Below are 55,370 nucleotides of genomic sequence, written 5' to 3' on the forward strand. Positions count from 1 at the left end.
GGCGGATGACGAGAAGAGCTATCTGCGCGACATCGAGAAGCTGACCCGCGTCAAGCCGACGATCATGCCGCTGCCGGAAGGCTTCATGGCCGAAGCGGCGAAGATCAAGGCCAACCGCCCGGCCGGCAGCGACGACGATCGCCGCCGCGACGATAGCGGCCGTCACCGCGCACCGCCCAAGGCGACGCATTCGGCTCGTCCGACCGGCGCGCGTCCCGAGGGTGCCGGTCGTCCGGCCGGCGGCGCAGGTCGCCCCGGTGGCCAGGGCCGTCCCGGCGGTCAAGGCCGCCCCGGCGGCAACGGCCCGCGCCGTCAGGGTGCCGGCGGCGGTAACAACGGTGGCGGCGGCCGCCGCTCGCCAGCGGCGGGCTGAACCTAAAACACCTCCCCGGCACGGGGAGGTGGCAGCCAAAGGCTGACGGAGGGGGCTATCCGCGAGCGCTACGCTTGCGGATAGCCCCCTCCGCCATTCGCTGAATGCTCATGGTTCCCCTCCCCGTGCCGGGGAGGATTTAAGATCGCAAGGTCAGCCATTCCGCCGCATCGGCCCTTTCACTGCGCAAGCGGTTCGCGGACTCCGCGACATCCTCGAACCCGATCGCCATGCCACAGAACAGCATCCGCTCGTCCGGCGTGCCGAGAAACGCAGTCACCGTCTCCGGATAGACCGCCCAACATTCCTGCGCGCACGTCGCCAGCCCGGCCTCGACGCTGAGTAGCATCACATTTTGCAGATACATCCCCAGGTCCGACCATTGCGGCGGCCCCATCCGGCGATCGACCGTGCAGAACAACGCCGCCGGCGCGCCGAAGAACTGGAAATTGCGCGCGAACCACATCCGCCGCGCCGCCTTGTCGTCGCGCGGGATACCGATCTCGCGGTACATCGCCTCGCCGACCGCGAAGCGTCGATCGCGATACGGCGCGGTCAGATCGGACGGATAGATCGCATAAGCGGGCTCCTCGGTTTCGCCAGCCATCAGCTTTGCCGCCATGATCGCCTTCAATTCGGCGAGCGAATCACCGGCCACCAGATCGACGTGCCATGGCTGCAAATTGCCCCCGGTCGCGGCCCGCGCCGCCTTGCGGGCAATCTCTTCCAGCACAGCGAGGTCCACCGGCGTATTGCGGAACCCGCGCACTGAACGCCTTGCCGCTACGGCTTCGCTGACATTCACCCGATCATCCTTTTCGATAGTCGCACGACACTTGCCGAGCGCATTCCTTTTGAGCAAGAGGTTGCAAAGTACAACTGACTTGGAGAGTCGGAATGCCCGAAGCCTATATCGTCGAAGCCGTGCGCACCGCCGGCGGCAAGCGCGGCGGCAAGCTCGCCGGATGGCATCCCGCCGACATGGGCGGCGCGGTGCTCGACGCGGTGGTCGACCGCACGGGGATCGATCCCGCGGCGATCGAGGACGTCATCATGGGTTGCGTCAGCCAGGGCGGCGAACAGAGCTTCCAGGTCGGGCGCGGCTCGGTACTCGCGTCGAAGTTGCCCGAAAGCGTGCCCGCCGTGACGATCGATCGTCAATGCGGTTCGTCGCAACAGGCGATCCAGTTCGCGGCGCAGGCGATCCTGTCCGGCACGCAGGACGTGGTGATCGCATCCGGCGTCGAGAGCATGACGCGCGTACCGATGGGCTCCACCGGCATGCTGTTCGCCAAGGCCGGCCTCGGCACCGCCAAGTCGTCGCGGCAGGAGGCGCGCTATCCCGGCGTACAGTTCAGCCAGTTCCTGGGCGCACAGATGATCGCCGACAAATACGGCTTCTCGCGGGACGTGCTCGATCAATATGCGCTGGAATCGCATCGTCGCGCGGCGGCGGCGACCGAACGCGGCGACTTCAAGGACGAAATCGTCGGCCTGATAATCGAGACGCCCGAGGGCGAGATCTGCCACGTCACCGACGAGGGCATCCGTTTCGACGCGACGTTCGAGGGGATCCATTCGGTCAAGCTGCTGCAAGAGGGCGGCGTGATCTCGGCGGCCAATGCCAGCCAGATTTGCGACGGGGCGAGCGCGGTGCTGATCGTCAGCGAAAAGGCGCTGAAGGAGCACGGCCTAACCCCGCTGGCACGCATCCACAACCTCACCGTTACCGGTGGTGACCCGATCGTGATGCTGGAAGAGCCGCTGTTCGCGACGGATAAAGCGCTGAAGCGCGCGGGCATGAAGATCGAGGATATCGATCTGTACGAGGTCAACGAAGCGTTCGCGCCGGTGCCGCTCGCCTGGCTGAAACATGTCGGCGGCGATCCCGCGAAGCTGAACGTCAATGGCGGCGCAATCGCGCTCGGCCATCCGCTCGGTGCTTCGGGCACGAAGCTGATGGCGACCCTGGTCCACGCGCTGCACAAGAGCGGCGGGCGCTACGGCCTGCAGACGATGTGCGAAGGCGGCGGCATCGCCAACGTCACGATCGTCGAGCGCCTGTAATACTTGCTCCCCTCCCCTTCAGGGGAGGGGTTGGGGGTGGGGCAGTCCCATCTCGAAGAGACCAGCACTTGCCGTTGCGGCACAGCCCCACCCCAACCCCTCCCCTGAAGGGGAGGGGCTAAAGGAGAAAAATCACATGAAAATCGACTCCACCACTGCCGCCGTCGTCACCGGCGGTGCCTCCGGCCTCGGCGAAGCCACTGCGCGCGCGCTCGCCGCCAGGGGCGTGAAGGTCGCGATCTTCGATCTACAGGCCGAAAAGGGCGAGGCCGTCGCGGTCGAGATCGGCGGCGTGTTCTGCGAAGTGAACGTCACCAGCGACGAGAGCGTCGATGCCGGGTTCGCCAAGGCGCGCGCGGCCCACGGGCAGGAATCGGTGCTCGTCTGCTGCGCCGGCACCGGCAATGCCATGAAGACCGCCAGCCGCTCCAAGGAAGACGGCAGCATCAAGCATTTCAGCCTGGAGGCGTTCAACTGGCTCATCCAGATCAACCTCGTCGGCACGTTCCGCTGCGTCGCCAAATCGGCCGCCGGCATGCTGACGCTGGAGCCGGGCGAGCATAACGAACGCGGCGCGATCGTGATGACCGCTTCCGTCGCGGCCGAAGACGGTCAGATGGGCCAGGCCGCCTACAGTGCATCCAAGGGCGGCGTGGTCGGCATGACCCTCCCCATCGCGCGCGACCTGATGAGCGAGGGCATCCGTATCAACACGATCCTGCCCGGCATCTTCGACACGCCGTTGATGCAGGGTGCGCCACAGGCGGTTAGGGACAATCTGGCCGCCAGCGTCCCCTTCCCCAAGCGCCTCGGCAATGCGGCGGAATATGCCAACCTCGCCCTGACGATGCTGGAGAACAGCTATTTCAACGGCGAGGACGTCCGCCTCGACGGCGCGATCCGCATGGCGCCACGTTGATCTTCTCCCCTCCCGCTTGCGGGAGGGGCTGGGGGAGGGCATGACGGCTGGGCTTTGTCGCTTACGATAGCCCCTCCCCTAACCCCTCCCGCCAGCGGGAGGGGGATAGAAAGAAGACCATGGCAAGACCCGAACCGTGGCGGCTCGATCCCGCATCCTATCCGCACCATGACGTGATCCAGACCCGCTTTCAGGATCTCGACGTCCTCGGCCATATCAACAACGTCGCGATGGCCGCGTTGTTCGAAAGCGCACGGGTGCGCTTCAATCGCGCGATGGAACTCAGTGGATGGCATGGCCATCGCTGGCTCGTCGCCAACGTCAACATCAACTATCTGGCGGAAGGGCACTTCCCCGGCGATGTCGAAATATCGACCGGAATCAGCGACATCGGCACGCGCAGCTGGCACATCCTGGCCGCAGCGTGGCAGGACGGCGAGTGCATCGCCACCTGCGACGCGGTGCTGGTGATGAGCGGCGGCGGCGGCGCGACCGCACTGCCGGACGATTTCAGGGCAGGCTTGCAACAGTATAAGGTGACGCGGGCGGGCTGACCCGGCGGTCCCCAAACCACCGTCATCCCGGACTTGATCCGGGATCCAAAGTGCCGCAGGCGCAGCGTCAGAGCCTCTAAATATTTACCAAGCCGCTTGTTGGATCCCGGCCTCCGCCGGGATGACGGTCATTCGGGGTACAACGGCGTCTTCAATCCGCAAACACCGCAGCGCGCTTGCCCATGTTCGCTGCGACCGCCTCCATCATGTTCGGCTTGCCGATCACCGCGACCTGCTCGTCTGTCTCGGCGACCAGCATCGCGCGCGGATCGGCGTCGTGCGCCATGTTGCACAATCTTTTGGCACCACGGATCGCATGCGGACTGCGCCCGGCGATCACCTTCGCGAGGTCCATCGCTGCCGTGTAGGGATCGTCCGCGATACGGGTGATGAACCCATGCCCCAGCGCCTCGTCGGCATCGAACTCGCGCGCGGTGTAGACCAGCTCGCGCAGCACATCGTCGCGCACCAGCCCGCGCCAGATCGGGAAGCCCGCCATATCCGGCACCAGCCCCCAATAGGTTTCGCGGATCGCGAAGCGCGTGCCCGGCGCGGCGATGCGGATGTCCGCGCCCGACATGATCTGGAACCCGCCACCCATCGCCACGCCGTGCACCGCCGCGATCACCGGCATCGGCAGATTGCGCCAGCCCCAGGTCACATGCTGCGGCAGGATGCTGCCCTGATCGTTGCGTTCGCGCCCGGTGCCGGAGCCGCCCGCCGCCATGCTCGCCATGTCGAGCCCGGCGCAGAACGCCCGCCCCTCACCCGGCAGCACCACGCAGCGCACGTCCTTACGCCCCGCCAGTTCGTCGATCGCCGCGCCGATCCCGGCGAACATCGCCGGATCGATCGCGTTCATCTTGTCGGCGCGGGTCAGCTTCACTTCGGCGATCTGATCGGTGACGGTGATGGATACGCGGTCGTTCATGACATTCCTCTCTACACCATGCCGTCACCCCGGCGTAGGCCGGGGCCGCCATGAGGCAGGCACGATGCCCACCACGCAGCGATCCCGGCCTACGCCGGGACGACGATTGGGGGTTTAAACAATCCGGCTCCCGCTCTCGCCCCAATAGCGATCGCGAAGCAAGCGCTTGTACAGCTTGCCCGTCGCATGGCGGGGCAGTTCCGCCGCGAAATCGATCTGGCGCGGCGTCTTCACGCCCGAGAGTTCCGCCCGGCACCATGCGGTCAGTTCCGCCGCCAGCGCATCGCCCGCCTCGGCCATATCGACCGGCTGGACCACCGCTATCACGCGCTCGCCCATCTCCGGGTCCGGGCCGCCGATCACCGCGACATCGGCGACGCGGGGATGCGTGATCAGCCGGTTCTCGATCTCCTGCGGGTAGATGTTCACCCCACCCGAAATGATCATGAAGCTCTTGCGATCGGTGAGGTACAGGAACCCGTCGGCATCGATCCGCCCGATATCGCCGAGCGTCGTCCAGCCCTTGGGATGCCGGGTCTCGGCGGTCTTGTCGGGGTCGTTATGATATTCGAACGTGCCGCCGCCGCTGAAATAGATCAGCCCCTCGGCATCGGTGCCGAGTTCTCCGCCCGCCTCGTCGCACACGTGCAACGCGCCATATACCGCGCGCCCGACCGATCCGGGATGCGTCAGCCATTGCGCGGAATCGATCGCGGTCAGGCCGTTGCCCTCCGATCCGGCATAATATTCGAACAAGACCGGGCCCCACCAGTCGATCATCGCGTGCTTCACCGGCACCGGGCACGGCGCGGCGGCGTGGATCGCGACCTTCAGGCTCGACAGATCGTAGCTCGCGCGCGTTGCCGGATCGAGTTTCAGCATCCGCACGAAATGGGTCGGCACCCACTGACTCGCCGTCACCTTGTAGCGCTGGATCGCGGCCAGGGCCGATTGCGGATCGAAATGCTGCATCATCACCACGGTACCGCCGAGGCGCATCACCGTCATCGACCAGCGCAGGGGCGCGGCGTGATAGAGCGGCGCCGGGCTGAGGTAGATCGTATCGGAGTTCAACCGGTACAGCGCCTGCGCAAGTTGCATCAGCACGTTGGGCGTGGCGATGTCGGGATCCTCGGGCAACGCCACCCGCACCCCCTTAGGCCGCCCGGTCGTGCCGGAGGAATATAGCATGTCCACCCCGGCGCGTTGATCCGGAATCGGCGTGTCGGGCATCGTCGCGACGCCGGCGCGCCAGTCCTCGAACCCCGCCACCGTGCCGACCGCGAAACCGAGGCATGCGCCCAGATCGATCTGCGTCGCAATTCCTGCCACCACCTCGCCTACGACGAGCAGCTTCGCCCCCGAATCGCGCACGATATACTCAACCTCGGGCGCAGTGAGTTTCGATGAGATGCAGACGTAGAACAGCCCGCTGCGCTGCGCGCCCCACACCAGATCGTAATATTCCGGCACATTGTCGAGGAACAGCGCGATCGTGTCTCCGACGCCCAGCCCACGCGCGCGAAACAGATGCGCGGCGCGGTTCGATCGCCGGTCGAGCTCACCATAGGTGATCGTCTCGCCCGTCTCCGCAACGATCAGGGCGGGCTTGTCGGCGTTGGCGGCGGCGTGGAGGCTGGGATGCATCCGTTTCTCCTATCGGTTGTGATTTGCAACTTATGCTAACCGCCGGCTCGCCCCACGGCAATGGGGGTTATGGGATTTCGGGCCGGGATTTGCGCACGCCCCCACCTTGTGTAGAGCCACCGTCATGACCACGCCCGCTTTCGTCTTCGATCCCGAACGCTTCCTGAAGAACGGCGCGGGCGGCCATGGCCGGCATCTCGGTCTGTCCTATCACGCGCATGGGCCGGATTGGGTCGAGATGGCGATGCCCTATGATCCCCGGCTGATCGGCGATCCCGATAGCGGCGTCATCGCCTCGGGTCCGATCCTGTCGATGATGGATATGGCGACCAGCATGTCGGTGTGGCTGAAGCTCAACAATTTCCGCCCGCATGCGACGCTCGACCTGCGCGTCGATTATCTCCGCCCCGCGACGCCCGGCAAGACGGTGATCGGGCGCGGCGAATGCTACCGCGTGACGCGTTCGATCGCTTTCATCCGCGGCCAGGCGCATGATGGCGATGCGAGCGACCCGCTGGCTCATGTCGCCGGCACCTTCATGGCACCGGAGGGCTATTTCTGATGCTGCCGCCTTATGCCGAAACGCTCGGGCTGGGGATCGATCCCGACGATGTCGATGGCTGCACGCTGATCATGCCCTATGCCGATGGCGTGCTGGGCCGCCCCGGCTTTCTGCATGGCGGGGCGATCAGCGGATTGATGGAAATGGCCGCGATCGTCGCACTGCAACGCGCGCTGGGCGAAGATGGTGGGGGCAGAATCAAGCCGATCAATGTCACCGTAGACTTCATGCGCGGCGGCCGGGACAAGCTGACCTATAGCAAGGGGCTGGTTACACGGCTCGGCACCCGTGTAGCGAATGTCGAGACGACCGCCTGGCAGGACGATCCCACCAAGCCGATCGCCGCGGCAAGGATGAATTATCTGGTGGTGCGGCCTTAACGGCCGATCGTCATCCTCCGCCACAACCGTCATCCCAGCGAAGGCTGGGATCTCAAGCGGCTCCTGTCCCGCGCCATCCGCTTGAGATCCCGGCCTGCGCCGGGATGACGATATCTGTTGGCCTCACACCTTCGGCGTCAGCCTGATCAACCGGCCCTGCGAACCATCCGCGCCGTCCTCCAGCAGATAGATCGCCCCGTCCGGCCCCTGTTCGACATCGCGGATGCGCGCGCCCATGTCCCATTGGCCGCCTTTCTTCGCGTTCGTGCCATCGAGATCGACGCGGATCAGCGCCTTGCTCGAAAGACCGCCGATGAACGCATCGCCCTTCCAGGCCGGGAAGAGATTGCCCGAATAGATCATCAATCCGCCCGGCGAGATCACCGGGTTCCACGACACCTTGGGCGCCTCGAAACCGTCGCCGGGCGTGTGATCGGGAATGTCGCGGCCGTCATAATGGCTGCCATTCGAGGCCTTGGGCCAGCCGTAATTCTTGCCGGGCTGGATCAGATTGACCTCATCACCGCCCTTCGGTCCCATTTCCTGTTCCCACAGATGACCCTGCGCATCGAACGCGATGCCGAGCAGGTTCCGGTGGCCGTACGACCATATTGCCGGATGAAAGCCCTGCGCGGCCAGCGGATTGCCCGGCGCGGGCTTGCCGTCCAGTGTCAGGCGCAACACCTTGCCGAGCGTCGATTTGGGATCCTGCGCCGGATCGAATTTCTGCCGCTCGCCATTGGTGAAGAACAGATATTTCCCGTCCGGCGAGAAGGCGATGCGCCCGGAATAATGGCCGTTGCCCGACACGAACGGCGTCGCACGGAACAACACCTCGATCTCGCCCAGCCGCTCTCCGCCGCCGCCATCGGCGCGCAGGCGGCCGCGCGCCAGCACCACGCCCTTTCCGCCCTCTCCTGCCGCGGAATAGCTGAAATATACGCGCTTGCTAGTGGCGAAGTCCGGGGCAAGTACCACGTCCATCAGCGCCCCCTGCCCGGCCGAATCGACGGTGATCGTCGCCACCGTCTGCCGCGTCTCGCCGTCCGCCGACACGAGCAGCATCGCGCCGGTCTTCTCCGTCACCAGCATGCGCTTGTCGGGCAGAAACGTCATCGCCCAAGGCGAATCGAAATCGGCCACGACGATTTCGTTGAACGGCTTACTCGCGCTGGCGACGGGCACATCCGCCTGCGGCGCGGCGGAGCAGGCGGTACCGACCATGAGGCTGGCGAGCAGGAAACTGGACTTCATCGTGATACTCCGAATGTTTCCAGCCATACCCGCGCCACCCCGGACTTGTTCCGGGCTGCGCAAGGCAGCACAGGCCAGCAACGGAAAATTACATACCCTGATCCCGTTGAAATCACGCCGACGCGACCATCACGGTGAGCGCTTGCCACCACGCCGCGACCGGACTATATCGCGCTCACTCTCTACATCGTCAGGTGAAGAGGCTGGAGCCACCCGGTTCCGGCAACAAACGCCCATGTCTGGAACTTGCTTGGCCGATATCGCCAAACTGACCGCGCTGATCGCACCCGAAGCCGAGGTCCTCGGTTTCGATCTCGTGCGTGTGAAGCTGTTCGGCGGCGCGGGCGACATCACGTTGCAGGTGATGGCCGAGCGTCCGGACACGCGCCAGCTGACGATCGACGATTGCGCCGAATTGTCGCGCCGCATATCCGACGTGATGGATGCCGAGGATCCGATCGAGAGCGAATATCGCCTCGAAGTCTCCTCGCCCGGCATCGATCGTCCGCTCACGCGGCTGAAGGATTTCGCCGACTGGGCCGATTACGAAGCACGCATCCACCTCGCCGCACCGATCGAGGGCCGCAAGGTGCTGACCGGAACGCTCAAGGGCGTTGCGGATGACAAGATCACGATCGACCTGCCCAAGCATGGCCTGATGACGATCGGCTTCGAGCAGGTCGGCAATGCCAAGCTGGTGCTGACCGACGCCCTGATCGCCGCGACGCGCCCGCTTTCCCTCGACGGCGTCGAGGAAGAAGAGATCGAAGACACCGACGATATCGAAGACACTGACGAAGAGGCGCTGGAAAGCGCCGACCATAAGGACGAAGGATAAATCATGGCTCTCAGCGCCGTTTCCGCCAACAAGGCCGAATTGCTCGCCATCGCGAATGCCGTCGCGACCGAGAAGATGATCGACAAGGCGATCGTGATCGAGGCGATGGAAGACGCGATCCAGCGCGCCGCCCGCTCGCGCTACGGCGCCGAGAACGATATCCGCGCCAAGCTCGACGGCCAGACCGGCGACCTGCGTCTGTGGCGCGTCGTCGAAGTGGTCGAGCAGGTCGACGACTATTTCAAGCAGGTGAACCTGAAGGAAGCCGAGAAGCTCCAGAAGGGCGCGGTCGTCGGCGATTACATCGTCGATCCGCTGCCCCCGATCGAATTCGGCCGCATCGCCGCGCAGGCCGCCAAGCAGGTGATCTTCCAGAAGGTCCGCGATGCCGAGCGCGAGCGCCAGTTCGAGGAATTCAAGGATCGCATGGGTGAGATCATCACCGGTGTCGTCAAGCGCGTCGAGTTCGGCCATGTCGTGGTCGATCTGGGCCGTGCCGAAGGCGTCATCCGCCGCGATGCGCAGATCCCGCGCGAAGTGGTGCGTGTCAACGATCGCATCCGTTCGCTGATCCTGAACGTCCGCCGCGAAAACCGCGGGCCGCAGATCTTCCTCAGCCGCGCGCATCCCGACTTCATGAAGAAGCTGTTCGCGCAGGAAGTGCCAGAAATCTACGACGGCATCATCGAGATCAAGGCGGCGGCACGCGATCCCGGCTCGCGCGCCAAGATCGGCGTCATTTCGCATGACTCCTCGATCGATCCGGTCGGCGCGTGCGTCGGCATGAAGGGCAGCCGCGTTCAGGCCGTCGTGCAAGAAATGCAGGGCGAGAAGATCGACATCATCCCTTGGTCGCCCGACACCGCGACCTTCGTCGTGAACGCGCTCCAGCCGGCCAGCGTGTCGCGCGTGGTGATCGACGAGGAAGAGGATCGCATCGAGGTCGTCGTGCCTGACGATCAGCTCAGCCTCGCGATCGGTCGTCGTGGCCAGAACGTGCGCCTCGCCTCGCAGCTCACCGGCAAGGCGATCGATATCCTGACCGAGGCCGATGCGTCCGAGAAGCGCCAGAAGGAATTCCTCGAGCGCACCGAGATGTTCCAGACCGAGCTGGACGTCGATGAGACGCTGGCCCAGTTGCTCGTCGCCGAAGGCTTCGGCGCGCTGGAAGAGGTCGCCTATGTCGAAGCGGCCGAAATCGCGACGATCGAAGGTTTCGACGAAGATCTCGCCGCCGAACTGCAAAGCCGCGCCACCGAAGCGCTCGAGCGCCGTGAGGAAGCCAACCGCACCACCCGTCGCGAGATGGGCGTATCGGACGAACTGGCCGCGCTCCCGCACCTCAACGAGGCGATGCTGGTCACCTTGGGCAAGGCCGGCATTCTGACGCTCGACGATCTCGCCGATCTGGCGACCGACGAACTGGTGCAGAAGAAGCGCCAGGAACAGCGACGCCGCGCCGAAACCGAGAACAAGCGCCCCGAAGACAAGGGCGGCGTGCTCGGCGAATACGGCCTGAGCGACGAACAAGGCAACGAGATCATCATGGCCGCCCGCGCGCACTGGTTCGAAGACGAAGCCGTGGATGGGGATGCGAAAGCCTGATGCCTTTCGTCAGCATCCGCATCTCGGGCTCGGCGAGCCGCGACCAGAAAGCCGGGATCGTCGCCGACGTCACCGCCAGCCTGGTCGCGCGCCTCGGCAAGAACCCGCAGGCGGTGCAGATCGTGATCGAGGAAGTCAGCACGGAGAATTACGGCGCGGGCGGTCAACTGATCGCCGACCGTGACGCGCCGAAAAGGGAGGACGCGCATGCGGTTCCCCCACGATGAGGCGCTAGGGCTTCAACTAGCATCGGGCGCGATCTTAGCCCCTCTCCTTCAGGGGAGGGGTTGGGGTGGGGCCGTGCCGCAAACGTCTCGCTTGGGTCGCCGCGCCGAAGCGGGCATCGAGCCCGCTCCGCCGCGCCCCACCCCTTCCCCCTCCCCTGAAGGGGAGGGGGTTATATGAACATGACCGCCGCCGACCCCATCCGCCGCTGCATCCTGTTTGGCGACCGTGCGCCGCGCACCGCACTCGTGCGTCTCGCGCTCAGCCCCGACGGCGACGTCCTGCCCGACGTTCGCGCCAAGGCCCCCGGTCGTGGCGCATGGATCGGCGTAACCAGGGCCGAACTCGAAACCGCGATTCTGAAGGGCAAACTCAAGGGCGCCCTCGCCCGCGCGTTCAAGACCGGACCCGTGGCGATTCCCGAAGACCTGCCCGCCAGGATCGAAGCCGCGCTGGAACGCGCCGCACTCGATCGACTCGGCCTAGAATCGCGCTCCGGCGGATTGTTTTCGGGTGCCGAGAAGATCGAGACCGCCGCGCGTTCCGGCAATCTGCATCTGCTGCTCCACGCCTCGGACGCCGGCACCGATGGCAACCGCAAGCTCGATCAGGCCTGGCGCGTCGGCTCCGATCGCGAGGGCGAAGACGTCAGGGGCTTGGTTCTGCCCGTCCCCCGCACCATATTGGCCGTGGCACTGGGCAGGCAGAATGTGGTACACATCGGCCTGACTGATCCCGATGCGGCCAAGCGCGTGCGTGAAACGCTCGACCGCTGGCTGCATTTCATCGGCCCCGACCCAATTTCCACGCCTTGCGAAACGGCCTCGCAGGGCGCATCGGCGTCCCCCACGGAGGCCGGTGAAAATTCGGCCACCGAAAATTACGAGGAATACGAGTGAGCGATACCGACAACGAAAAGCCGAAACTGGGTATGCGCGCGCCGCTGGGGCTGAAGCGCACGGTCGAGACGGGCAAGGTGAAGCAGAGCTTCAGCCATGGCCGTTCGAACACCGTGGTCGTGGAAGTGAAGCGTCGCCGTATCCTGGGGCCTGGCGCCGCGCAGGAAGCGCCGGCCGTCGAGGAAGCCGCTCCGGCACCCGTGGCAGCACCGCCCGCACCGCCGCCGCCTGCGCCCACCCCGGCCCAGTCGCCCGCAAACTCGCTGCTGTCCCGCCAGGAATTGCAGACCAAGTTGCTGCGCGAGGCCGATGAATCGCGCATGAACGCTCTGGAGGAAACGCGTCGTCGCGAAGAGCGCGATCGTGCCGAAGCGCAGGAAGCCGAACGCAAGCGGGCGGAAGAAGCCCGGCGCGCCGGTGACGCAGCCGATAGCCCCGCCGCACCGGACCCCGCTCCGCAGCCGACGGCCGCCCCTGTGGAAGCCGCTGCACCTGTCGCCCCCGTAGCTACGCCGGAAGTCGCCGCAGCACCCGAACCGGTGGCACCTCCTCCGCCGCCGCCCGCGCCGCCTGCGCCTTTGACGTTCGGGCTGGACCCGAGCATGCCCGCGCCGCGCCGCTTCACGCCCGTGCCCCGCCCCGAGCGTCCCAAGCCCGCGCCCGCCCCGGTCGCCGCGCCCGAGGAAAAGACCCCGGCCGGCACAACCGCGTCGCCCTCGGCTCCGGCAAGCCCCGGAAGCCCGATCAAGCGCGCCGGCGAAACGCTGCAACGTCCGCAGCAGACGCCATCGCGCGGCCGCACCGGCGACGAACGGCGCGGCGGCAAGCTGACCGTCAATCGTGCGCTGAACGATGGCGACGGCGCCCGTGCGCGTTCGCTCGCCGCGCTGAAGCGTGCGCGTGAGAAGGAAAACCGTCGTTTGGGCGGCCCGCGCGAGGCGCAGGCCAAGCAGATTCGCGACGTCGTCGTGCCGGAAGCGATCACCGTGCAGGAACTTGCCAACCGCATGGCCGAAAAGGGCGCGGATCTGGTCAAGACGCTGTTCAAGATGGGCATGCCCGTCACGATGACGCAAACGATCGATCAGGACACGGCGGAATTGCTGGTCACCGAATTCGGCCACAACATCGTCCGCGTCAGCGATTCCGATATCGATCTGACCAACGATACGCATGAGGATATCGACGAGAACGCAAAGCCGCGTCCTCCGGTCGTCACGATCATGGGCCATGTCGATCACGGCAAGACGTCGCTGCTCGATGCGCTGCGCGGCACCGATGTGGTGCGTGGCGAAGCCGGCGGCATCACGCAGCATATCGGCGCGTATCAGGTCACGCTGAAGGACAAGTCGAAGGTCACGTTCCTCGACACGCCGGGCCACGAAGCGTTCACCGAAATGCGCCAGCGCGGCGCCAACGTGACCGACATCGTCGTTTTGGTCGTGGCGGCGGACGATAGCATCAAGCCGCAGACGATCGAGGCGATCAACCACACCAAGGCGGCCGGCGTGCCGATGATCGTGGCGATCAACAAGATCGACAAGCACGGTGCCAATCCGCAGAAGGTTCGCGAGGAACTGCTGCAGTACGAGGTGATCGTCGAGGAGATGTCGGGCGACGTGCAGGACGTGGAAGTCTCCGCGCTGCAGAAGACCGGGCTCGACGAACTGATCGAGAAAATCCAGCTGCAGGCCGAACTGCTCGAACTGAAGGCCAATCCGGATCGCCCCGCCGAGGGCACCGTGATCGAGGCGAAGCTCGACAAGGGCCGTGGTCCGGTCGCGACGATCCTCGTCAATCGCGGAACGCTGAAGGTCGGCGACATCTTCGTCGTAGGTGCGGAAAGCGGCAAGGTCCGCGCGATGACCAACGACAAGGGCCAGCAGATCAAGGAAGCCGGCCCGTCGATGCCGATCGAGGTGCTGGGCCTGTCCGGCGTGCCGCGCGCGGGCGATCCGCTGTCGGTGGTCGAGAACGAAGCACGTGCCCGCGAAGTCGCGGAATATCGTCAGGGCGTCATCACCTCCAAGCGCACCGGCGGTGGCCCGGCGAGCCTGGAATCGATGTTCTCGGCGCTGAAGGAAAAGCAGGCGATCGAATATCCGCTGGTGGTCAAGGCCGACACGCAAGGGTCGGTCGAGGCGATCGTGAATGCGATCAACAAGATCTCGACCGATCTGATCAAGGCGCGCGTGTTGCATGCGGGCGTCGGCGGGATCACCGAGAGCGACGTGACGCTGGCGGGTGCCAGCGGCGCGCCGATCATCGGCTTCAATGTTCGCGCCAATGCCAAGGCGCGCGAGATCGCCGAACGTCAGAAGGTCGCGCTCAAATATTACGACGTGATCTACACGCTGACCGACGAGATTCGCGCCGGCATGGCGGGCGAGCTTGGGCCCGAGGCCTTCGAGACGGTCGTCGGCCGCGCCGAAATCCGCGAGGTCTTCTCGGCTGGCAAGCACGGCAAGGCGGCCGGCATTCTCGTCACCGAGGGCATCATCCGCAAGGCGCTCAAGGCACGCATCACCCGGGCGGATGTCATCATCTACCAGGGCGAGATCGCTTCGCTGCGTCGCTTCAAGGACGATGTCGCCGAAGTGCGCGCCGGTCTCGAATGCGGCGTGACGTTCACGCAGAACTTCGTGGACATCAAGGCAGGCGACTTCCTCGAAACGTTCGAAGTCGAACTGCGCGAACGGACGCTGTAGTCCTCAAGCCCTCTCCCGCTTTCGCGGGAGAGGGCTAAGGTTCCTATTATGAAGTCTGCCGAATCCCCAGAAGCCCGCTCCGTCCGCGTCCTGCGCGTGGGCGAACAGATGCGTCACACGCTGAGCGACATCCTCGCGCGCGGCGACGTGCATGACGAGACGTTGGCCAAGCACATGGTCACCGTCACCGAAGTGCGCATGTCCCCCGACCTTCGCCACGCGACGGTGTTCATCAAGCCGCTGCTCGGCAAGGACGAGGAAAAGGTGCTGAAAGCACTGCGCACCAACACCGCCTACCTCCAGCGCGAAGCTGCCGCCCGCGTGCAGATGAAGTATGCCGCGAAGCTCAAATTCCTGGCCGACGAAAGCTTCGACGAAGGCAGCCATATCGACAAGCTGCTGCGCGATCCCAAGGTGGCGCGGGATTTGAACATAGAGTGATCAATCGCGACGCTATCGATGCAGGGCAAGTGAGGCTTTGCAACGCTAGTGGTGCCGACCTGATCGTCTGGCTCGAACCTTGGGCCCAGGAATTCGTGCTTCCTGCGCGTGCGGAATTGGTGCTCTATTGCCGGTCAGATGCCAACGGTAATGCCATGCCCGAGATCGATACCGATGACGGAATCATCACAATATGGGGTCAGGGCGGTAGCCGCATTGCCGTTTTCATCGATGGACTTGATCAGGAAAGTTTCTCGGCAGGGTATTCAGCCCCGGATACAGGCCTTCTATCTCCCCGAAATTTCGTCACTCTGGCCTTTGGCAATCACCCCGAAGCACGACCGGGAGGAAAGCCGTTCCCGAAACCGCCGCGCGAGAAATGGTGGCAGCGCCTATTTCGATCACTCCGAACGTAATCCAGCCGCGCGTGGATCGTCCTTCCAAGCTGGCGGGGTCCAAGTATCAGTAGCCGCGTTGAGCTGGGCGACCAACGCGGCAATCGCCGCATCGGGATTTTTGCCAGCCGCAATCCAAGGAGGTCGCCTGCTCCAAAATACGGCACAGGTCACGTCGTCCGCACCCGGACCGTTCTCCATTAGCCATTGCACGCGGAACATGCCTTCGAGCGGTTCGTTGGCACATGCCACGGACCACCACTTTCCACCGCTATAAACTCCCTGATACCGATCTTCCACGACCATGATCGGATAGAGTTCAGTGGGAGTATCACTGGACATCGTCGCTCCTTCAGGCTTTTGAAGTTTGGCATGGCCAAGCTCTATTTCTACTACGCCTCGATGAACGCGGGCAAATCGACCAACTTGCTGCAGGCCGATTTCAACTATCGCGAACGCGGCATGCGGACGATCCTGCTCACTGCGGGCGTAGACGACCGGTTCGCGGCGGGGACGATCACGTCGCGCATCGGGCTGCATGAGAACGCCATCGCATTCGAGCGCGACACCGATCTGCTCGCGATCGTCCACCGCGAGGGTGAGGCGTTGCCAGCCTGTGTGCTGGTAGACGAGGCTCAGTTCCTGACCGCAAAGCAGGTCGATCAACTCGCGACGCTGGCCGACCTCCACGGCGTACCGGTGCTCGCTTACGGGCTGCGCACGGATTTCCAGGGGCAATTGTTCGAAGGATCGGCGCGGCTTCTGGCGATCGCGGATTCGCTGGTCGAGATCAAATCGGTCTGCGTGTGCGGGCGCAAGGCGACGATGAACCTGCGCGTCGATGCCAGCGGCGATCCGGTCGCCGAGGGGCGCCAGACGGAGATCGGCGGCAACGACCGCTACGTGGCTTTGTGCCGCCGGCACTTTTCCGAAGCATTCCACGCGTCGCAGGGCTGATCCGAATGCATGGCTGGATCATTCTCGACAAGCCGTTGGGGCTTGGATCGACGCAGGGCGTTTCGGCGGTGAAGCGCGCGTTGCGGCAAGGCGGATACGGCAAGTTCAAGGTCGGGCACGGCGGCACGCTCGATCCGCTGGCGACCGGGGTGCTGCCGATCGCGGTGGGCGAGGCGACCAAGCTGGCGGGGCGGATGCTCGACAGCGACAAGATCTATGACTTCACGATCCGCTTCGGGGTGCAGACGGATACGCTGGATATGGAAGGTGTCGAAGTTGGCGCCAGTGGGGTGCGGCCGAGCTTGTTGGAGATCGCGGCGGTGCTGCCGCATTTTACTGGGGCGATCCAACAGGTGCCGCCGGCCTATTCGGCGCTGAAGGTGGACGGGCAGCGCGCCTACGATCTGGCGCGCGCGGGCGAAGAGGTGGTGCTGGCGAGCCGATCGGTGACGATCCACGCGCTCACCGTCGCCCCGGCGGAGGTCGGGGAAACGGTGGAGGAGATCACCCTCACCGCCCACGTCTCCAAGGGCACCTATATCCGCAGCCTGGCGCGCGACATCGCGATCGCGCTCGGCACGGTGGGCCATGTCACGATGCTCCGTCGCACCAAGGCCGGGCCGTTCGACCTCGCGCACGCGATATCGCTGGACAAACTGACCGAACTCGCTATGGCCCGCGCGCTAGAAGACGTAACTTTGCCCTTGAGGGCGGCGCTGGACGACATCCCGGCCCTTCCTCTCACCCCCGACCAGGCAGGGGCGCTCCGACAGGGGCGTGTTTTGGTCGGGATCGCCGCAGACGATGGCCAATATTTCGCGTGTATCGGGAACACCCCGGTCGCGCTGGTAGCGGTTCAGGACCATGAGGTCCGCGTCGTCCGGGGCTTCAATCTGGATTGATGTCGAAGGAAGAATACGCATGACGATTACCGCAGAGCGCAAGGACGCGCTGGTCAAGGATCACGGCCGCGCCACCGGCGACACCGGTTCCACCGAAGTTCAGGTCGCGATCCTCACCGAGCGCATCCGCAACCTGACCGAGCATTTCAAGACGCACAAGAAGGACAACCATTCGCGCCGCGGGCTGCTGATGATGGTCAACAAGCGTCGCTCGCTGCTGGATTATCTCCGTCACAAGGACGGCCAGCGCTACACCGATCTGATCGCGAAGCTCGGGTTGCGCAAGTAACCCCAAAACCGAAAACGGCGCCTTCGGGCGCCGTTTTCTTATCCCCTTTCGCCACGCTCGCAATTCGGCGGCATGGCCAAGCAGGGCCACGAAGGGCCCGAAACCGCGCAGGCCGGCTTAGCCTGCAGATAGGCCCCAACCGCATCTGGCGGTTGGCGTTGAAGGAAACACAATGTTCGATACCAAAACCGTAAGCACCCAGTGGGGCGGCAAGACCCTCACGCTGGAAACCGGCCGCGTCGCACGCCAGGCCAATGGCGCCGTGCTCGCCACGCTGGGCGAAACCGTCGTCCTGTGCGCCGTCACCGCCGCACGCACCGTGAAGGAAGGGCAGGATTTCTTCCCGCTCACCGTCCATTATCAGGAAAAATATTCCGCAGCAGGCCGCATCCCCGGTGGCTTCTTCAAGCGTGAACGCGGCGCGACCGAAAAGGAAACGCTGACCAGCCGCCTGATCGATCGCCCGATCCGCCCGCTGTTCCCGGAAGGTTTCTACAACGAAATCAACGTGATCTGCCAAGTGCTGAGCTATGACGGCGAGAACGAGCCGGACATGCTGGCGATGGTCGCCGCATCGGCCGCGCTCACCATCTCGGGCGTGCCGTTCATGGGCCCGATCGGCGCGGCCCGCGTCGGCTACATCGACGGCGAGTACATCCTCAACCCGACGCTCGACCAGATCAAGGAAGGCGAACTCGACCTCGTCGTCGCCGCCACCGGCAACGCCGTGATGATGGTGGAATCCGAAGCCAAGGAGCTTTCGGAAGAGGTCATGCTCGGTGCCGTGCAGTTCGCCCACAAGGCGTGCCGCGAAGCCGCGAACCTGATCATCGATCTGGCCGAAGTCGCCGCCAAGGAGCCGTGGGAAATGGCCGAGCAGGCCGACCTGTCGGCCGCCAAGGACAAGCTGAAGAAGCTGATCGGCAAGGACATCGCCGCCGCTTACAAGGTGACCGATAAGTCCAAGCGTTCGGACCTGCTGAACGCCGCGCGCGCCAAGGGCAAGACCGCCTTCGCCGATGCCAGCCCGCAGGACCAGATGGCCGCCGGCAAGCTGATGAAGAAGCTGGAAGCGGAAATCGTTCGCGGTGCCATCCTGAAGGACGGCAAGCGCATCGACGGCCGCACCACCACGCAGATCCGTCCGATCGAGGCGATGGTGCACTTCCTGCCACGCACGCACGGCTCGGCTTTGTTCACGCGCGGCGAGACGCAGTCGATCTGCACCACCACGCTCGGCACGCGCGATGCGGAGCAGATGATCGACGGCCTGAACGGCCTCTCTTACGAAAACTTCATGCTGCACTACAACTTCCCGCCCTATTCGGTCGGTGAAGTCGGCCGCTTCGGTGCGCCGGGCCGTCGTGAAGTCGGCCATGGCAAGCTTGCCTGGCGCGCGCTGCACCCGGTGCTGCCGACGAAGGAAGAGTTCCCGTACACGATCCGCGTCCTCAGCGACATTACGGAGAGCAACGGCTCGTCCTCGATGGCCACCGTCTGCGGCGGTTCGCTGTCGATGATGGATGCCGGCGTGCCGCTGAAGCGCCCGGTTTCGGGCATCGCGATGGGCCTGATCCTGGAGGGCAAGGACTTCGCCGTCCTGTCCGACATCCTGGGCGACGAGGATCACCTCGGCGACATGGACTTCAAGGTCGCCGGCACGTCCGAGGGCATCACCACGATGCAGATGGACATCAAGATCGCCGGCATCACCGAAGAGATCATGGGCAAGGCACTGGCACAGGCCAAGGAAGGCCGCGCGCACATCCTGGGCGAAATGGCCAAGGCGCTGGATCACACCCGTGAGGAACTGTCCTCGCACGCTCCGCGCATCGAGACGATCACGATCGACAAGTCGAAGATCCGTGAAGTCATCGGCACCGGCGGCAAGGTGATCCGCGAGATCGTCGCGCAGACCGGCGCCAAGGTCGACATCGACGACGAGGGCGTGATCAAGGTCTCGTCCACCGATCACGCGCAGATCGAAGCCGCGATCAAGTGGATCAAGGGCCTCGTGGAAGAAGCGGAAGTCGGCAAGGTCTATGACGGCAAGGTCGTCAACCTGGTCGATTTCGGCGCGTTCGTGAACTTCATGGGCGGCAAGGACGGCCTCGTCCACGTTTCGGAAATCCGCAACGAGCGCACCGAGAAGGTTTCGGACGTGCTGTCGGAAGGCCAGGCCGTGAAGGTCAAGGTCCTCGAGATCGATCCGCGCGGCAAGGTTCGCCTGTCGATGCGCGTCGTCGATCAGGAAACCGGTGCCGAGCTGGAAGATACCCGCCCGGCGCGCGAACCGCGTGAAGGCGGCGATCGTCCGCGTGGTGATCGTCCGCGCCGTGATGGCGATGGCGGTCGTGGCCCCCGAGGCGAAGGTCGCGGTGATGGCGGCGGTCGTGGTGATCGTGGTCCGCGTCGCGATGGCGACGGTGGCCGTGGTCCCCGCCGTGATGGCGGTGGCGGCGGTGAGCGCGCTCCCCGCGCCGAGCGTTCGGACGATAACGGCCCCGCGCCGGAATTCGCCCCCGCGTTTCTGACCGGCGACCGCGACTAAGCCTTTCGCTTCGTCGAAGACAAGAAAGGGGCTCGGGCGACCGGGCCCTTTTTTTGTCCAGCGATGTCAATTTTTTACAAGTTCAACATTTGCCTGGGACGCCGCTCCCCATTTGTGAGATGAACCGATTCCGGCGTGCGGGAGGGGACACCTGCGCATCGGACGGAGGGGCTTATGACGGGCAGGACACCGGACAGCGGCGCGCAGAATCAGGATGAACCCACGCCCGAACGGCTGGTCAGAGAAGCCAGACGCTCGATCATCGCCCGCCGCGCCCTCACCGGTCGCCTGCCCCCCGCCTTCATTCCCGATCCCGCGCTCGATTTCCTGAAGGCCTTATATGTCGCGCATGCCGAGGGACGCGGCATGAGCCGGCGCGAATTGTGCGACCAGACCACCGTCGCGCCAAGCGTCGCCGCGCGCTGGATCGGCGCGCTGGTGGCCGAGGATCTGACATTCGAACAGGCGGGCGAAGTCCGCCTCAGCGCGCACGGCCTGAGCGTGGTGGAGGATGGTATAAAGGCGGTCATCGCTGCCACCAGCGGTCTGCCCTGATGCCCGACATCCGGGCAATCATTCGGCTATCAATAACGATCGGTTATGGATTTCGCACATAACGTAATGTATCCGGAAGATCATGTGTTTGGCTGACACGCCAAAACGAAAGTTGTTCATGAAGAATGCAGGCAGAATAGTGATTGATGCTTCCGGCACGATCCTGGAGGCCGATGAGACGTTTGCGGCGACGATGCGCGAAACCAAAAGCATGATCGGCGTCAATGCGCTGGAGATCACGGCTTTGGGTGATCGCGCGCGGTGCGCCGTCCTTGTTGCAAAGATCGTCGCCGATGGCAAACCGATCGTCACCGAGAAGCGCCTGGCCCGCGCCGATGGATCGAACGTCTGGGTGCGCAACCAATTGCGCTCGATCGGTACGCCGGACGAACCACGGATCGAAATCCATCTGAAACAGAGCCTGATGCCGGAGGATTGGGTGTCGCCGCACAAGCTGTTGCTGGTCGCTCGCCTCGTGTTCGACAGCCGGCGTCAGCGAGAGCAAACCTTCGGCACGGACCTGTTCACCGATCTCGCATGGGATCTACTGCTTGCCGCCTATATCTGCGAGGCGGAAGGGTCGCTTATCACTATCGCCAAGGCGCATGCCTGGGCCGGCATCTCGCTCGCCACCGGATCGCGCTGGATTCGCGCGCTCGCAGCCGAGGGGTTGCTGGAATATGAGGATGGCGGCAGCAGCGCGCTCGTCACCACCTCATTTCGCCTGACCGCCAGCGCGCACCACAAGTTTGAGGTGTACCTGTCGGATTTGTACGAAAAGGGTGCCAACGGGCACGAAATTGCGCTAGGTTGAAAGCGTATCGTTGAAATAGCGACATGTTATGCAACGGTATAGCGGAGTGGGTTGCGATGGACGATAACACAATCATGGAATGCGTGACGCATATCCGCGCGGCTGCAAAGCTGTGCGAGGATGCGGGCAAACTTGCATATTGGGCCAGCCTGCTCGGCGTCGCGGACCAATTGCTCGAAGCGGTCGATCTCTCGGTCCATAGCGACAGCGATCTGCGCAGCGGCGTCTAGGCAGAAACCGCCTTTCGGCGGGACGGCCATGCCCGCGCGGTTCCGCTTGTTCGTCGGATACCTCGCCGAACGGCTCGCGAATTAGCCTTCCGCCGCGAGCTTTTCGTGATGCCGGATCACCTCGTCGATGATGAAGCGCAGGAACTTCTCGCTGAATTCCGGGTCCAGGTTCGCGTCCTTCGCCAGCCCGCGCAGCCGCGCGATCTGCGCGTCCTCGCGCGTCGGATCGGCCGGCGGCAGGTCGGTCGCCGCCTTGTAGCGCCCCACCGCCTGAGTCACCTTGAAGCGTTCGGCGAGCAGGAAGACGAGCGCCGCGTCGATATTGTCGATGCTCTGGCGGTAGCCGCTCAACGTTTCGTCGGTCACAGGCGCTCCTGAAGCGTAGTTTCGCCGCCTTTTGCGGGCGTCGCGCCCCATGTGCAAGCCCGGTCGGGGCCGGTTGGGCCGAGTTGGGGTTGCCTTTGTGCGCCCGCCCCGCCACATCGGCGCCAAGATGAGCGCCACCATCCACCGCATCGATAAAAACGCCGCCCCCTCGCTCGACCCGATGGTCCGGCTGGTCGCGGGCGACATGAATCTGGTCAACGCCGTGATCCTGTCGCGGATGGAATCGCAGATCCCGCTGATCCCCGAACTGGCCGGTCACCTGATCGCCGGTGGCGGCAAGCGCATGCGCCCGATGCTGACGCTCGCGAGTGCGCGACTGCTCGGCTATACCGGCACGCGCCACCACAAGCTCGCCGCTTCGGTCGAATTCATCCACACCGCAACATTGCTGCACGACGATGTGGTCGATGGCAGCGATCTGCGTCGCGGCAAACGCACCGCCAACCTCATCTGGGGCAATCCGGCCAGCGTCTTGGTCGGCGATTTCCTGTTCAGCCGCAGCTTCGAACTGATGGTCGAGGATGGCAGCCTGAAGGTGCTGAAGATCCTCTCCAACGCCTCCGCCGTGATCGCGGAGGGCGAGGTCCATCAGCTCACCGCCGCGCGCCGTGTCGAGACCACCGAGGAGCGCTATCTCGACATTATCGGCGCGAAGACCGCCGCTCTGTTCGCCGCCGCCTGCCGCATCTCCGCCGTCGTCGCGGAGCGTCCGGAGGCGGAAGAGGCCGCGCTGGACGCGTACGGCCGCAACCTCGGCATCGCGTTCCAGTTGGTCGACGACGCGATCGATTACGTCTCCGATGCCGGCACGATGGGCAAGGATGCCGGCGACGATTTCCGCGAGGGCAAGGCCACCCTGCCCGTCATTCTCGCCTATGCACGCGGCAATTCCGAAGATCGCGTGTTCTGGAAAGCCGCGATGGAAGGCCACCGCGCCAGCGACGAGGATTTCGCCCACGCCGTGTCGCTGATCAAATCGACCCGCGCGATCGACGACACCCTCGCCCGCGCCCGCCACTATGGCCAGCGCGCGATCGACGCCTTGGGCGGCTTCGCCAATGGCCAGGCGAAGGATGCGATGGTCGAAGCGGTGGAATTCGCCACCGCGCGGGCCTATTGACGTTGCGGCGGCATAGCCGGCGCTATTGAGATCAGAGTTGCAGCCCGAAGCGCGGGGCGAGCCACGTCATCACCGCATACAGCACGATCGTCAGGCAGCATCCCGCCACCAGCGCGATCCAGAATCCTACGCCATGCCGCAGCAGGGCCGGGATGAGCAGGAACATCGGCAGCGAGGGCAGCACGTACCAGAATGTCGCCCCGGCATGGGCGGCCATATTCTCCACATCGGGCCGGTCGTTCCACAGCCAGATCATGCCTAGCACCGAAACCAACGGCAACGAGGCGATGAGCGCGCCGAAACCCGGATAACGCTTGGCCAGGGTCGATGCGATGGCGATCAGCGCGCCGGAGATGAGCGCCTTGGCGATCAGGTACAGCATCGGCTCAAACCCCGCTTTCGCACCCGACCGCGCAAGCCCCGCCTGTTTCCACCTGCAACGTCGCATGGCCGATGCCGAACCGATCGTGCAGCATCGCCCGCGCAGCGCTGAGGAACCCGTCGCCCGGCACGCCGCCCGGCATCACCAGGTGCGCGGTCAGCACCGGTTCGGTCGTGCTCATCGGCCAGATGTGCAGATCGTGCACCCGCGCGACGCCGTCCAGTTCGCACAGCGCCTCGTCCACCCGATCGAAATCGATCCCGCGCGGCACCGCATCCAGCGACATTTCGACCGATTCGCGCAGCAAGCCCCAGGTCTGCCAGAAGATCAGCGCCGCGATCACCAGGCTCACCGCCGGATCGACCCAGCCGAGCCCGGTGCGCCAGATCACCAGACCGGCGATCACCACCCCGGCCGACACCAAAGCATCGCTCAGCATATGCAGGAACGCACCGCGAATGTTGATGTCGCCCTTGCGACCTCGGGCGAACAGCCACGCCGTCACGCCGTTGACCAGGATGCCGACCGCCGCGACCACCGCCACCGTCGGCCCCATCACGCCGGCCGGTTCGCCGAAGCGCTGCACCGCTTCCAGCACGATCGCGCCCAGCGCGACCATCAGCAGTAGCGCGTTGAGCAATGCCGCCAGGATCGACGAGCCCCGCAGGCCGTAGGTGAAGCGCTTCGACGGCGGCCGCGCCGCCAGCGCCGCGCCGGCCCAAGCCACCGCTAGCCCGAGCACGTCGGACAGATTGTGCCCGGCATCGGCCAACAACGCGACCGAGTTCGCCGCGAAGCCGTAACCCGCCTCGATGATCACGAAGCCCAGATTGAGCGCGATGCCGATCGCAAAGGCACGACTGAAATTGGCCGGCGCGGAATGATCGTGGCCGTGATGGCCCTCACCGCCGCCATGTGCGCCATGCGAATGCCCGTGGCCATGCCCATGGCCGTGATGATGATCGTGTCCGGCCACGCAGAATCTCCGTTGTCCTGCGCTGCTTAGCATCGCGATATCGTGAGATACTAGGACGCGACCGGCTGAAAATGCGGCTGTCCGAGGACTGCCGGATCGTGCGACAGGAGCGGCGTGACGATGCTCCCGATCCATGCCGTCCTGCCGGACCTGCTCGCCGCGCTGCGCGCCGGCCCCAACGTCGTCCTCGTGGCCCCGCCCGGCGCGGGCAAGACGACGGCGGTCGCTCCCGCCTTGCTCGGCGAAGATTGGTGCACGGGCGAGATCCTGCTCCTCTCGCCCCGCCGCCTCGCCGCGCGCGCCGCCGCCGAACGCATGGCGGGCCAAGCCGGCGAGGTCCCCGGCCAGACCTATGGCTATGCCACGCGAATGGACAGCAAGCGCTCCGCGAGGACGCGCGTGACGGTCGTCACCGAGGGCATTTTCGTCAACCGTATCCAGTCCGATCCCGAACTTGCCGGCGTCTCGGCGGTGCTGTTCGACGAGGTGCACGAGCGCAGCCTCGACAGCGATTTCGGCTTGGCGCTGGCGCTCGATGTGCAGGGTGCATTGCGCCCGGACCTGCGGCTCGTCGCGATGTCCGCAACGCTCGACGGTGCGCGCTTCTCCGGCCTGATGGCCAGAGACGGCACGGACGCGCCGGTGATCGAAAGCGAAGGCCGCGCTTTCCCGCTCACCCTGCGCCATATCGGTCGCGCCGCCGAAGCGCGGATCGAAGATTCGGTCGCCGCCGCGTGTCGCATCGCCTTGCGCGAGGAGCAGGGCGGTATCCTCGCCTTCCTCCCCGGCGTGGCGGAGATCGAGCGCACGGCCGAACGGCTCGACGGATTGGGCGACGGCATCGTCCTCCATCGCCTGCACGGCAGCCTCGATCCGCAGGCGCAACGCGCCGCGATCCAGCCCGACCCGAGCGGCCGCCGCAAGATCGTCCTCGCCACCTCGATCGCGGAAACCAGCCTGACGCTCGACGGCATCCGTGTCGTGATCGATTCCGGCCTCGCCCGGCGCCCTCGCTACGATCGTGCGGCGGGGATGACCCGCCTCGTCACCGAACGCGCATCGCAAGCCTCCGTCACGCAACGCGCCGGGCGCGCCGCGCGACAGGGGCCGGGCGTCGCCTATCGTTTGTGGGAAGAAGCGGCGACTGTCGGCCTGCCGCGCTTCGATCCGCCGGAGATATTGGAGGCGGACCTGTCCGCGCTGACGCTGGACTGTGCGCTGTGGGGCGTTGCCGATCCGCGGTCCCTGAACTGGCTCGATCCCCCGCCTGGCGCGGCGGTCGCGGAAGCGCGCACCCGCCTCGCGGCGCTCGAAGCGATCGATGCCGATGGCCGCCCCACCCCGCACGGCCATGCCATCGCGCGCCTGCCCTTGCCACCCAGGCTCGGCCACATGCTGGTCCGCGCGGGGGAATTGGGTCTGACGCAGACGGCGGCGGAGGTTGCGGTGCTGCTGGGCGAGCGCGGACTTGGCGGCAACGATCCCGACCTCGAATCGCGCCTCCGCAGATGGCGCGGCGAACGCGGGCCTCGCGCCGAAGGCGGACGCAAACTGGCTAAACGCTGGGCGCAACTCGCTCCCCTCCCGCTTGCGGGATGGGCTGGGGGAAGGCCTGCGCGATCGGATCGCGATATTGCACCCCCTCCCCCGACCCCTCCCGCAGGCGGGAGGGGAGAAGAGGTGGCAGTCGCCATCGCCCTCGCCTTCCCCGACCGCATCGCCCGCCGCCGCGACGCATCCGGCGAGACCTGGGCCTCCGCCGGCGGTCGCGGGTTCAAGCTCGATCCCACGTCAGCGCTCGCCCGCAACGATTGGCTCGCCGTCGCCGAAACGCAGGGCATGGCGTCCGGCGCGCGCATCCTTTCCGCAGCGGCAATCGACCAAGCCACCGTCGAAGCGCTGTTCGGCGACCGGATCGAAACCCGCCGCACCGTCGCCTTCGATCCCGCGACCGGCGGCGTACAGGCGACGCGCGAACGCCGCCTCGGCGCGATCCGGCTGACCAGCGGCCCCGACACCGCCGCCGACCCGGCCGACATCGCGGCGGCCCTGTTGAACGGCGTCCGCACCCACGGCCTGTCGCAACTCCCGTGGAGCGATGCCGCGCTCGCCCTGCGCCACCGCGCCGCCTTCGCCGCGGCGCATGGCGGGGCCGATCTCGATCTCGGTGACGACAGCCTGCTCGCCCGCGCCGAAGATTGGCTCGTGCCCTTGCTCGACGGCAAGCGCCGCCTGTCCGCGATCGACCCGGGCGCGCTTACCGACGCGCTACGCACTATCATCGGCTGGGATGCCCTGCGCGCGGTCGACCGGCTCGCCCCGACGCATTTCGACAGCCCCGCCGGTTCCAGCCACCCGATCGACTATGACGCCGAGGGTGGCCCGCGCGTCGATCTCCGCCCGCAGCAACTCTTCGGCCTCGCCACGCACCCGATGATCGGCGGCGGGCGCGTGCCATTGGTGCTCAGCCTCACCTCCCCCGCCGGTCGCCCGATCCAGACGACGCGCGACCTGCCCGGTTTCTGGGCCGGCAGTTGGGCCGATGTCGCGCGTGAAATGCGCGGCCGCTATCCCCGCCATCCCTGGCCCGACGATCCTGCTGCGGCCATCGCCACCATGCGCACGAAAAATGCGGATGCGCGGGCGCGCCAACCACGATAAAGCGGCACCGATTCGAAGGACGAAACCCATGCCCACCGCCCGCATCTATCAGCGCCCGAAAAACGCCATGCAGTCCGGCCGCGCCCGCACCGATGCCTGGGTTCTCGATTTCGCACCGTCCGAGGCGAAGCAGCCCGATCCGCTAACCGGCTGGGCCGGCTCCGGCGACACGCGCGATCAATTGCGTCTGGGCTTCCCCACGCAGGAAGCCGCGATCGCCTATGCCGAGCGCGAAGGCCTCGCCTTCACCGTGATCGCAGCGCCGGAGCGCAAGCTGAAGCTGCAAGCCTATGCGGATAATTTCCGGTGAATGCCTATCCCGTTCGTGCTGAGTAGAGACCGAGTAGCCGAAGGCGTATCGAGGGCTCGTATCGAAGCACCGTTGGAGCGCGAGGCGCGGGTCCTTCGATACGCCCTCTCGATATGGCCTGCGGCCTACTCGATGGCTACTCAGGACGAACGGAGATTGGGGTTCATCCCAGCAAATACGGGCTCAACAACAGCAGCATCTTCACGTCGATCCCGACACCCGCCGCCCGCTTTGCCGCAACGAACGCCGGCAACTCGTGCAACGCCACCCGATGCACGACGATATCCTCGTCCGCCGTCCCGCCACCCGCGCTCACCTTGGTCAGGCCGGTCGCGCGCACCAAGGTGAACCCCTCGCTCACCATCCCCGGCGAGGAGAAATATTCACCCAGGGATTCGACACGATCCGCGCGATAGCCGGTTTCCTCCTCCAACTCGCGCGCGGCAGAGGTCAGGACGTCCTCACCCTCCTCTTCATCCCCGACCAACCCGGCCGGCAGTTCGAGGCAGCGCCGCCCGAGCGGCACGCGATACTGCTCGACCAGGATGACATGCCCATCCTCGATCGCCACGATCACCGCAGCCTGAATGCCTCGCGCACGGGACACGTATTCCCATTGGCCCCGCCGCTTGGCGGCAATGAACTTGCCCTGCCAGACGGTCTCCTCCGGCGCGTCGCTCAAAGCTCGATCAACCGATCGGGCAGTTCGTTGCGATCATCGTCGGCACGCGGAAAATGCTCGGCCAGCACGATGCCGACCTGCGCCACCGCCTCCGCCATGCCGTCACCGGGCCGCCCATCCTTCACCGCCGCGATCAGCGCCGCCATCGCCGCCCCCCAGGTCTCGGGCGCGACCTTGGCGTGGATGCCGGCATCGGCGATCAGTTCGGCACGATGTTCGTCCAGGCTGAGATAGATCAGCACGCCCGTTCCACCGACCGTGCGGCTCTCCGCGCTGGTGCGGAACAGGTCGAGCGCCCGCGCCCGCACCCGCCGCGCCTTGGTCGCGCCCGGCGTCATCGCGATACGGAAGCCAAGCGACGCGAGTGCATAACGCCCGACGAGGAACCCAACCGCCGACAGGATCAACGCGATGCCGAACAGCGCGCCGGAATGCGGCGCATCGCCCCACGGATCGTAGAACAGGCCGTGGATGCGCTCCGCGATGCCGGGCCAGACCGACAATGCGGCCAAGACCAGCAGCATCGTCAGCACGCCGGCGTGCGCCGCCACGTCGTTATAGCGATCCGATCGGCGCGCCACGACGGTGACGATCTCGCCCGCCGTATGCAGTTCGGCGGCGGTCACGGCCGCCGTCACCTTCGCGCGATCCTGTGTGGTCAAGCGCATCACCAACTCCCCGAGGCGCCACCGCCTCCGCCAGATCCGCCGCCGCCGCCAGTGAAGCCACCGCCACCCCAGCCGCCGCCGCCTGAATCGCCGTCGTCGCCACCGCCCCAACCGCCGCCGCCACGCAAGGCGCTGTTGCCGATCTCGTTGGCGATCGACCACAAGACGACCGGCAATATTCCGCTGCCGCCGCTTCTGCTCCCGCCATCGGCATCGCGATACCGCTGACCGGTGCCACTCCTCCGTCGGAAGAACGACAGGGCGATGAACCCGACGATCAATCCCCAGAAGACCAGCCCGAAGGGAACTCCGCTGCTTCTTTTACCGGCGCGCGGCTGGGCCTTGTTGAATTCGGCGACCGCAGCGTTGACGCGCGCCTGCGCTTCTTCGGGCGACGAGCGGAGTTGCTGGATCACCGCATCCGTCCCAGCCGTCATAGCGCCGGGAATGTCGCCAGCGCGCAGTTTCGGCAGCATGTCTGTGTTGATGATTACGCTGGACAGCGCGTCGGTGATGAAGGGTTCGAGGCCATAGCCGACCTCGATCCGTACCCCCCTCTGCCCCACCGGGGCATTGGGTGCGATGAACAGGATTGCGCCGTTATTGACGTCCTTGAGACCGACACCCCAAGCGCGCAGCAGCTTGTAGCCGTATTCTTCCTTGGGATAGCCCTGCATATCGCCGATCGTCGCGACGACCAGCTGCCGGTCGGTATCCTTCTGCAACGCCTGCAACTTTGCAGTCAGGTCAGCTTTCACGTTGGCCGGCAGGACGTTGGCATCATCCACGACCAGCCCGGTGAACTTCGGGAAGGTCTGGGCGAGGGCCGGGTTCGCACCGATCAGGATGAGCCCGATCAGCGCGAACAACAGACGTAGATGACGCATGACGCTGTCCTTCGAAGGCGAAAACGTCAGCTGTTGTTCCCGAAGGCGTTGGCCACCGACGGTGCGGCTTCCGCACCCGGCGTCGTCGCCTGGAACGGGGTCAACGGCTTGGCACCGTAGAAGACCTTCGCGCCGATCGCGTCGGGGAAGGTGCGGATGCGCGTGTTATACGCCTGCACCGCATTGTTGTAATCGGTACGCGCGATCGTCACGCGGTTTTCAGTCCCTTCCAGCTGGCTCATCAAGGTGGTGTAATTGCCCTGGCTCTTCAGCTCGGGATACGCCTCCTGCAAACGCTGCAGGGATAGCGTCACGCCGGCCTGGGCGCGCTGGTACGCGGCCATCTTGTCCGGGTTTGTCAGATCGTCGCCCGACACCTGCACCTGATTGGCCGAGGCGCGCGCCTGCGTCACTTCGACGAGGATCGCCTTCTCCTGCGCGCCCGCGGCCTTCACCGTGGCGACGAGGTTGGGGATCAGATCGGACCGGCGCTGATACTGGTTCTGCACGTCGGCCCACTTGGCCTTGGCATTCTCCTCGGCGGTGGGCACGCTGTTGATTCCGCAGGCGCCGAGCGCAAGTGCGGACGTCATTACGAAGACGGCACGAATTTTCATCTGGTCCCTCCTAGGCCTTGGCAAGCGCCCTGATAGGCGCGTAGCATCGCCAACGCTAAGGGAAATCGGAAGGGAGAGCGTCATGTTCAAGGAGTTCAAGGCCTTCATCATGCGCGGCAACGTGCTCGATCTGGCCATCGCCGTGATCATCGGTGCCGCATTCGGCAAGATCGTGACATCGCTGACCGACGATGTGATCATGCCGATCGTCGGCAAGATCTTCGGCGGCCTCGATTTTTCCAGTTACTTCGTGATTCTCGGCAAGGTGCCGGAGGCGCTGGTCGGATCGTCGGATTACGCCGCGCTGAAAAAGGCTGGCGTGCCGCTCCTCGGCTATGGCGCATTCATAACGGCCGCCGTTAATTTCGTCATCGTCGCCTTCATCATCTTCCTGATCATCCGCGCGGTGAACCGCTTGATGCCCAAGGCGGACGAAGCGCCCGCAGTCCCGGCGGCGGAACCCGCAGACATCGCCCTGCTGCGTGAAATCAGGGATGAGTTGAAGGCTCGGCCTCGGGTTTGAGAAGCCCTTCGCCCCACACCCGTCCGTCCTGAGCCTGTCGAGAGACTGCCTTCTTCTCCACCGTCGAAGAGAAAAGCAGTCCTTCGACAGGCTCAGGACAGGTGGTGTTAGGGTATTTCAGACCGAAAACTCAGGCCGCAACCAGTTCCTCGGCCGCCGCATCGGCCAAGCTCGTCCCGTCCAAAATCCGCGCCGTCTCGTCGCGCACGCGCATCATGGCGTGGCGGATCGCGCAGGTCGCCTCGTCCTTGCAATCGTTGCACGAACGATAGGCGGTGCGGCTGACGCACGGCACCAGCGCCAGCGGCCCCTCGATCACGCGAATGATCTCGCCGAGCGAAATCAGGTGCGTGGGGCGCGTCAGGCAATATCCGCCCATCTTGCCGCGATGGCTGTGCAGGAACCCCGCCTCGCGCAGATCGGCCAGGATCAGTTCGAGGAACTTGCGCGGCACGTTGGCGCTTTCCGCGATCCGGTTCATCGGGATCGGCGGGCCACCGGCGGGTGCTTCGGCGAGGAACAGCATGGCGCGAAGGGCGTAACGGGAACGCTGAGTAAGCATGATACTCTACCCCATGGACCGGATTTGTGGCGAGTAAAAGGCGGGCTTGGCAAAAGCCTCCGCAAATCCCATATAGGTCGTGTCGTAAGGGGCTTGCCCCGGAGACTATGGTGATAAATTGCAGCGTAAAATAGACGCAACGGACCCGGGGGCAGTACCCGGCGTCTCCACCATAACCTGTCTACACCTTAATCGGGGCGGGACAGGCTATGACGGGGACGAAGCAGGATCGACGTGTGTTCAAAGGCGCTGTTTTTGCCACGGCTGAGTAACCGTTTATAGGCTCAAAACCACAAGTGCTAACGACAACGATGCACTCGCGATTGCGGCGTAAACCGGACCTAACGGTCTAGTTTACTAACGACAAAAGCGCGGTTGGACCGCACCGGGCAACAGAAGCGGATTCCGGCGGTACGGGGAGCACCGAGCAACAGAAGCTCCCCACCTTCTTCCCCGAAACTTCCTCGAAATCGGATCGACCGAATCCCACCGGCCGATCACAGGTTTGTGCGATAATGTGGCGTGATCGGGTGGATCGTTGCGCGATCCGGCGACACTGCTATGCATCGGCAATACGGTCGCTTGCGAGGAACATCCTGCATGATATTTCGGACTCTGGCGCTTTCGGGCGTGGCCCTTTCGGCTGTGATCTCCTCGTCGGCATTTGCCGCGCCCACCGCCGCCAAGCCAGCGCCGGTCGCCAGCCTCGTCAAGCAGGTCGATATTCCCTATCAGCAATTCACCCTGCCCAATGGTCTGCGCGTGATCGTGCATACCGATCGCAAGGCTCCGATCGTCGCGGTGTCCGTGTGGTACGATGTCGGGTCGAAGCACGAGCCCAAGGGCAAGTCCGGCTTCGCGCATCTGTTCGAACATCTGATGTTCAATGGCAGCGAGAATGCGCCGAACGATTTCTTCGAGCCATTGAAGCAGGTCGGCGCGACCGATTTCAACGGCACGACCTATTTCGATCGCACCAATTATTTCGAGACGGTGCCGACCGCGGCGCTGGATCGTGCGCTGTTCCTCGAATCCGATCGCATGGGCTATCTCACCGGCGCAATCACGCAGAGCGTGCTAGATGAGCAACGCGGCGTCGTGCAGAACGAGAAGCGGGGCAACGACAACCAGCCTTACGGTCTGATCCGCTACAAGATGAACGAGGGAATTTTCCCGGCGGATCATCCCTACGGCCACACCACGATCGGATCGATGGCCGATCTCGACGGCGCGAGCCTTGGCGACGTGAAGGCCTGGTTCAAGGATCATTACGGGCCGAACAACGCCGTGCTGGTGCTGGCCGGCGACGTCGATCTCGCCACCGCCAAGCGGCTGGTCGAGAAGAATTTCGCCGCGATTCCGCGCGGGCCGCAATCGGTCCTGCCCACCGCGCCGGTCCCCGTGCTGGCGACCGCGAAGAACGAGACGATGAAGGACCGCGTCGCCGCGACATTGCTGGTTCGGTCCTGGCCGGTGCCGGGATTGAACGACAAGGATTCCGCTGCGCTCGACGTGGCGGCGGGCGCGCTTGGCGGCCTGTCGAGTTCGCGCCTGCAGAACGCGCTGGTGCGGCAGGAGAAACTCGCGGTCGAAGTCAGCGTCAGCAATCAGAGCTTTGCGCAGGTCGGCACGTTCGACATCTATGTCGTTGTCCGCCCCGGTGCCGATCCGGCAATCGTCGCGAAACGCACCGACGAGATCATCGCCGATTTCCTCAAGACCGGCCCGAGCGCGGACGAGGTGCAGCGCTACGTCACCGACACCGCCGTGGACCGGATCGAGGGTCTGGAATCGGTCGGCGGCTTCGGCGGCAAGGCCGTCGCCCTGGCCGAGGGCGCTCTCTATTCGAACGATCCCGGCTTCTACAAGAAACAGCTCGCCGATCTCGCCGCGCAGACGCCAGCCAGCGTGAAGGCGGCGGCGGACAAGTGGCTGTCGCGCCCGTCCTACAATCTGTCGGTCGTGCCCGGCGCACGCGATGCCTATGCCGAGGCGCAGGTGCCCAAGGAAGTGAAGATCGTGCAGGCCGAAACCGCCAAGCCCAAGGGCACGCGCGGTGCGCTGCCCGCGGTCGGCGAGGTCGCCGGCCTAACCTTCCCGCCAGTCACGCGCGACCGGCTGAAGAACGGCATCGAACTGGTCTATGCGCAGCGCAGCGCGGTGCCGATCACGCAGGCGGTGATCAGCTTCGACGCCGGTGTCGCCGCCGACGTGTCGGGCAAGCTCGGCACGCAGCAATTGACGCTGAACATGATGGACGAGGGCACCAAGCACCTCGATTCCAAGCAACTGGCCGAGGCGCGCGAACGGCTGGGCATGGATATCCGCACCAACGCCAGCCTGGATCGCACCACCGTGTCGATGACCACGCCGAGCGCCAATCTGGGCCCGGCGATGGACCTGTTCGCGGACGTCACCCGCAACCCGGCCTTCGCGCCTGCCGAGGTGGCGCGCGTCAAGCAGCAGCAACTCGCCGGGATCGCGCAGGAACTCACCAGCCCCGGCGGCCTGGCCGGGCGCGTGATGCCCAAGCTGATCTACGGGCCGTCCTCGCCCTATGCGAAGTCGTCGGGCGGCGGCGATCCTGCGGCGGTGGCCAATCTGACGCGTGACGATCTCGTTGCGTTCCAGCAGGCTTGGCTGCGCCCGGACAAGGCGAAAATCTTCGTCGTCAGCGATCTGCCGCTCGCCACCGTCAAGGCCGCGCTCGACCAGCGCTTCGCCGACTGGAAGGGCACCGGCGTCGCGGGTACCAAGACGTTCGGCCCGATCACCGGCACCGCCAGCCCCAAGATCATCCTGGTCGATCGCCCGGATTCGCCGCAGTCGCAAATCTCCGCCGGCCTCGTCACCGGGCTGAACGGCAGCGACGATCTGCTGCCCGTCCTGACCGCCAACGACGCGCTGGGCGGCAGCTTCCTCAGCCGCATCAACATGGATCTGCGCGAGGGCAAGCATTGGTCCTACGGCGTTAGCGGCGGCTTCCAGCGCAGCGAGAACGGTGCGCCCTATGTCATCAGCGCGCCGGTGCAAGCCGACAAGACCGGCGATTCGATCAAGGCGTTGCGCGACGACGTGGCCGAGTTCGTGACGACCAAGCCGATCACGCAATCCGAGTTCGATCGCGCGATCACCGGCGCGATCCGGTCGCTGTCGGGCAATTTCGAAACATCGGACGACGTGCTGCGCGCGATGCAGCAGAACGACCTCTTCAAGCGTCCCGACGATTATTACGCGACGATCACGCAAAAATATAAGGCGATGACCTTGCCCCAGCTTGACGCTGCGGCACGCGCGGCGATCGACCCCAAGAAGTTCGTCTGGGTGGTGGTCGGCGAGGCCAAGACCGTTCGGCCACAACTTGACAGCCTCGGCCTGCCCGTCGAATTGGTGTCGGCAGCGTCCGTTGCGGGTGCTGTAAAAGCTTCAGGAGAGAAATGATGGCCGCAGTGGATGGCGTTTGGGACACCGTTGTTAAGTCGCCGCTGGGCGACCAGAAGAGCACGCTGACCGTCAAGAGCGACGGCGACAGCTTCACCGGCAGCAATGCCGGCGCGATGGGCGCGGTGGATATCACCGACGGCAAGGTCGACGGCAACACGCTGACCTGGACGATGAAAATGACCGTGCCGATGCCGATGACGCTGGATTGCAGCGCCACGATCGACGGCGACACGATCACCGGCAGCGTCGGCGCAGGCGCGTTCGGCAGCTTCCCGATGTCGGGATCGCGCGCGGGCTGAACCGTCGCGACTTCGATGAGATCAAAAGGCCCGTCTCCGGGGAGGAGGCGGGCCTTTTTCGTACTGGCCAAAGGCGCGATCGATGCGCCGTTCGGCGGGAATTCCGCTGCCTTTCTTGCAGGCGAAGTTCACACAAAGTCACACAGTATCGGGGCCGTCGCGCGGGGACACGTTTTGCAAAGAGGCCGACGATTGGAAACAGCGCATAGAGTATGGCGAATGGAGCGCTTGTAGGACAGAGGGCGACTTCAATTTCTGGCGGTGGATTTAGAGCGCGATCTCTTCAATAGGACCGTTCGTGCTGAGCCTGTCGAAGCACGTGTTCACGATCTCCGGCTGCGCCTGGAACACGTCCTTCGACAGGCTCAGGACGAACGGAGAGTGGTTGCTTCACCCTGACGGCATGCTGCTCTAGGACACGCAACAGTCTAAGCATGGGACGCTTGATCCGCCCCGAACCACGGCTTACTTTCCCACCCAGTCCGCGACCTCGCCCGCCACCTGATTGGCGGCCTGGTTGATCCCGCGCGCGGCGTTCGCGGCGTCGATCGCGGTGACGGGCACGCGCGCCTCGAAGCGGCGTTTCTCGACCACTTCCCCGGTGGTGCGGATCAGGGCGGCGTCGAACGTCACCACGGCTTCGTTGGTCGATCCGTCCAGCCCGAAATTACGCAATTCGCCGGACAGGCGTGCGCCGGGATCGGAGAAGCTCTGCGCGGTGCTGAGCACGACCCGGCCGGTCTTCGCCGCCACGGTATCGGCGGTCATCCGCGCGAACAGGCGCGCAGGCAGTTCGACCCACTGAGCGTCCTTGACGTACGCCAGCGACGTGCCGGTCGACTGAACCGGCACCCGCGTCGTCGCCAGCGCCTGCGATACGGCGGGCACGGCGATGGTGATCGTCGCCGCATTGGCGGAACTGCGCGTCTCGCCGGCGGGCACGCTCTGCGCCGATTGCAGCGTCAGCAGCGAGGGCGGCGGCTTCGCACCGAAGCTGATGCAACCACCCAGCGACAATGCACCGGCGATCACGGGGAGCAGGACGGAAAGCTTCTTCATGGTCATGCGCCTCACTTTTTCGGCTTGTAGTCGGGCAGCTTGGGCGATCCGACCAATGCCCCTGCCCCGCCCTGATCGATCTTCTCGGCGACGGAAGTGAGCGCGGACGACATCACGCGCAGGTCGCGCACCAACTGTCCGACCTCGGGGATGGTCTGCTTGCTGAACGCTTGCAGGCCCGGACGCGCATCGCCGATCGCGCCGTTCAGCGTCTCCATGCTCTTCTGCGCGGATCCGATCGCCTTGTTGAGGTTGGCGACCGCCGGTTTCACATCATCCGCCAGCATCGAGTTGGTCGTGCCGGCCAGCGCACCGATCTGTTCCGCCGCCGTGCCGGCCTTCTGGATCGCGACGCGAGTTTCGGCCAGGGTGGCGGCGATCTCCGGCCCGCGATCGGCCAGCGCGCCGGTCAGGCGGTTGGTGTTGGCGAGGATGCCGGCGATCGAATTCTGGTTGCGATCGGACAGCATGTCGGTCAGCCGCTCGGTCAGCGTCGATAGGCGTTCCAGCAATTGCGGCGCGGAACTCAGCAATGCGCCGAAGCCGATCGACTTGGTCGGGATCACCGGCACGCCGTAGGGGCAGGCGGTTTCGGCATTCTGCGCCGGGCAGGCGATCGGCGGAGCACCCTTCTTGGCGCCGTCCAGCTGGATCGTGCTGGTGCCGGTGAAGCTGCCCTGCACGCCCGCCGTCGTACCTTCCAGCACCGGCGTCTCGTCCTTCACGGTGATGCGGACGCGAACGAATTGCGGATCGCGCTTCCACAATGCGATTTCCTTCACCTGCCCCAGCGGCACGCCGGAGAAGGACACGACCGAACCCTTGGCGAGGCCATCGACCGATTGCTTGAAGAAGATGTCATACTCCTTCTCGCTCGTCCCGTTCAGGCGCGCGATCCACACCGTGAAGAGCGCCAGCACGGCGAGCAGGATCAGCACGACGGCACCGACCAGCACATGGTTCGAACGCGTTTCCATCAGCCTTCAGTCCCTTTTGCACCGGCAGCCTTGTCCGGTGCCTCGTCGCGCAACTCCGCCGCCCGTTCCACCGACGCCGTCGCGGCGCGGCCACGCGGCCCGTTGAAATATTCCTGGATCCACGGATGATCCAACGCGAGAAGCTCCGGAATCGTGCCCACGCCGATCACCTTCTTGTCCGCCAGCACGGCGATACGATCACAAATGGCGTACAATGTGTCCAGATCGTGCGTGATCAGGAACACGGTGAGGCCGAGCGTCTTCTGCATCGACTTGGTCAGTTCGTCGAACGCCGCCGCGCCGATCGGGTCGAGCCCGGCGGTCGGTTCGTCGAGAAACAGCAATTCCGGGTCCATCGCGAGCGCACGGGCGAGGCCTGCACGCTTCTTCATGCCGCCCGACAGTTCGGCGGGGAATTTGGGGCCGGCATCGGCCGGCAGGCCCGACATCACGACCTTATAGGCGGCGATCTCGTCGATCAGCGCCGGATCCAGATCCGGGTAGAATTCGCGCAAGGGCACCTGCACGTTCTCGGCCACGGTCAGCGTAGAGAACAAGGCGCCACCCTGGAACAGCACGCCCCAGCGCTTGCGGACGTCGATCGCATCGGTGTCCTCGCGGTCGATCATCTCCTCGCCGAACACGGTGATGTCGCCCTCGATCGGCGTCTGCAGCCCGATGATCGAGCGCATCAGCACCGACTTGCCGGTGCCGGAACCGCCGACCACGCCGAAGATCTCGCCGCGCTTCACCTCGAGGTTAAGGCCGTCATGCACGATCTGGTCGCCGAAGCCGTTCTTCAGCCCCTTTACGACGATAACGTTTTCATCGCTGCGCGCCATCAGACCCAGCCCACCCAGGTGAAGAACATCGCGAAGAACGCGTCGAGCACGATGACCAGGAAGATCGCCTGCACCACTGCCGCCGTCGTGCGGATGCCGACCTGTTCGGAATCGGATTCGACCATCATACCCTGAAAGCAGCCGGCGATGGCGATGATCGCGCCGAACACCGGTGCCTTGACCAGGCAGATGAAGAGATCAGTGATCGGCACGACCTCCCGAATGCGCTGGATGAACGTCACAGGCGGAATGCCGAGCGACACCCAGCACAGCAATCCGCCGCCGATGATCGCGATCAGCGAGGAATAGAAAGCGAGCAGCGGCATCATCATGACGACGGCCAGGGTGCGGGGGACCACCAGCGCCTCCATCGGCGACACGCCGATCGTGCGCATCGCATCGATCTCCTCGGTCAGCTTCATCGTGCCGAGCTGTGCCGCGAAGGCCGATCCGGAACGCCCGGCAACCATGATCGCGGTCATCAACACACCGAGTTCGCGCAAGGTGAGACGCCCGACGAGGTTGATCGTGAACACTTCCGCGCCGAACTGGCGCAACTGCACCGCACCCTGTTGCGCGATGACGATACCGATCAGGAAACTCATCAACCCGATGATGCCGAGCGCGGAGACGCCGACGACCTCGAAGCGCTGTACCGTGGCGTTGAAGCGGAAGCGACTCGGGTGGCGGATCAGCGTGCCGAACGCCAGCACCGTCGCGCCCAGGAAACCGAGCAGACCGTACATCGTGTGAAACGCGGTCATCGTCGCATCACCGACTTCGCCCAGCACGCGCGAGAAGCCGCTGATGTGCGCCGGCCGCATTTCGACCGGTTGATCGGCGTTCTTCACCTGGGTAAGCAGATGCTGGCTGTCTTCGTTCAGACCTTCGATCTCGGCATCGTGTTCGGCGGCGAAGCGCTGCACGATCCACGCGCCGACCGTATCGATCCGGTCGACGCCGGACAGGTCCAGCTTCGTCACCTTTCCGTCATAGGCGCGGAGCTTCTCGGCCAGATCGCCGATCCGTGCCAGCGTCAGGAACCCGGAGAATCGCAGGGTATCCTGTTCCGGGCTGAAGGTGGCGGTTTGACTCATCGGCTTGTTCATTGCTGCAATCGCGCTGGATCGGCAAGCGGGTTGGCGCGTAAGGCACCAGAATGACACACAAGCTCGCCATCTACGATATGGACAAGACGATCACGGTGAAGGCCACCTGGGGCGGATTCGTGATCGGCGCGGCGCGGCGGCAGGCGCCGTGGCGGCTGGCGTTCCTGCCGCTGGTCGGGCTGGCGAGCGCGGCGTACGGCGCGAAGGCGATCGATCGCGCGCGGCTGAAACAGATCGCGCAGCGCCTGCTGCTCGGCCGCAAGATGAGCGCCGCAGCGACCGCCGCCGCCGCCGAACGCTTCGCCGGGCGCGTGCGATTGTACGACGGCGCGCGGGACCGCATCGCGGCCGATCGCGCGGCGGGCTATCGGCTGGTGATGGCGACCGCGTCGTACCGCTTCTACGTCACTGCGATCGCGGGGCGGCTGGGGTTCGACGCGGTGATCGCGACCTTGTCGAAGGATGGCGGCGACGGTGCGGTGCGCGCCGGCATCTTCGGTGAGAATTGCTACGGCCCGGCCAAATTGCGCATGATCGAGGATTGGATGGCAGAGCAGGGCATCGCGCGCGCGGATGCCGAGATCCGGTTCTACAGCGACCATGTTTCCGACGCGCCGACGCTTGCCTGGGCGGACGAGGCGTTTGCGGTGAATCCGCATCCGCCGTTGCGCGCGCTGGCCGCGATCAAGGGGTGGACGGTGATCGACTGGGAGGGCTGACCCGCTTGCCTGCACGAACGTCACAGAAGTACGTCCACCGTGTGGATCACCAGACCTACCAGTCCGCCGACCAATGTTCCGTTGACGCGGATGAATTGCAGATCCTTGCCCACTGCGTTCTCCAGCCGCGTGGTGATCGTATCGGCATCCCAGCTGCGCACCGTTTCCGACACCAGCCGCACGATGGCGTCGCCATAGTCCGCCGCCGTGCCGACCACGGCGCGGCGCACGTACCGGTTGAGGGTCGCACGCAATCGGGGATCGTTCTGCAGTGTCTCGCCCAATTGGCGCAACGCATCGCCGACCTTGCCCGCCAGCATCTTTTCCGGATTCTGCGCGATCCGCAGCATGGCGGTGCGCGCCTGTTCCCACAGGCCGTTGATCCAGTTCTGCATTGCCGGATTGTCGAGCATGCCCAGCTTCAGCGCATCGACGCGGGCGCGCATCTCGGGCGAATGCTGGAGATCGTGTGCTAACTGCGCCAGACCTTCCTCGGCCTTGTCACGCAGCGGATGGTCGTCATCCTCGGCCATGTCGCGGAGCAGACCGTTCAGACCATCGATGATCTTGTTCGACAGGGTTTCGTCCAGCCCGGTCCAGCGCATGATCGATCCGGCGCGATCATGCACCATGGCGCGGACCAGATGCTCGTTCGCCTCCAATATCTGTCCGGCCCAGCGCACGATTCCCGCCAGGATCGGCAGATGCCGCTTGTCGGCGATCGCCGCGCCCAGCGCCTGGCCAAGCAACGGCGCGAGATCGAGATCGCGCACCTGCTTGACCATCGCGCCGCGCACCATGCCGCCGAGCCGATCCTGATCGAGCGACTGCAATATCTCGACTGCGATGCGCGATGCGCCGCGCGTCAGCCGCTTGCTCGCCACGCCGGGATTGGCCAGCCACGCGCCGGCGATGCCCGCCATATCCATCCGCCGCATCCGTCGCGAGATCACCACGGGGGTGAGAAAATTGTCGCGCAGGAAGGTGGCGAGCGTATCGCCGATCCGATCCTTGTTGCGCGGGATGATCGCTGTGTGCGGGATCGGCAGGCCGAGCGGGTGGCGGAACAGGGCCGTGACCGCGAACCAGTCGGCGAGGCCGCCGACCATCGCCGCCTCGGCAAAGGCGCGGACGAAGCCGAATATGGGATGCCCGGTATCGAGCGCGCGGCTGACGAGGAACAGGATCGCCATCGCCACCAGCAGCCCGGTCGCGACGATCCGCATGCGCCTGAGGCCCGGTGGCGGGGCCTCCGACAGGCCCGAAGATCGGCGCGGCGCACGGGCGAACAGCTTCATGGGTGAAACAATCCCCGAAAGCCGGGAATGTTCAAGTGGTGACGTGCGTTTGCGCGATTATCGGATTGCGCACGACCCCATCGTCTTACCGTGCCCAACCACGTCCGTTCGTCCTGAGCCTGTCGAAGGGCGTGTTCTTGGCACGCCCTTCGACAAGCTCAGGACGAACGGCTGTAAAGAGGCGCGCGTCGATGTGCCCTCGCTTACTCAGCCGGCTGAGGTTCGTCGCCGCCCTTGCCGCCAAGGCGGGGCGGCGTGCCGGGCAGTTGCGCCTTCGGATCGTGGTCGATCACCGGCATGCCGTCGTCGCCGGGCTGATAGGTCAGCAGCGAGCGGCGCAGCTTCGGCCCGATCCATACTTCGATGCTGGCGGCGAGACTGAAGCTGGCCGGCACGATCAGCAGGGTCAGCAGCGTGGAGAGCGACAGGCCGCCGATCACCATGATGCCCATCGGCACGCGCGCGGAGCCATCGCCATTCAGCGCGAGCGCGGTCGGCAGCATGCCGGCGACCATGGCCACCGTCGTCATCACGATCGGCTGCGCGCGCTTGTGCCCGGCGTCGATGATCGCATCGAACAGAGGCACGCCCTTGCTGAGTTCTTCCAGCGCAAAATCGATCAGCAGGATCGAGTTCTTGGCGACGATGCCGAACAGCATGATGATGCCGATATAGACCGGCATCGACATCGGGATGCCGGTGATCAGCAGGCCGATCAGACCGCCCAAAGGCGCGAGCAGCAGCGAGCCCATGTTGACCAACGGCGGCAGCACGCGGCGGTAAAGCAGCACCAGCACCGCGAAGACCAGGAAGCAGCCCGCACCCAATGCAACGGCGAAGTTGACGATCATTTCCGCCTGCCACTTGTCCGATCCAACGACGAGTTCGCCGACCCCGATCGGCAGGTTCTTCATCGTCGGCAGATCGTGGATCAGCTTCTGCGCGGTACCGCTGACAAGGCCCGGGGCGAGATCCGTGCCGATCGTCAGCTGCCGCTTCTGCGCGACGCGCTGAATCTGCGTCGGGCCGGCGCCGAAGCCGATCGTCGCGACCAGGCTCAGCGGCACCGAAGCCCCGCTCTGCGTCGCGACCGGCAGGTTCTGGATCGTGGACATGCGCTGACGCGAATTTTGATCCAGCGCCACACGAATCGGCACCTGACGATCGCTTAAGGAAAACTTGGCGCTGTTCTGATCGATGTCACCCAGGGTCGCGATGCGGATCGCCGAGGACAATGCCTGAGTGGTCACGCCCATGCTCGCCGCGAGATCCATATGCGGGGTGATGACGATTTCCGGCCGCAACAGATCGCCCTCGATGCGCGGCGCTATCAGCCCCGGCACCTTGCCCATCTCGCCGACCAGCTTGAGCGCCGTCTGGGTCAATTGCTTGGGATCGTCGCCGCCTAGCACGATCGACAATTGCCGGGCGTTGTTGCCCCAGCCGCCCTGCGCGCGGAACGACACGCGCGCGTCCGGAATCGTCGCCAATTGCGGCGCCAATTGCCGTTCGAACTGGCTGCTGGTGAGCGATTTCGGCTTCTTGTACATCGCCGTCACGCGGCCATTGCCGACGAACGCGCGGGAATAGACGTGATCGACATCGGGCTGGCGACGGAACAGCTCCGCCACGCGGTTCACCACCAACTGCGTCTCCGCCAGCGTAGTACCCGGCACCATCGTGACGAGCGCTGTGGACGAATCGAGATCGCGATCCGGATTGAACGTCTTGGGCAGGCCGATCATCAGCGCGATCGTCATGGTGAAGGCCACCACGCCGGCGACCACCGCCGACCAGCGATGGCGCAGCGTCCAGCGCAGCGTGCTGATATAGACGTCCATCAGCCAGCCTTCGCCATGCTTGGCCTGGCCCTTGGCCTTCAGGAAATAGGCCGCGATCATCGGCGTGATCAGGCGCGCGACGGCGAGGCTGAGCAACACCGACACGACGACGGTCAGGCCGAAATTCTTGAAGAATTCACCCGAGACGCCCGGCATCAGGCCGACCGGCAGGAACACTGCGACGATCGACATGGTGGTGGCGAGCACGGCGAGGCCGATCTCGTCCGCCGCGTCGATCGACGCTTGATACGCGCTCTTGCCCATGCGCATGTGGCGGACGATGTTCTCGATCTCCACGATCGCGTCATCCACCAGCACGCCCGCGACGAGGCTGAGTGCCATCAGCGTCATGTTGTTGAGCGTGAAACCGAGCAGGTCCATAAACCAGAAGGTCGGGATCGCCGACAAGGGGATCGCCAGCGCGGAGATGATGGTCGAGCGCCAGTCGCGCAGGAACAGGAATACCACGACGACCGCGAGCAATGCGCCCTCGACCATCGCCTCCATCGCCGAATGGTATTGCGCCTCGGTATATTTGACGCTGTTGCTGATCATCTGGAAATGCACTTGCGGATTGCGCTTCTCCAGCGCCTCCAGCTTTTTCTGCGCTTCCTTGAATACCGTGACGTCCGACCCGCCCTTGGCACGCTGGAAGTCGAAACTCAGCACCTGCCGCCCGTCGAGCTGCGAGGCGGAGCGCTGTTCGGCATAGAGATCGCGCACCTGCCCCAGATCGTCGAGCCGTACGGTGCGTCCGCCGCCGACCGTGATCTGCGTCTGCCCCAGCGCAAAAGCGGTGCGGGCATTGCCGAGCACGCGAACCGATTCTTCGGACCCGCCGATCTCGGCACGCCCGCCGGCCGCGTTCATGTTGACCTGGCGCAATTGCTGATTGACCGCGCTGGCGGTGATGCCCTGCGCCTGCAGCTTGAGCGGATCGAGGATCACGCGGATTTCGCGATCGACGCCGCCGTTGCGATCGACCCCGGCCATGCCCTGAACCGAGAGCAATTCCTTGGCGACCGTATTGTCGATGTACCAGCTGAGCTGTTCGACCGTCATGTCGGTCGAGATCGCGGCATAGCTGGCGAGATCCTGGCCGGTGGTATTGGCGCGCATGACCTGCGGCTCGAGGATGCCGTCCGGCAGATCGCTGCGGATCTGTTGAATCGCCGAGCGCACATCTTCGACCGCGCGGTCGATCGGCGTGCCGAGCGCCAACTGGATGACGGTGGTGGTGTGGCCTTCCTGCACGGTCGAATCGATCTCGTCGATGCCCTGCAGACTGCGCACCGCCGCCTCGACCTTCTGCGTGATCTGGTTTTCCAGCTCGGTCGGCGCGGCGCCCGGCTGGCTGATCTCGACCACCACCACCGGAAAATCGATGTCCGGCTGGTTGTTGACGTCCATCCGCATGAAGCTGACCAGCCCCGCCACGGTGAGCATGACGAACAGCACGATCGAGGGGATCGGGTTCCGGATCGACCAGGCAGAGATGTTGCGGAAGCTCATCGGGTTTTAGCCTTGCGCGTTCTTGAGGATCGGCTTCACCTTCTGACCTGGATTGAGGAAGGCACCAGCCGACAGCACCACCCGTTCCGTACCGCTCAAACCGCTGGCGACCATGACGCCTTCGTCGGACACGCCGCCGAGCGTGACCGTACGGCGCACCACGCGATCCTGCGCATCGAGGACATAGACGTAATTGCCCGCCGCGTCGCTCTGAATCGCCGAATTGGGCAGTTGCGGCGCGCGTGCGCCGCCGCTGGTGATCTGCGCCGCGGCGAAACCGCCGGGCCGCAAACCGGGATCATAGGACAAGGCGATCCGGGCGATGCCCTGACGCGTGTTCGGATCGATCACCGGCGACACCTGCCACACCTGCCCCTTGAAGCTCTGCGACCCGCCGACCGGAGTCACGCTGGCGGCAACGCCGACCGGCAGACCGGCAAGATCCGCTTCGGACAAGGCCGCGCGCATCTCCATCTCGCCACCTTTGGCCATGCGGAACAACGTGCCCGATCCGGAACTGACGATCTGGCCCGGTTCCACGCTGCGCGTCAGGATCAGGCCCGCCGCCGGTGCGCGGATATCGAGCCGGCCGTTGCGGGCGCGCTGTTCGCCGAGCGACGCCTGCGCCACGTTGACGCGCGCCAGCGCCGCATCGCGCGTCGCCGCCTTGCGCTCGAGATCCGCCTTCGAGATGAAGCCGCGATCGACCAAGGATTCGGCGCGCTTCAATTCGGATTGCGCGATCGCCGCGTCGGAGCGCGCGACGTTGATCTGCGCGGCGAGACTCGCCGCCGTCTGCGACTGGACCGATCGATCGACCTGCGCCAGCACCTGACCGGACTGCACCCACTGGCCGGGTTCGACCAGTACGCGCGTCACCATGCCGCCTTCGCCCGCGACGCCGACCGGCATCTCGCGACGTGCCGCCAGCGAACCGGTCGCCGAAACGACGCGCGGCACGATCTTGCTGCCCGGCACCACGATCGACACGTTGGGCAATTCGTCCTTCTTGGCGGCGACAGCGGTCGGCTTGGCTTTGTGCCCGAAGCCGAAATAGGCCCCGCCGATCGCCAGCAACGCGGCAACGATCCCGATGATCCACCACCGGCGATTCGGGCGGACATCGCCCTCGATCGCCAAGCGCCCGTCATTGTCGAACGTCGCGGTTTCGTACTTCATCCCTGCCACTTCCCGATGCCCTCACCCGGCGTTCGCGCCGGTCTCTTATCGCTGTATTATCGAAATAACTCACCAGCCTCAAGGGCCTCTTTTCGCCCCGGACTTTCGATGACCCTGCCCGCCCCCGCGCGAAGGTAGCGCGCCAATGCCCTTTCCGGCTTTTTTTCGCAAGTTGAACAACCAGGACGACAATTTCGTTTCGACAAAGAAATGGTTGCAATCGCGGTCGAGGGGGCAGACCCTGCGCTTCTTACAATCGGACGCCGAACGGGGATTGCGGACATGGAGCACAGCATTCTGGGCTGGCTGGCGATCGGCCTTGTCGCGGGCATTCTCGGCAAGCTCATCATGCCCGGTCGCGATCCGGGCGGGATCGTCGTCACTATCGTCATCGGCATAGCGGGCGCATTGCTCGCCGGGTTCGTCGCGCAATCGATGGGCTGGGAGATCGGCGGCGGCTGGCGCAATTATGCCGCCGCGACCGCCGGCGCGGTGGTCCTGCTCGCGCTCTATCGCATGGTGCTGACGCGGCGGGGACGCTGAACGGAAGGGCACGATTTCGTTCAGCTTCGGTTGTCCGCCGCGTCGGCATGACCGATGGAGGAAGCCGACCGGTTTTCCCCACGACAGGAGTTCGAAATGAAGTTGCTCGCGACCGCACTGGTCCTCGTCGCCGTACCTCTGGCCGGTGCTTCCGCCCAAACCGCCACCACCGTAGAGCCGATGATCCCGGCGAGCGGCACGGTGCTCGACGTTTCGGCCACCGGTCGCACGACGCGCGTGCCGGACGTGGCGACGATCCGATCGGGCGTGGTGACGCAGAGCCCCACCGCTGCCGTCGCATTGTCCGACAATGCCACGCGCATGGCGCGCGTGCTCGCCGCGCTGAAGAAAGCCGGCGTCGCCCCGCGCGACATCGCCACAGCCAACGTCTCGCTGGCTCCGCAATATCGTTACGAGAACAATGTGCCGCCGGTGATCACCGGCTATCAGGCGAGCAACACCGTGTCGGTGCGCTTCCGCGACATCGCCAAATCGGGTGCGATCCTGGATGCGCTAGTGAAGGAAGGTGCGAACCAGATCGACGGGCCGAGCCTGTCGCTCGACAATCCCGACGCCGCACTGGACGAAGCCCGCACTGAAGCGGTGAAGACCGCTCGAACCCGCGCCGAACTCTATGCCAAGGCGGCCGGGATGAGCGTGTCGCGGATCATCTCAATCGGCGAGGGCGGCGAGAATGCCGGCAACCAGCCGCCGATGCCGCAATTCCGCATGCTGAAGATGGCGGATTCGGCCGCCGCGCCGACGCAGATCGCGTCGGGTGAAACCGACGTCACCGTGACGCTCAACGTCCGCTTCCTGCTCAAATGACGAAGAAAGGGCCGCCCGGTCGCCCGGACGGCCCTCCTCTCCAGACCCCTGTTATGGGTCCAACTCAGCGTACGCTGCCGCGGCGCACGAGATTGACGATCGCGAGCAGGATGATCGCGCCGATCAGCGAGTAGATGAACGTCCACAGCGTGATCGCCTGGTTAACGCCGGCGCCGAAGATGAACGACGCGATCACCGAACCGACGATGCCGACGACGATGTTCAGGATGATGCCCTGCTGCGCGTCGGTGCGCATGATCATGCTGGCGAGCCAGCCGACGACGCCACCGATGATGAGCCAGATGATGAGATTCATGATTGCCGTCCCTCTGCTGATGCCCGCTGATCGGGCTACGGGAGGGAAGACTCGCAGGACGGTAAATTTGTTCCGGTAGCGGTTTGTTTTGCCGCTGAATCAGAACGGCCCGTCCTCGCATCGAGAACCGGGCCGTCCGATAGCCTGTTGATATATCAGTATTTCTGCTGGCGGTCGTACAGCGAGCGATAATGCTGGATCCGCGTGACGCGCAGGCCCGGCATGCCGGAGCGATCGATCGCGCGCTGCCAGCCGGCGAATTCCTCGACCGTCAGGCTGTAGCGATCGCAGACCTCGTCCACCGACAGCAGCCCGCCATTCACCGCCGCGACCACTTCGGCCTTGCGCCGCACGACCCAGCGCGTCGTCTCCGGCGGCGGCAGGCTGTCCAGCGTCAGCGGCTCGCCGAGCGGGCCGATGACTTTTGCCGGACGGATTTTCTGGTTCTCGATCATTCTAACCTCGTATCGGGGCGGGGGGCCCCCTGAAACGTTTCTGCGTTCGTCATGTGGGTAACGGTAGCTATCATCCGGGTTTGAACGCCGGCTAAAGCGGCTCGGTAAACAACGGCTTCATCTTTGTTTCCAACGTATGAGTGCGGCGGCGACATCGGCGTTGAATGCGCCATGCACGGGGGCGAACAGAGCACGCACCCGTTCGAGGCCGAGCAACGCCGCCTGCGATCGTGCAGTCGGGCTGGCCGCCTGGCGCGCCGCGACCCCGACCATCATCACCGCCAGGTCCGCCGGCAGCACGGTAAGGGGAGCGTCGAACTCGAAACGGGAAAAACTAAGGTCCAAGCGCGCTCTTTCGATTCAACCGAACAGAGCCTCTTGATAACGCCGACCTCTGAAGGCGCGGTAAAGCGGACGAAAATTGTTTGGAAAGCATCTGTTTTGCAATGGGACACTTCGCGCCTTATGTGGGCCGGGATGACCGAAATCGGCGATTTTCAGCTCGGGGGCGACCTCAAGGGCAAACGCATCGTCGTGGCGATGTCCGGCGGAGTCGACTCGTCGGTGGTCGCCGCGCTGGCCGCGCGGACCGGTGCGGAGACGATCGGCATCACCTTGCAGCTCTACGATCACGGCGAAGCGGTGGGCCGGGCCGGATCGTGCTGCGCCGGCCGCGACATCCGTGATGCGCGCGCGGTGTGCGATCGGCTGGGCATCGCGCATTACGTCTACGATCACGAATCGAGCTTCCGCGCGCAGGTGATCGACGGATTCGCCGACGAATATCTCGCCGGGCGCACGCCGATCCCATGCGTCCGCTGCAACATGGGGCCGAAATTTACCGATCTGTTCGGGCTGGCGCGCGATCTCGGCGCGGATTGCCTGGCGACCGGCCATTATGTGCGCCGCGTGGAGGGCGCGAACGGTGCCGAACTGCATCGCGCGGTCGATCCGGCGCGCGACCAGAGTTATTTCCTGTTCGCCACCACGCAGGATCAGCTCGATTATCTGCGTTTTCCCTTGGGTGGCCTGCCCAAGGCGAAGGTGCGCGAACTGGCGGCCGAACTGGGGCTGGGCGTCGCGACCAAGCCCGACAGCCAGGACATCTGCTTCGTGCCCGACGGCAATTACGCCGATCTGGTGCGCAAGCTCAGGCCCGAGGCGGATGCCGGCGGCGAGATTGTCGACGAGAGCGGTCGTGCGCTCGGGACGCATCGCGGGATCGTCAATTATACGGTCGGGCAGCGGCGCGGGCTGGAGATCGGCGGCACGCCCGAGCCGCTCTATGTCGTGCGCCTCGAACCCGAGAGCCGCCGCGTCGTGGTCGGCCCGCGCACCGCGCTGGCGGTGGATGCGGCACGGCTGACCGAGATCAACTGGATCGGCGGCGACACGTCGGGTCCGCTGACGGTGAAGGTGCGATCGATGGCCAAGCCGGTGCCTGCAAGGCTGGAGGCGGGGCGCCTGTTGTTCGACGCGCCGGAATATGGCGTGTCGCCCGGCCAGGCGGCGGTATTCTATTCCGGCGAGCGCGTGATGGGCGGTGGCTGGATCGCGGAAACCGAACGCGCGCGCATCGCGGCTTAGGAGCGGCGCACTACATCGCCGTTCGTGCCGAACTGTGGAAGCACGTGCCTCGAACATGCCGCGCACCCGGGACACGTCTTCGACAGGCTCAGGACGAACGGTAGAGGGGGGCGCGGAAATTTAAAGCAAGGCGAGGTTTACAGGAAGAACGTGCCTTCGATCACGGTGACGCAGGTGCCGCCGAGTACCACGCGGTCGCCATCGAGCCGGCAGGTCAGATGCCCGCCCCGCGCGCTTGCCTGAAACGCCGTGAAGCTATCGCGACCGAGGCGTTTAGCCCAATAGGGCACCATCACCGCGTGGGCCGATCCGGTCACCGGATCCTCGTCGATGCCGCCGCCCGGCGCGAAGGCGCGACTGACGATATCGGTCGTCTTCCCCGGCGCGCTGACGATCGTCAGCCAGTCACCCGATTGCGCCAGCCTGCGAAAATCGGGGTCGACAGCGCGGACCTGCGCTTCGTTGTCCAGCACGATCAGACCATAGCGATGTTCGTGCCACAGCGTTTCGACTGCGGCGTCCAGCCCGAGCGCGGCGATGATCTCCGGAAGCGGCTGCGGGCTCGGTGCCCAGGCGGGCAGCGCGAGTTCGTAGCTATCACCAGCGCGCGCCACTTCCAGCATTCCCGCCTTGCGCGTCGAAAAGCGTACCTTGTCACGCTCGGGATCGCTCGACAGCACGAAATGCCCGCTCGCTAACGTGGCATGGCCGCACATCACGACCTCGTTGGTCGGCGTGAACCAGCGCAACTCGAAATCCGCCGCACCGCTTTGATCGGCGACGATGAAGGCGGTTTCGCTGAGATTGTTCTCCGCCGCGATCGCCTGCAGCGTCGCATCGTCGAGCCACGCGCCGAGCGGCATCACCGCCGCGGGATTGCCGGTGAAGGCCTTGTCGGCAAACGCGTCGATCTGGACGAACGGTATTCTCACAGGCGTTTTCCAAACCAATGCGGCGTCACATCCGCCTCGACCAGCGGATTGTCGGTATCGACATGCCCTTCCGGATCGAGATGGATCAGCACCTCGACCTTCGGATAGGCCCGGCGCAACGCATGCTCGACACCCTCGACGATGTCGTGCGCGGCGTAGACGGTCAGGTCGCGCCCGACCTCCATGTGGAATTGCGCGAAATCGTGGCTACCGGAGCGCCGCGTACGGAAATCGTGGATGCCCTTGATCCCCGGCTGGCGCGCCGCGACTTCGATGAAACGCGCGCGCTCCGCTTCGGGCCATTCCTTGTCCATCAACTGGTCGATCGCGTTGGACGAGGCCTGGAACGCGCCCCAGGCGAGCCACAGAGCGATGATGATGCCCATCACTGGATCGGCACCGCGAATGCCGATATATTGATCGAGCACCAAAGCGAGGATCACCGATCCGTTGAGCAACACGTCCGATTGATAATGGACGTTGTCGGCCATGATCGCGACTGATCCGGTCTGGCGGATGATGCGGCGCTGATAGGCGAGCAGGACGATCGTCGCGAGGATCGCGACCAAAGACACGCCGATGCCGAAATCCGCGCCCTGGGTCGGCGTGGTCTCGCCGAAGGCGAGGATCGCGCGCCATGCGATGCCGGCGGCGGACGCGGTGATCAACGCGACCTGGAACAGGGCCGCCAGCGCCTCCGCCTTGCCGTGCCCGAAGCGGTGATCGTGATCGGCCGGTTCGGACGCCAGCTTCACGCCGTATAGGGTGACGAGGCTGGCGAGCAGATCGAGCCCGGTATCGGCGAGCGATCCGAGCATCGCCACCGAACCCGTCGCCCAGGCGGCATAGCCCTTCAGCAACAGCAGGGAGCACGCCATCGCCACGCTGGCGAGCGCGGCACGCACGGCGAAGGGGATGACGCGGCGTTGTTCTTCGGTCATGGGTAGAGCAGCCCTTCGTCCCAGCCGGTACCGGCACGCGTGAACAGGCGGCGTTCGTGCAGGCGGTGCGCGCGATCCTGCCAGAATTCGATTCTCGACGGCGTCACGCGATAGCCGCCCCAATGCGGCGGGCGCGGCACATCCCCCCCTGTGAAGCGCGCCTCCATCTCGGCGAAGCGCGCCTCGAACGTCGCGCGATCGGCAAGCGGACGGGATTGGTCGGACGCCCAGGCTCCAAGTTGCGAATCGCGCCCGCGGCTGGCGAAATAGGCGTCGGATTCGGCGTCGGTTGCCGGAGTGATCGCACCCTCGATCCGCACCTGACGGCGCAGCGATTTCCAGTGGAACAGCAACGCCACGTTCGGATCGGCGGCGATGTCGCCGGCCTTGCGGCTTTCGCGGTTGGTGTAGAACACGAAGCCGTCGGCCCCGTGCCCCTTCAGCAGCACCATGCGCGACGATGGCCGCCCCGCCGCATCGACCGTCGCCAGCGCCATCGCGTTGGGGTCGTTCGGCTCGCTCTGCTTCGCTTCCGCGAACCAGGTGTCGAACAGGGCAAAGGGATCGTCGGCCATGCCCGCGCTGTAGCGAAGGTTGCGGCGAAGCGAAACCTGCCTGCGTATCTGCTTCCCCGGCGGAGGCCGGGGCCCAGTGGCGGAGGTCGAGGTAACGACGCGCAGCGCCCGCTCACTTCGGTATCCCGACTGGGCCCCGGCCTTCGCCGGGGAAGCGGCCTGCTTGCACGCTTTTCAAGCAAGTCGCGTGTTGCGCCCGCGAAAGGTTTGTGGTCGAGTCCGCGCCCAAGCGGGGAACGGGACCATCGACATGGCGGATACGGGAGCAATCCAGGGCTGATGGCCACCATGCCCGCGCCTTCCCTGCTCGATTCGGGCGTGCATGCGCAGCGCTGGATCGCGGACTATTGCCAGCAGGCGTTGCAGGGCGACGTGCTGTGCGCCCATCCGGACGATCCGGCCTGGACCGCGACGTTCGAGGAACTGGCGGCGGTGGCGGGCGACGATCTGGGCCATGCCCGCGAACGGGCGCAGCGCCATGCCGAGGATATCGGCACCGGTTTCCGCATCATCGGCGAGAGCGACGAGCGGCCCTGGCCGGTATCGCCGGTGCCGCTGCTGATCGACAGCGAAACCTGGTCGCACATCGCCGCCGGCGTGAAACAGCGCGCCGAGCTGATGGAGACCCTGCTCGCCGATCTCTACGATTCCGCCAAGCATGTCGAAAGCGGCCTGATTCCGGCGGCTCTGGTCGGCGGCAGCCCCTATTTCCTGCGCCCGATGGTCGGGCTGACGCCGCCGGGCGGGCATCACCTGCATTTCATCGCGGTCGATCTCGGGCGCGGGCCGACCGGCGAATGGCGCGTGCTGGGCGATCACCTGCGCGCGCCGGCAGGGGCCGGTTACGCGCTGGAGAACCGGCTGGCCGTGTCGCGGACGTTGGGCGGGCTGCAATCGCGGCTGAACGTCGAGCGGCATGCGCCGTTCTTCGCCGCATTCCGCGAGGGGCTGGCCGCCGCGTGCCGCCGGGTCGAGCCGCGCATCGGCCTGCTGACGCCGGGACGCTATTCCGCCAGCTATGCCGAACAGGCGCATCTCGCGCGCTATCTCGGGCTGTTGCTGGTCGAGGGTGACGATCTCGCGGTGCTGGAGGATCGGCTGTACGTCCGAACGATCGGCGGGCTGAAGCGGATCGACGCGATCTGGCACCGTAGCGATCCGCGCATGCTCGATCCGCTGGCATTCGATTCGCATTCGCGCATCGGTGTGCCCGGCCTGATCGATGCGATGGCGGCGGGCGAGGTCGTCATCTCCAACGCGCCGGGCGCGGGCGTGCTGGAAAGTGCGGCGTTCGGGGCGTTCCTGCCGCGCCTCGCCGCACGGCTGACCGGGCGCGACCTGATCCTGCCCAATATCGCCACCTGGTGGTGCGGGCAGGATGCCGAGCGCGCGCGGGTGATCGAGGATTTCGACGCTTTGCTGATCGGCCCGGCGTTCGGCGTCGCGCCTTTGGGCCTGCCCGGCGGCCGCCCGGTACATGGCGCGGACCTTTCGCCCGAGGAGCGCGCGACGCTGCTGGCGGATATCGAACGCCGCCCGCAGGATTATGTCGCGCAGGAGGTCGTCCGCCTCTCGACCATGCCGGTCGTCGCCGAAAACGCTTTGGTCGCCCGCCCCTTCACGCTGCGCGTGTTCGCCGCGCGCGATGGGCAGGGCAATTGGGTGGTGCTGCCCGGCGGCTTCGCGCGGATCGGCGACGACAGCGATCCGCGCGCCAGCGTGATGGGCGAAGGCGCGTGGTCGGCCGATGTCGTCGTGCACGGTGCCGATGCGGTGGAACAGGTGTCGCTGCTGCCCGCGACCGATTCGGTGCATATCCGCCGCAACCCCGGCACGCTGCCGAGCCGGGTGGCGGACAATTTCTTCTGGCTGGGGCGCTATCTCGAACGCGGCGAGGCGTTGCTGAACGTGATCCGCGTGATGCTGGGCAATTCGATCGATGCGGATGCCGGCGCGGCCCTGGGCGCGGCGACGGTCGGCAAGCTGGTCGGCCTGGTCGTGAATGCAGGCGCCGCGCCACATCCGTCGAGCCTGCGCCGTGCCGACCTGACGCAGTTCGCGCGCACCGCGATGGAGGCGGACAGCGACTGGCAAAGCGTGCGCGAAATCAACCGTCATGCGCGCAGCATCGGGCAGGGATCGCGCGATCGCCTGTCGGCCGATGTCGTGCGGCTGCTCGACGCGCCGCACCCCACGCGCGGCGGCATGCTCGATCGGGCCGGATCGCTGCAACGCCGCTATGCCGCTCTGTCAGGCCTGTCGGCGGAGCATATGAGCCGCACGGCGTCGTGGCGTTTTCACGATCTCGGCCGGCGGATCGAACGCGCGCTGGCCGTGACGCGGGCGCTATGGGCGTTCGGGCTGGCGGGTGCGAATGCGGATGATCTGTCCACCCTGCTCGACCTGGCCGACAGCCAGATCAGCTATCGCCAGCGCTATCTGACCGGCATCGCCCGCGTTCCGGTGGTCGATCTGGTCGCGCTCGATCCGGGCAATCCGCGGTCGCTGGCGTTCCAGATCGATGCGATCTGCGGGCACATGAAGGCGCTGCCGGTGCTGGAGGATGACGGCATGGACGAGGCGCAGCAGGCGCAGGCGACCGGGCTGGTCGCGATCGTCTCCACCGCAACGGCGGCGGGGCTGAACGCGGAGATTCTGGGCGATATCGAACGCCGCCTGTTCGCTCTGTCGAACGCGGTGGCGCGGCGGTATTTCCTGCAGGGCGCGGAGCCGCTGCGGGCGGCGGGGATGACTTTGGCGTGACCTTTTTTCGGATAACGCGCTCCTTCTCCCCTCCCTGGAAGGGAGGGGCCGGGAGTGGGTCGCTCTCGTGGGAGCGTCATGCTTGCCTTCCACCGACCCACCCCCAGCCCCTCCCTTCCAGGGAGGGGAGTAACAAGAGTGACGGTATGCGTTTGGAGACGCACGCATGATCTACGACATCCGCCACGTCACGCGCTTCGATTACGGCAACAACGTCAACTTCGCGCGCTGTAACCTGCGGCTGAAGCCGATCCACTGGTCGGGCCAGAGCCTGGAAGAC

The 55,370-nt window shown here is 65.3% G+C and carries 58 protein-coding genes and 1 other RNA gene (2 of these 59 cut by a window edge); 33 read left to right on the top strand and 26 right to left on the bottom strand.

The annotated features are described in order from the left end of the window. Positions 1–373 carry the final stretch of a DEAD/DEAH box helicase gene (locus U1738_RS08530; RefSeq protein ID WP_332788624.1) on the top strand. Its footprint begins 1,043 nt before the window's first position, so 373 of the gene's 1,416 nt are visible here — the last part of the coding sequence; its start codon lies off the left edge, out of view; its stop codon occupies positions 371–373. A 139-nt stretch (positions 374–512) separates the two neighbouring features. Here the strand turns inward: U1738_RS08530 and U1738_RS08535 are convergent, their stop codons facing one another. Beyond that, positions 513–1,178, bottom strand: a complete 666-nt coding sequence (locus U1738_RS08535; RefSeq protein ID WP_332788625.1) for a nitroreductase — start codon at positions 1,176–1,178, stop codon at positions 513–515. A gap of 92 nt (positions 1,179–1,270) precedes the next feature. On the opposite strand from U1738_RS08535, the gene U1738_RS08540 reads away from it, so the two are divergent. From U1738_RS08540 to U1738_RS08550, 3 genes are all read left to right on the top strand, one after another. Continuing rightward, entirely contained in the window at positions 1,271–2,440 is a 1,170-nt protein-coding gene (locus U1738_RS08540) for an acetyl-CoA C-acetyltransferase (RefSeq protein ID WP_332788626.1), read from the top strand. A gap of 136 nt (positions 2,441–2,576) precedes the next feature. Beyond that, complete coding sequence (locus U1738_RS08545; protein ID WP_332788627.1) at positions 2,577–3,359, top strand: SDR family NAD(P)-dependent oxidoreductase; 783 nt, start codon at positions 2,577–2,579, stop codon at positions 3,357–3,359. A gap of 119 nt (positions 3,360–3,478) precedes the next feature. Then, a complete protein-coding gene (locus U1738_RS08550; RefSeq protein WP_332788628.1) occupies positions 3,479–3,913 on the top strand; it encodes an acyl-CoA thioesterase in 435 nt (144 codons plus the stop codon). Positions 3,914–4,064: 151 nt separating this feature from the next. Here the strand turns inward: U1738_RS08550 and U1738_RS08555 are convergent, their stop codons facing one another. Then, a complete protein-coding gene (locus U1738_RS08555; RefSeq protein WP_332788629.1) occupies positions 4,065–4,844 on the bottom strand; it encodes a crotonase/enoyl-CoA hydratase family protein in 780 nt (259 codons plus the stop codon). Positions 4,845–4,958: 114 nt separating this feature from the next. Then, positions 4,959–6,491, bottom strand: coding sequence for an acyl-CoA synthetase (locus U1738_RS08560; protein ID WP_332788630.1), 1,533 nt, complete (start codon positions 6,489–6,491; stop codon positions 4,959–4,961). Between the two features lie 124 nt (positions 6,492–6,615). Here U1738_RS08560 and U1738_RS08565 point away from each other — a divergent pair, with 124 nt between their 5' ends. Then, positions 6,616–7,053 carry a PaaI family thioesterase gene (locus U1738_RS08565; RefSeq protein ID WP_332788631.1) on the top strand — a complete coding sequence of 146 codons (438 nt, stop codon included), beginning with the start codon at positions 6,616–6,618 and terminating at the stop codon, positions 7,051–7,053. After that, positions 7,053–7,433: a PaaI family thioesterase gene (locus tag U1738_RS08570; protein ID WP_332788632.1), complete on the top strand. Its 381-nt coding sequence runs from the start codon at positions 7,053–7,055 to the stop codon at positions 7,431–7,433. The genes U1738_RS08565 and U1738_RS08570 overlap by 1 nt, the downstream gene beginning before the upstream one ends. Positions 7,434–7,556: 123 nt before the next feature. Here the strand turns inward: U1738_RS08570 and U1738_RS08575 are convergent, their stop codons facing one another. Next, on the bottom strand, positions 7,557–8,687 hold the full coding sequence (locus U1738_RS08575; RefSeq protein WP_443026996.1) for a PQQ-dependent sugar dehydrogenase: 1,131 nt from the start codon (positions 8,685–8,687) through the stop codon (positions 7,557–7,559). Positions 8,688–8,937: 250 nt separating this feature from the next. Between U1738_RS08575 and rimP the strand changes: the two genes are divergently transcribed. The 7 genes from rimP (at position 8,938) to U1738_RS08610 (ending at position 15,819) form a co-directional block, all read left to right on the top strand. Beyond that, on the top strand, positions 8,938–9,525 hold the full coding sequence (gene rimP / locus U1738_RS08580; protein ID WP_332788633.1) for a ribosome maturation protein RimP: 588 nt from the start codon (positions 8,938–8,940) through the stop codon (positions 9,523–9,525). Between the two features lie 3 nt (positions 9,526–9,528). Continuing rightward, positions 9,529–11,130 carry a transcription termination factor NusA gene (nusA, locus tag U1738_RS08585; protein WP_332788634.1) on the top strand — a complete coding sequence of 534 codons (1,602 nt, stop codon included), beginning with the start codon at positions 9,529–9,531 and terminating at the stop codon, positions 11,128–11,130. Further along, positions 11,130–11,357 (top strand): tautomerase family protein, encoded by a 228-nt coding sequence (locus tag U1738_RS08590; RefSeq protein ID WP_055776779.1) that lies wholly within the window; start codon positions 11,130–11,132, stop codon positions 11,355–11,357. The genes nusA and U1738_RS08590 overlap by 1 nt, the downstream gene beginning before the upstream one ends. Before the next feature lie 180 nt (positions 11,358–11,537). After that, positions 11,538–12,254: a DUF448 domain-containing protein gene (locus U1738_RS08595; RefSeq protein ID WP_332788635.1), complete on the top strand. Its 717-nt coding sequence runs from the start codon at positions 11,538–11,540 to the stop codon at positions 12,252–12,254. After that, a complete protein-coding gene (gene infB / locus U1738_RS08600; RefSeq protein WP_332788636.1) occupies positions 12,251–14,962 on the top strand; it encodes a translation initiation factor IF-2 in 2,712 nt (903 codons plus the stop codon). The genes U1738_RS08595 and infB overlap by 4 nt, the downstream gene beginning before the upstream one ends. Before the next feature lie 48 nt (positions 14,963–15,010). Then, a complete protein-coding gene (rbfA, locus tag U1738_RS08605) occupies positions 15,011–15,403 on the top strand; it encodes a 30S ribosome-binding factor RbfA (RefSeq protein WP_332788637.1) in 393 nt (130 codons plus the stop codon). Then, a complete protein-coding gene (locus tag U1738_RS08610) occupies positions 15,400–15,819 on the top strand; it encodes a hypothetical protein (protein ID WP_332788638.1) in 420 nt (139 codons plus the stop codon). The genes rbfA and U1738_RS08610 overlap by 4 nt, the downstream gene beginning before the upstream one ends. Here U1738_RS08610 and U1738_RS08615 read toward each other — a convergent pair. Further along, a complete protein-coding gene (locus tag U1738_RS08615) occupies positions 15,805–16,140 on the bottom strand; it encodes a hypothetical protein (RefSeq protein ID WP_332788639.1) in 336 nt (111 codons plus the stop codon). The genes U1738_RS08610 and U1738_RS08615 overlap by 15 nt on opposite strands. Positions 16,141–16,170: 30 nt before the next feature. On the opposite strand from U1738_RS08615, the gene U1738_RS08620 reads away from it, so the two are divergent. The 7 genes from U1738_RS08620 (at position 16,171) to U1738_RS08650 (ending at position 22,096) form a co-directional block, all read left to right on the top strand. Next, positions 16,171–16,755 (top strand): thymidine kinase, encoded by a 585-nt coding sequence (locus tag U1738_RS08620; RefSeq protein ID WP_332788640.1) that lies wholly within the window; start codon positions 16,171–16,173, stop codon positions 16,753–16,755. A 5-nt stretch (positions 16,756–16,760) separates the two neighbouring features. After that, a complete protein-coding gene (gene truB / locus U1738_RS08625; RefSeq protein ID WP_332788641.1) occupies positions 16,761–17,657 on the top strand; it encodes a tRNA pseudouridine(55) synthase TruB in 897 nt (298 codons plus the stop codon). A gap of 19 nt (positions 17,658–17,676) precedes the next feature. Beyond that, positions 17,677–17,946, top strand: coding sequence for a 30S ribosomal protein S15 (gene rpsO, locus U1738_RS08630; RefSeq protein WP_055776754.1), 270 nt, complete (start codon positions 17,677–17,679; stop codon positions 17,944–17,946). A 172-nt stretch (positions 17,947–18,118) separates the two neighbouring features. After that, the gene (gene pnp, locus U1738_RS08635) at positions 18,119–20,497 is read left to right on the top strand and encodes a polyribonucleotide nucleotidyltransferase (protein ID WP_332788642.1); all 2,379 of its coding nucleotides are present in this window, start codon (positions 18,119–18,121) and stop codon (positions 20,495–20,497) included. 174 nt (positions 20,498–20,671) lie between these two features. Beyond that, entirely contained in the window at positions 20,672–21,052 is a 381-nt protein-coding gene (locus U1738_RS08640) for a hypothetical protein (protein ID WP_332788643.1), read from the top strand. Between the two features lie 118 nt (positions 21,053–21,170). Then, entirely contained in the window at positions 21,171–21,866 is a 696-nt protein-coding gene (locus U1738_RS08645; RefSeq protein WP_332788644.1) for a PAS domain-containing protein, read from the top strand. Between the two features lie 56 nt (positions 21,867–21,922). Then, entirely contained in the window at positions 21,923–22,096 is a 174-nt protein-coding gene (locus U1738_RS08650; protein ID WP_332788645.1) for a hypothetical protein, read from the top strand. An 81-nt stretch (positions 22,097–22,177) separates the two neighbouring features. Here U1738_RS08650 and U1738_RS08655 read toward each other — a convergent pair whose 3' ends face one another. Further along, positions 22,178–22,462 (bottom strand): chorismate mutase, encoded by a 285-nt coding sequence (locus U1738_RS08655; RefSeq protein ID WP_332788646.1) that lies wholly within the window; start codon positions 22,460–22,462, stop codon positions 22,178–22,180. A 127-nt stretch (positions 22,463–22,589) separates the two neighbouring features. Here U1738_RS08655 and U1738_RS08660 point away from each other — a divergent pair, with 127 nt between their 5' ends. Further along, on the top strand, positions 22,590–23,603 hold the full coding sequence (locus tag U1738_RS08660; protein ID WP_332788647.1) for a polyprenyl synthetase family protein: 1,014 nt from the start codon (positions 22,590–22,592) through the stop codon (positions 23,601–23,603). A 31-nt stretch (positions 23,604–23,634) separates the two neighbouring features. Here U1738_RS08660 and U1738_RS08665 read toward each other — a convergent pair whose 3' ends face one another. Both U1738_RS08665 and U1738_RS08670 read right to left on the bottom strand, forming a co-directional pair. Further along, the gene (locus U1738_RS08665; protein WP_332788648.1) at positions 23,635–23,985 is read right to left on the bottom strand and encodes a DUF3147 family protein; all 351 of its coding nucleotides are present in this window, start codon (positions 23,983–23,985) and stop codon (positions 23,635–23,637) included. A gap of 4 nt (positions 23,986–23,989) precedes the next feature. Next, on the bottom strand, positions 23,990–24,961 hold the full coding sequence (locus tag U1738_RS08670; RefSeq protein WP_332788649.1) for a cation diffusion facilitator family transporter: 972 nt from the start codon (positions 24,959–24,961) through the stop codon (positions 23,990–23,992). A gap of 120 nt (positions 24,962–25,081) precedes the next feature. Between U1738_RS08670 and hrpB the strand changes: the two genes are divergently transcribed. Then, positions 25,082–27,622, top strand: coding sequence for an ATP-dependent helicase HrpB (gene hrpB / locus U1738_RS08675; protein WP_332788903.1), 2,541 nt, complete (start codon positions 25,082–25,084; stop codon positions 27,620–27,622). Between the two features lie 28 nt (positions 27,623–27,650). Continuing rightward, positions 27,651–27,932, top strand: a complete 282-nt coding sequence (locus U1738_RS08680; RefSeq protein ID WP_332788650.1) for an ETC complex I subunit — start codon at positions 27,651–27,653, stop codon at positions 27,930–27,932. A 163-nt stretch (positions 27,933–28,095) separates the two neighbouring features. Here U1738_RS08680 and U1738_RS08685 read toward each other — a convergent pair whose 3' ends face one another. The 4 genes from U1738_RS08685 to U1738_RS08700 are packed head-to-tail and all read right to left on the bottom strand — an operon-like array spanning position 28,096 to position 30,786. Then, positions 28,096–28,614 carry an NUDIX hydrolase gene (locus U1738_RS08685; RefSeq protein WP_332788651.1) on the bottom strand — a complete coding sequence of 173 codons (519 nt, stop codon included), beginning with the start codon at positions 28,612–28,614 and terminating at the stop codon, positions 28,096–28,098. Next, positions 28,611–29,282, bottom strand: coding sequence for a TPM domain-containing protein (locus U1738_RS08690; RefSeq protein ID WP_332788652.1), 672 nt, complete (start codon positions 29,280–29,282; stop codon positions 28,611–28,613). Before U1738_RS08690 ends, U1738_RS08685 begins: the two co-directional genes overlap by 4 nt. Beyond that, positions 29,282–30,169, bottom strand: coding sequence for a TPM domain-containing protein (locus U1738_RS08695; RefSeq protein ID WP_332788653.1), 888 nt, complete (start codon positions 30,167–30,169; stop codon positions 29,282–29,284). Before U1738_RS08695 ends, U1738_RS08690 begins: the two co-directional genes overlap by 1 nt. A gap of 26 nt (positions 30,170–30,195) precedes the next feature. Then, entirely contained in the window at positions 30,196–30,786 is a 591-nt protein-coding gene (locus tag U1738_RS08700; RefSeq protein ID WP_332788654.1) for a LemA family protein, read from the bottom strand. Positions 30,787–30,868: 82 nt separating this feature from the next. On the opposite strand from U1738_RS08700, the gene mscL reads away from it, so the two are divergent. Next, on the top strand, positions 30,869–31,309 hold the full coding sequence (gene mscL / locus U1738_RS08705) for a large conductance mechanosensitive channel protein MscL (protein ID WP_332788655.1): 441 nt from the start codon (positions 30,869–30,871) through the stop codon (positions 31,307–31,309). A 130-nt stretch (positions 31,310–31,439) separates the two neighbouring features. Here mscL and U1738_RS08710 read toward each other — a convergent pair whose 3' ends face one another. After that, positions 31,440–31,871, bottom strand: coding sequence for an RrF2 family transcriptional regulator (locus U1738_RS08710; RefSeq protein ID WP_332788656.1), 432 nt, complete (start codon positions 31,869–31,871; stop codon positions 31,440–31,442). A 42-nt stretch (positions 31,872–31,913) separates the two neighbouring features. Here U1738_RS08710 and ssrA point away from each other — a divergent pair. From ssrA to U1738_RS08725, 3 genes are all read left to right on the top strand, one after another. Continuing rightward, positions 31,914–32,278: a transfer-messenger RNA gene (gene ssrA, locus U1738_RS08715) on the top strand. Between the two features lie 193 nt (positions 32,279–32,471). Continuing rightward, positions 32,472–35,312, top strand: coding sequence for a M16 family metallopeptidase (locus tag U1738_RS08720; protein ID WP_332788657.1), 2,841 nt, complete (start codon positions 32,472–32,474; stop codon positions 35,310–35,312). Continuing rightward, positions 35,312–35,614 carry a hypothetical protein gene (locus U1738_RS08725; RefSeq protein ID WP_332788658.1) on the top strand — a complete coding sequence of 101 codons (303 nt, stop codon included), beginning with the start codon at positions 35,312–35,314 and terminating at the stop codon, positions 35,612–35,614. Before U1738_RS08720 ends, U1738_RS08725 begins: the two co-directional genes overlap by 1 nt. Positions 35,615–36,079: 465 nt before the next feature. On the opposite strand, the gene U1738_RS08730 is transcribed toward U1738_RS08725, so the two are convergent. Genes U1738_RS08730 through U1738_RS08745 form a run of 4 tightly spaced genes read right to left on the bottom strand, consistent with a single transcriptional unit; the run spans position 36,080 to position 39,589 of the window. Continuing rightward, the gene (locus U1738_RS08730) at positions 36,080–36,679 is read right to left on the bottom strand and encodes an ABC-type transport auxiliary lipoprotein family protein (RefSeq protein ID WP_332788659.1); all 600 of its coding nucleotides are present in this window, start codon (positions 36,677–36,679) and stop codon (positions 36,080–36,082) included. A gap of 5 nt (positions 36,680–36,684) precedes the next feature. Beyond that, entirely contained in the window at positions 36,685–37,650 is a 966-nt protein-coding gene (locus tag U1738_RS08735) for an MlaD family protein (protein ID WP_332788660.1), read from the bottom strand. Next, positions 37,650–38,492 carry an ABC transporter ATP-binding protein gene (locus tag U1738_RS08740; RefSeq protein ID WP_332788661.1) on the bottom strand — a complete coding sequence of 281 codons (843 nt, stop codon included), beginning with the start codon at positions 38,490–38,492 and terminating at the stop codon, positions 37,650–37,652. Before U1738_RS08740 ends, U1738_RS08735 begins: the two co-directional genes overlap by 1 nt. Beyond that, positions 38,492–39,589 carry an ABC transporter permease gene (locus tag U1738_RS08745; RefSeq protein WP_332788662.1) on the bottom strand — a complete coding sequence of 366 codons (1,098 nt, stop codon included), beginning with the start codon at positions 39,587–39,589 and terminating at the stop codon, positions 38,492–38,494. The genes U1738_RS08740 and U1738_RS08745 overlap by 1 nt, the downstream gene beginning before the upstream one ends. A 62-nt stretch (positions 39,590–39,651) precedes the next feature. Here U1738_RS08745 and U1738_RS08750 point away from each other — a divergent pair, with 62 nt between their 5' ends. Beyond that, complete coding sequence (locus U1738_RS08750) at positions 39,652–40,320, top strand: HAD family hydrolase (protein ID WP_332788663.1); 669 nt, start codon at positions 39,652–39,654, stop codon at positions 40,318–40,320. A 20-nt stretch (positions 40,321–40,340) separates the two neighbouring features. Here U1738_RS08750 and U1738_RS08755 read toward each other — a convergent pair whose 3' ends face one another. The 3 genes from U1738_RS08755 to U1738_RS08765 all read right to left on the bottom strand — a co-directional run bounded on the left by U1738_RS08755 (position 40,341) and on the right by U1738_RS08765 (position 46,150). After that, on the bottom strand, positions 40,341–41,618 hold the full coding sequence (locus U1738_RS08755) for a DUF445 domain-containing protein (protein WP_332788664.1): 1,278 nt from the start codon (positions 41,616–41,618) through the stop codon (positions 40,341–40,343). Positions 41,619–41,821: 203 nt separating this feature from the next. Next, complete coding sequence (locus tag U1738_RS08760; RefSeq protein ID WP_332788665.1) at positions 41,822–44,971, bottom strand: efflux RND transporter permease subunit; 3,150 nt, start codon at positions 44,969–44,971, stop codon at positions 41,822–41,824. Between the two features lie 6 nt (positions 44,972–44,977). After that, positions 44,978–46,150: an efflux RND transporter periplasmic adaptor subunit gene (locus U1738_RS08765; protein WP_332788666.1), complete on the bottom strand. Its 1,173-nt coding sequence runs from the start codon at positions 46,148–46,150 to the stop codon at positions 44,978–44,980. Between the two features lie 282 nt (positions 46,151–46,432). Between U1738_RS08765 and U1738_RS08770 the strand changes: the two genes are divergently transcribed. Both U1738_RS08770 and U1738_RS08775 read left to right on the top strand, forming a co-directional pair. Then, entirely contained in the window at positions 46,433–46,693 is a 261-nt protein-coding gene (locus tag U1738_RS08770) for a GlsB/YeaQ/YmgE family stress response membrane protein (protein ID WP_055776675.1), read from the top strand. A 96-nt stretch (positions 46,694–46,789) separates the two neighbouring features. After that, a complete protein-coding gene (locus U1738_RS08775; protein ID WP_332788667.1) occupies positions 46,790–47,521 on the top strand; it encodes an SIMPL domain-containing protein in 732 nt (243 codons plus the stop codon). A 64-nt stretch (positions 47,522–47,585) separates the two neighbouring features. Here U1738_RS08775 and U1738_RS08780 read toward each other — a convergent pair whose 3' ends face one another. From U1738_RS08780 to U1738_RS08790, 3 genes are all read right to left on the bottom strand, one after another. Continuing rightward, positions 47,586–47,837, bottom strand: coding sequence for a GlsB/YeaQ/YmgE family stress response membrane protein (locus U1738_RS08780; RefSeq protein ID WP_332788668.1), 252 nt, complete (start codon positions 47,835–47,837; stop codon positions 47,586–47,588). Between the two features lie 155 nt (positions 47,838–47,992). Beyond that, positions 47,993–48,292 carry a CtrA inhibitor SciP gene (gene sciP, locus U1738_RS08785; protein ID WP_055776666.1) on the bottom strand — a complete coding sequence of 100 codons (300 nt, stop codon included), beginning with the start codon at positions 48,290–48,292 and terminating at the stop codon, positions 47,993–47,995. A gap of 117 nt (positions 48,293–48,409) precedes the next feature. After that, entirely contained in the window at positions 48,410–48,637 is a 228-nt protein-coding gene (locus U1738_RS08790) for a hypothetical protein (protein WP_332788669.1), read from the bottom strand. A gap of 132 nt (positions 48,638–48,769) precedes the next feature. Here U1738_RS08790 and mnmA point away from each other — a divergent pair, with 132 nt between their 5' ends. After that, entirely contained in the window at positions 48,770–49,879 is a 1,110-nt protein-coding gene (mnmA, locus tag U1738_RS08795; protein WP_332788670.1) for a tRNA 2-thiouridine(34) synthase MnmA, read from the top strand. A gap of 137 nt (positions 49,880–50,016) precedes the next feature. Here mnmA and U1738_RS08800 read toward each other — a convergent pair whose 3' ends face one another. The 3 genes from U1738_RS08800 to pdxH are packed head-to-tail and all read right to left on the bottom strand — an operon-like array spanning position 50,017 to position 52,327. Then, entirely contained in the window at positions 50,017–50,811 is a 795-nt protein-coding gene (locus U1738_RS08800; RefSeq protein WP_332788671.1) for a PhzF family phenazine biosynthesis protein, read from the bottom strand. Then, positions 50,808–51,752: a cation diffusion facilitator family transporter gene (locus tag U1738_RS08805; protein WP_332788672.1), complete on the bottom strand. Its 945-nt coding sequence runs from the start codon at positions 51,750–51,752 to the stop codon at positions 50,808–50,810. The genes U1738_RS08800 and U1738_RS08805 overlap by 4 nt, the downstream gene beginning before the upstream one ends. Next, entirely contained in the window at positions 51,749–52,327 is a 579-nt protein-coding gene (gene pdxH, locus U1738_RS08810) for a pyridoxamine 5'-phosphate oxidase (RefSeq protein WP_332788673.1), read from the bottom strand. Before pdxH ends, U1738_RS08805 begins: the two co-directional genes overlap by 4 nt. 279 nt (positions 52,328–52,606) lie before the next feature. Between pdxH and U1738_RS08815 the strand changes: the two genes are divergently transcribed. Both U1738_RS08815 and U1738_RS08820 read left to right on the top strand, forming a co-directional pair. After that, entirely contained in the window at positions 52,607–55,090 is a 2,484-nt protein-coding gene (locus U1738_RS08815; protein WP_332788674.1) for a circularly permuted type 2 ATP-grasp protein, read from the top strand. A 166-nt stretch (positions 55,091–55,256) separates the two neighbouring features. Beyond that, positions 55,257–55,370, top strand: the 5' portion of a protein-coding gene (locus U1738_RS08820; protein WP_332788675.1) for a transglutaminase family protein. The gene runs 777 nt beyond the window's last position; the window shows 114 of its 891 coding nt (coding positions 1–114); it begins with the start codon at positions 55,257–55,259; the stop codon falls past the right edge of the window.

The sequence above is a fragment of the Parasphingomonas caseinilytica genome (assembly GCF_036663755.1).
Lineage (GTDB): Bacteria > Pseudomonadota > Alphaproteobacteria > Sphingomonadales > Sphingomonadaceae > Sphingomonas.

What these genes read in the sequence shown, in the direction of transcription:
- U1738_RS08540 (WP_332788626.1), top strand. Translation starts at nt 1,271, where the DNA reads ATGCCCGAAGCCTATATCGTCGAAGCCGTGCGCACCGCCGGCGGCAAG.
- U1738_RS08545 (WP_332788627.1), top strand. Translation starts at nt 2,577, where the DNA reads ATGAAAATCGACTCCACCACTGCCGCCGTCGTCACCGGCGGTGCCTCC.
- U1738_RS08550 (WP_332788628.1), top strand. Translation starts at nt 3,479, where the DNA reads ATGGCAAGACCCGAACCGTGGCGGCTCGATCCCGCATCCTATCCGCAC.
- U1738_RS08555 (WP_332788629.1), bottom strand. Translation starts at nt 4,844, where the DNA reads ATGAACGACCGCGTATCCATCACCGTCACCGATCAGATCGCCGAAGTG.
- U1738_RS08560 (WP_332788630.1), bottom strand. Translation starts at nt 6,491, where the DNA reads ATGCATCCCAGCCTCCACGCCGCCGCCAACGCCGACAAGCCCGCCCTG.
- U1738_RS08565 (WP_332788631.1), top strand. Translation starts at nt 6,616, where the DNA reads ATGACCACGCCCGCTTTCGTCTTCGATCCCGAACGCTTCCTGAAGAAC.
- U1738_RS08570 (WP_332788632.1), top strand. Translation starts at nt 7,053, where the DNA reads ATGCTGCCGCCTTATGCCGAAACGCTCGGGCTGGGGATCGATCCCGAC.
- U1738_RS08575 (WP_443026996.1), bottom strand. Translation starts at nt 8,687, where the DNA reads ATGAAGTCCAGTTTCCTGCTCGCCAGCCTCATGGTCGGTACCGCCTGC.
- nusA (WP_332788634.1), top strand. Translation starts at nt 9,529, where the DNA reads ATGGCTCTCAGCGCCGTTTCCGCCAACAAGGCCGAATTGCTCGCCATC.
- U1738_RS08590 (WP_055776779.1), top strand. Translation starts at nt 11,130, where the DNA reads ATGCCTTTCGTCAGCATCCGCATCTCGGGCTCGGCGAGCCGCGACCAG.
- U1738_RS08595 (WP_332788635.1), top strand. Translation starts at nt 11,538, where the DNA reads ATGACCGCCGCCGACCCCATCCGCCGCTGCATCCTGTTTGGCGACCGT.
- rbfA (WP_332788637.1), top strand. Translation starts at nt 15,011, where the DNA reads ATGAAGTCTGCCGAATCCCCAGAAGCCCGCTCCGTCCGCGTCCTGCGC.
- U1738_RS08615 (WP_332788639.1), bottom strand. Translation starts at nt 16,140, where the DNA reads ATGTCCAGTGATACTCCCACTGAACTCTATCCGATCATGGTCGTGGAA.
- U1738_RS08620 (WP_332788640.1), top strand. Translation starts at nt 16,171, where the DNA reads ATGGCCAAGCTCTATTTCTACTACGCCTCGATGAACGCGGGCAAATCG.
- truB (WP_332788641.1), top strand. Translation starts at nt 16,761, where the DNA reads ATGCATGGCTGGATCATTCTCGACAAGCCGTTGGGGCTTGGATCGACG.
- rpsO (WP_055776754.1), top strand. Translation starts at nt 17,677, where the DNA reads ATGACGATTACCGCAGAGCGCAAGGACGCGCTGGTCAAGGATCACGGC.
- pnp (WP_332788642.1), top strand. Translation starts at nt 18,119, where the DNA reads ATGTTCGATACCAAAACCGTAAGCACCCAGTGGGGCGGCAAGACCCTC.
- U1738_RS08640 (WP_332788643.1), top strand. Translation starts at nt 20,672, where the DNA reads ATGACGGGCAGGACACCGGACAGCGGCGCGCAGAATCAGGATGAACCC.
- U1738_RS08645 (WP_332788644.1), top strand. Translation starts at nt 21,171, where the DNA reads ATGAAGAATGCAGGCAGAATAGTGATTGATGCTTCCGGCACGATCCTG.
- U1738_RS08650 (WP_332788645.1), top strand. Translation starts at nt 21,923, where the DNA reads ATGGACGATAACACAATCATGGAATGCGTGACGCATATCCGCGCGGCT.
- U1738_RS08660 (WP_332788647.1), top strand. Translation starts at nt 22,590, where the DNA reads ATGAGCGCCACCATCCACCGCATCGATAAAAACGCCGCCCCCTCGCTC.
- U1738_RS08665 (WP_332788648.1), bottom strand. Translation starts at nt 23,985, where the DNA reads ATGCTGTACCTGATCGCCAAGGCGCTCATCTCCGGCGCGCTGATCGCC.
- hrpB (WP_332788903.1), top strand. Translation starts at nt 25,082, where the DNA reads ATGCTCCCGATCCATGCCGTCCTGCCGGACCTGCTCGCCGCGCTGCGC.
- U1738_RS08680 (WP_332788650.1), top strand. Translation starts at nt 27,651, where the DNA reads ATGCCCACCGCCCGCATCTATCAGCGCCCGAAAAACGCCATGCAGTCC.
- U1738_RS08690 (WP_332788652.1), bottom strand. Translation starts at nt 29,282, where the DNA reads ATGCGCTTGACCACACAGGATCGCGCGAAGGTGACGGCGGCCGTGACC.
- U1738_RS08695 (WP_332788653.1), bottom strand. Translation starts at nt 30,169, where the DNA reads ATGCGTCATCTACGTCTGTTGTTCGCGCTGATCGGGCTCATCCTGATC.
- U1738_RS08700 (WP_332788654.1), bottom strand. Translation starts at nt 30,786, where the DNA reads ATGAAAATTCGTGCCGTCTTCGTAATGACGTCCGCACTTGCGCTCGGC.
- mscL (WP_332788655.1), top strand. Translation starts at nt 30,869, where the DNA reads ATGTTCAAGGAGTTCAAGGCCTTCATCATGCGCGGCAACGTGCTCGAT.
- U1738_RS08710 (WP_332788656.1), bottom strand. Translation starts at nt 31,871, where the DNA reads ATGCTTACTCAGCGTTCCCGTTACGCCCTTCGCGCCATGCTGTTCCTC.
- U1738_RS08720 (WP_332788657.1), top strand. Translation starts at nt 32,472, where the DNA reads ATGATATTTCGGACTCTGGCGCTTTCGGGCGTGGCCCTTTCGGCTGTG.
- U1738_RS08725 (WP_332788658.1), top strand. Translation starts at nt 35,312, where the DNA reads ATGGCCGCAGTGGATGGCGTTTGGGACACCGTTGTTAAGTCGCCGCTG.
- U1738_RS08730 (WP_332788659.1), bottom strand. Translation starts at nt 36,679, where the DNA reads ATGACCATGAAGAAGCTTTCCGTCCTGCTCCCCGTGATCGCCGGTGCA.
- U1738_RS08735 (WP_332788660.1), bottom strand. Translation starts at nt 37,650, where the DNA reads ATGGAAACGCGTTCGAACCATGTGCTGGTCGGTGCCGTCGTGCTGATC.
- U1738_RS08740 (WP_332788661.1), bottom strand. Translation starts at nt 38,492, where the DNA reads ATGGCGCGCAGCGATGAAAACGTTATCGTCGTAAAGGGGCTGAAGAAC.
- U1738_RS08745 (WP_332788662.1), bottom strand. Translation starts at nt 39,589, where the DNA reads ATGAGTCAAACCGCCACCTTCAGCCCGGAACAGGATACCCTGCGATTC.
- U1738_RS08750 (WP_332788663.1), top strand. Translation starts at nt 39,652, where the DNA reads ATGACACACAAGCTCGCCATCTACGATATGGACAAGACGATCACGGTG.
- U1738_RS08755 (WP_332788664.1), bottom strand. Translation starts at nt 41,618, where the DNA reads ATGAAGCTGTTCGCCCGTGCGCCGCGCCGATCTTCGGGCCTGTCGGAG.
- U1738_RS08760 (WP_332788665.1), bottom strand. Translation starts at nt 44,971, where the DNA reads ATGAGCTTCCGCAACATCTCTGCCTGGTCGATCCGGAACCCGATCCCC.
- U1738_RS08765 (WP_332788666.1), bottom strand. Translation starts at nt 46,150, where the DNA reads ATGAAGTACGAAACCGCGACGTTCGACAATGACGGGCGCTTGGCGATC.
- U1738_RS08770 (WP_055776675.1), top strand. Translation starts at nt 46,433, where the DNA reads ATGGAGCACAGCATTCTGGGCTGGCTGGCGATCGGCCTTGTCGCGGGC.
- U1738_RS08775 (WP_332788667.1), top strand. Translation starts at nt 46,790, where the DNA reads ATGAAGTTGCTCGCGACCGCACTGGTCCTCGTCGCCGTACCTCTGGCC.
- U1738_RS08780 (WP_332788668.1), bottom strand. Translation starts at nt 47,837, where the DNA reads ATGAATCTCATCATCTGGCTCATCATCGGTGGCGTCGTCGGCTGGCTC.
- sciP (WP_055776666.1), bottom strand. Translation starts at nt 48,292, where the DNA reads ATGATCGAGAACCAGAAAATCCGTCCGGCAAAAGTCATCGGCCCGCTC.
- mnmA (WP_332788670.1), top strand. Translation starts at nt 48,770, where the DNA reads ATGACCGAAATCGGCGATTTTCAGCTCGGGGGCGACCTCAAGGGCAAA.
- U1738_RS08805 (WP_332788672.1), bottom strand. Translation starts at nt 51,752, where the DNA reads ATGACCGAAGAACAACGCCGCGTCATCCCCTTCGCCGTGCGTGCCGCG.
- pdxH (WP_332788673.1), bottom strand. Translation starts at nt 52,327, where the DNA reads ATGGCCGACGATCCCTTTGCCCTGTTCGACACCTGGTTCGCGGAAGCG.
- U1738_RS08815 (WP_332788674.1), top strand. Translation starts at nt 52,607, where the DNA reads ATGGCCACCATGCCCGCGCCTTCCCTGCTCGATTCGGGCGTGCATGCG.